Genomic DNA, 51,768 nt, shown 5'->3' with positions numbered 1-51,768 from the left:
CCTCTTTCAGAGTCAACCCTGATTTTCAGGATTTTTTCTCTTCAACCGACCGGGTTGTTTGTGAAGTGATTCACATCCGCCGTGTCGATGGAGGCGCATTATAGGGAGTTCCCGAGCGACCGCAACAGAAAAGTTGCAAAAAAATGACTGATTGCTGTATTCCCCAGCAAAACCCCGCCTTATACCTTTTTACGCACAGACTTATCCACAATCCATTGACGATCCCGGTGTGATCCAGCGATTTGAACACTATACTAGCGGCAAATATTTCTCTCGCGGGTCAACCTCATGACGACACAACGACTTCAACGTGACTGGCGTCTCCCAACCGCCGGGCTCGCCGTGCTGGTGTTACTTATGGCAGGTTTTGCACTGCATGAGCACTGGAATGCTTTTATTCAGTGGTGCCTCGCCACCCAGATCACCCTGCACCGTTATCTGGTGATGTATTTGCTGCAACTTAATAATCATCAGTACAGCGGTGGGCTGTGGTTGTTAACCGGTGCGTTTCTTTATGGTGTACTCCATGCCGTTGGACCGGGACACGGCAAATTCATCGTCACCACGTATCTCACCACCAATAAAGAGAGCCAGCTCGCGGCGCGCGTCGTACCGTTTATCGGTAGCCTGATGCAGGGCGTCAGCGCAATCGCCTTTGTCTTTATCCTGGCGGTTGGATTGAACTTCGCGTCCGGGGATATCAGCACCAGCCGTTGGTACGTCGAGAAAATCAGCGCCCTAGTGATTGCCGCCTTCGGTGCATTTATCATTTATCAGGCGCTCAGCAGCCTGCGTCCGCGCAAAATGGCGATTAGCGCCATCAAGCCGCTTCACCAGCATAATGAACATTGTGGCTGCGGCCATCACGGCGTAGGGGTGGATCTGGCTAAAAGCGACTGGAAAACCCGTCTGGGCGTGGTGCTGGCCATAGGCGCACGCCCGTGCAGCGGGGCAATTATGATCCTGATGTTCTCGAATGCGCTCGGCATTATTAGCTGGGGGATTGCTGCTGTGATGACAATGTCGCTGGGCACGGCGCTGTCGATTATGGGGCTGTCGCTGGCAGTACGTTACGCACGTGAACGCACAGTAGCCTGGTTTGGTGGCGGCACGTCCCTGAACCGGATAATGCCGATGGTCAAAATTGCCGGAGGGGTTGTTCTGATACTGTTCGCGACGGTCCTGTTCCTGACGGTGATCCCCGTCAGCGCTGGCGGCGACTACATCGCCGCAGGATGCTAATAAAAGAAAACCCGCCAGCGGCGGGTTTTTTTATCACTCGTTAATTCTCGGATGCTGGTCAACCAGGCGAGAACGTTTTTTCTGGAGCGCCTCGATCTCTGCGTCAATATCTTCAATCTTCTGCTCTACATTATCGTAGTGCTCACGCAGGATCTCTTTCGCTTCCTGAATATCAGACGCCGCAGGCGTTGCCCCTTTCAGGGGACGATTCGCCGTCTCCTTCATGGTAATACCGGTAATCAGGCCGACCACCGCAATGACCATCAGATAGTAAGCAGGCATCATCAGGTTCTGCGTGCTCTCCACCAGTGAAGCAGCAAGTGTCGGCGTCAGGCCCGCAATCAGAACGGAGATATTAAAGGCTGCCGCCAGCGCACTGTAGCGAATATGCGTCGGGAACATTGCCGGCAGCGTAGAAGCCATCACCCCGATGAAGCAGTTGAGGATCACCGCCAGCATCAGCAGACCGGCGAAAATCAGCCCCAGCACATTGCTGTTAATCAGAATAAAGGCCGGAATTGCCAGTGCGAACAAGGCGACGCTGCCGAGAATAATGAATGGCTTACGGCCAAAGCGGTCGCTCAACAGACCCATAATCGGCTGCACAAACAGCATACCTACCATGATGGCGATAATAATCAGCACACCGTGGTCTTCCGAGTAGTGCAGGTTATGCGACAGGTAGCTCGGCATGTAGGTCAGCAGCATGTAATAGGTGACGTTGGTGGAAATCACCAGACCAATACAGGTCAGCAGGCTGCGCCAGTGTTTGGTCGCAATCTCCTTGAACGACACTTTCGGGCCATCCTGTAACCCTTCACGGTCACCCTGCTCCAGCTTTTCAACGTGCTGCTGGAACGCAGGCGTCTCTTCCAGGGCGTGACGCAGGTAAAGCCCAATGATGCCCAGCGGCAGCGCCAGGAAGAACGGAATACGCCAGCCCCAGTCAAGGAAGTTCTCTTCACCCACTACGGTTGAGATCAGAACGACAACCCCCGCGCCCATGACGAATCCGGCAATCGAACCAAAGTCCAGCCAGCTGCCCATAAAGCCGCGTTTACGGTCCGGAGAATATTCGGCGACAAAAATCGATGCACCGGTATATTCGCCGCCAACGGAGAAGCCCTGCGCCATCTTACAGATCAACAGCAGAATCGGCGCCCATATACCAATAGTCGCATACGACGGAATAAGGCCGATACAGAATGTACTTATCGACATGATGACAATGGTAATAGCCAGGATTTTCTGGCGACCATATTTATCACCCAGCATGCCGAAGAAAAGACCACCAAGAGGGCGAATCAGGAAGGGAACGGAGAACGTACCCAGCGCGGCAATCATCTGCAAGCTGGGATCGGCACCGGGGAAGAACACTTTACCAAGTGCATAGGCCACAAAGCCGTAAACACCAAAATCGAACCACTCCATCGCATTACCGAGCGAGGCCGCTGTAATCGCTTTGCGCAGTTTCGCGTCATCAATAATGGTGACATCGCGCAGCGTGATGGGTTTTACTTTTTTCCTTCTAAGCATAGCTTTCCTCGTAGACTCAGCCCCGTCCGTTTCACAGCGCATTTTGCAAGCTGTGAACCAGAGATCCGCTCCATGCGAATCTCCTTATTCAAGCGTAGCAGGTTTACTTACATTGACGTTTTACCTCAATACAACCGAACCTGTTGACGCCTGTCTGGGCAGTTAAAGACCTTTTTACCCTACCAGCGTTTATATATGTGATCAACTTCACATATATTTTTCCTGTTCGTAAGATGCCTTCAGCTTTTGTCAATTCACGATAAGTAAGGTCATTCTCAACCCCCTTATCAAACAGATCTTAACGCCCGTTATTATTCATTCCCAAACAAAATACAATCACATTTCTTCACAGCGAATTTACACAAAATTTAATTATTAATCGTGGGCAATCCTGTTTCCATTCAATATGTGACGGAGATAACTAAAACAGTATTTCGTTTTGATTGAATCGCAATTCCAAAGATCGCATGATAAATCCGAACACGATATCTCAGCGGCTTTCAAATGAAGGAATACTGAACGCCTTAATTTCACTTTACAGCATAAGTAACGAATCGATTGGCCTCCAAAAAGGCAATCATTTGAATTTGTTGATCTATTTTTGAGATTTCCGCCAGCCACGCGGGCGAGATGTGAGGGTTAATGATGAAGATTAAAGCAACTATAGAACGCATCCCGGGCGGGATGATGCTGGTCCCGCTGGTACTTGGCGCGATATTAAATACGCTGGCCCCGAATACCGGTGCTTATTTTGGCGGTTTTACAAAAGGTATGATCACCGGAACGGTACCGATTCTGGCAGTCTGGTTCTTTTGCATCGGCGCATCTATTAACTTGCGTGCAACAGGTACGGTATTACGTAAATCAGGGACGTTGGTCATTACTAAAATTGCGGTCGCCTGGGTTGTTGCCATGATTTGTGCGATGTTCATTCCGGAGAATGGAATTCAGACTGGCTTCTTCGCCGGATTATCCGTTCTGGCCATTGTCTCAGCAATGGATATGACCAACGGCGGTCTCTATGCCAGCCTGATGAATCAATATGGCACCAAAGAAGAATCGGGCGCGTTCGTGCTGATGTCCCTGGAGTCGGGTCCACTGATGACGATGTTGATTCTGGGTTCTGCTGGCCTTGCCTCCTTTGAACTACACCATTTTGTCGGGGCGATCCTGCCGTTCCTGATTGGTTTTGCGCTGGGTAACCTCGATCACGATCTGCGCGATTTCTTCAGCAAAGCCACCCCGGTACTGATCCCGTTCTTCGGCTTCGCGTTGGGCAATACCATCAACCTGAACGTAATTCTGGAAACCGGCCTGCTGGGTATTGTGCTGGGTGTTGCCGTCATCGTCATCACGGGTATTCCGCTGATTATTGCAGACCGCGTCATCGGGGGCGGCAACGGAACCGCGGGTGTGGCCGCCTCTTCGGCCGCAGGCGCTGCGGTAGCCAACCCGGTGATTATCGCCCAGATTAACCCGGCCTTTGAACCCGTAGCCGCTTCCGCCACGGCTCTGGTTGCCGCCAGCGTGATTGTGACGGCAATTCTGGTCCCTATCATCACGGCACTGTACGCCAGACGCTTTGGGCATGTGCCTGAGTCCCGGACAGAACATGAAGCGGTAGAAATGCACCACTAACCCTTTCGCCCCCCTCTTTAAAAAGAGGGGGGGCAATCACGTACCAAATATCTCTTCCACCATGCCATCCACAAGCCGTTTTGCCGAACAGAGTCTTGGCATCCCCAGCGCGACCGTTTGCCAGCTCTGCGTCACTGACCAGCTCACCGGATGTTTTTCCGCCTGACACCAGTCCCCCAGCCAGCCCAGCATATCTTTATAATCAATCAGACCGGGAGAAGCGGGCGTCGTCAGCCACTGATGGTAAAAATGCCGGGTGGTGGGAGAAGCATTAATCTCCTGTGCCAGATAATTTGCGGCCATGCTGCGCAGGTTATCTTTCAGCATGGCCGCCACATCACTATTCGCCAGACGACAGGCATCGCCAAACGCCCCCCAGCGCAACTCTTCCAGCACGATAAAGCAGCGGCCAGCCAGCGACCAGCCGTCATACTGCCCGGCTCGCCAGCGGGTAAAAATTTGCTCGCTGTGCTCACCCGCCTGAACCGTAAGGCCTCGCTGCGCGAGCGCTTTCTCTTTATAGGCGGCACGCTGGTTGAAATGTGCGGAGAGCTCCTCGTACTGTTGTAACAATCCGGGAGGTTGAGGGAGACGTGGATTCACCTGCTGGCGCAGGGCTACCAGCCTGTCGGACATACGGGTCAGCGCAAGGTGTCCGGGGTCGAGCATACCGGCAAGTTTCTCCGCCAGACCCAGCCGCAGTGCTGCATTTTCGTTGAGCATTCCCGCCATTGCCCACGGCCGCAGCCGGGTCTGCGTAATGATCTCCTGCGTCAAACGCTCACGAAATTGTAGTTGCTGTGGCCCCAGGAGGGCGTGACGTGCAGCATCCGCCCCTTGGACCAAATCGACCATAAATTTTGGATGAATACACTCCAGCGTCCGCCCGGGACCGTCCAGTAGCTGTGTTGTCATGGTTGCTCTGCCGCGAATAAGGTTTGAATATCATCGCGTAACAGTCGGGTATCTTCCTGAATCCACGCCGCAGTGGTCATACTTTGCTTCAACAACTGGCTAAGCGCCCGGGTTGAATGCTCATTCTGCTGCCGAACGGCAAGGCTATCACGCAAGCTTTCCTGTAACCCGGTCAGGCACAACGAAAACTCTGCAAAGAACGTTGCCATACCTGCCGTAACAGAGACATCGACCTGCGCGGCCAAAGCTTTACGAATTTGATCGCAAAACTGATCGGTATGTTGCGTAAATTTGCCATGAAGCTGAGCGATGTCGATGACATAGCGTGTGCGCGTCACGACATACTCCTCCCAGCCCCAGCCGGGATTATTGAGCCAGCGCGAGACGGTATTACGTACGCTGCCTGCCCCTGCTGGCTGACTGGCGGGAGGGGTGTCCTGCACAATGGCATCATTAAATAACCCGCGCGTATTGAAATTAAGCTGGTTTGCCTGAAACGCCGGGAAGCTAATCCGCGCCCGAAATCCGGCATGACTGAGCTGTTCCTTAATTCGCGTCTCGATGGGTCGCATCGCCTCATTCAACGATCGGGCGAGCGTAGACTCCAGCTGATCGAAGCGTAACGCCAGCTCCCGGCCAATTCTGCTCTGCGCATTCAGCATAATCTGCTCGCATGACGATCGGATCTTGCTCAGGACAATCTGCGCCTGCCCTTCATCGTCAAGCACCAGCTGCTGGATCGCATCCGCGTCGTCTTCACGCAAACTGGATGGCTCGCGGCCTGCTAAGTCAAGAATAGACGGGCGGCTAAAAATGTCGCCCAGCGCCTGGTGAAGTTCATCTTTCTGGCGAAGCAGAAAAGCATCCGTTGCGTTGAGCGCCTCTTCAACTTCATGCTGGACCTCATCGCTCACCACGCTCTGCCGCTGACGCAGCATCGTCATATCCTCTTCCAGGCGCGCAATATTCAGCTCCAGCTCATCAAAAGCGACCGTCAGTCCCTGATGGCGAAAGTCCAGGTATTCTCTGGCATTTTGCGCATAGTTCAGCAGCTTATGCGATGCCGACCGTAAAGCGAACAGTGAGGCGTTGGCGTAAGCCGCGTAAATCAGTTTGCGGATGGGCTGTTCGAACAGCGAATCCTCCCACAGCAGATCCGCCGCATGGCGAATATGGCCAATATCGTCCAGGTCGGCCGTTCGCCAGCGGCGGCCCAGCGCGGCCTCGGCAAAATCCTGTACCCAACGCTGATCCTGATGATCGGGAAGGCGCCCATGGACGTTCATCTCATAGCGGGCGCGGTTTGCCAGATAGGCCCACATGGAAGAGACCGGATAAATTTGCCCCGGAGAAATATTCCCTTTCATCAGCGTGCCGGAAATCATCGCCCGCACCTGCTCTTCATCGTCGCTATTACGATCTTTCTGATCGAATTTGTTGACCAGGGCGTAAAGCGGCACGGATTTCCCGGCAGCCGAAATTGCCTGACGAACCTCAGCATCAGAAATGGATTTAAGCTGGGTGTAGTCCATCACCGCCAGAACGGCGGAGGCGCGCGCCAACTGCTCATTGAGCATTTTTTGCAGGTGCGGCTGACCGGCCTCGTTCGGCCCCGGCGTGTCGAGCAGCGTCAGTTGCCCCAGGTGCGCATCCAGACCGGCGAGATGCACAAACTCCACCTCAATCACCGGAATATGTTCAATCGCGGCATACTCAGAGAACGGAAACTCCACGCCCAGCGCCTGAGAAAGCCGCACCAGATCGTTCAGGCTTTTCAGACAATGAAAGATGGGCTCCGCGCCCAGGTGATGTTTTTCAAACGCCTCACCTCTTTCTATGCGCTCCAGCAGCGTATTCATGTCCTTGTCGATTTCCAGACGCCGCGCCAGCTTGCCGCGATCTTTATCGCACAGTTTTTTCTGCAACTGGGTAATCAGGGTATCGATGGGCGAAACGTGCAAAAAATGCAGCACCGGCTCCTTCTGGCCCGGCGTATGGCGGATCAGCGTGGGAAGCGCCGTCATCGGACGATTGCGGTTCGGCAGCACTTCCGTGCCCACAATCGCATTAATGGTGGTCGATTTTCCCGCTTTCATGGTACCCACAATCGCCAGTACCATTTCGAGGCGGGTTATTTTGCGTAATTCATTATTCAGCATCGCCTGCTGAGCGTCGACACCTCGTGCGCTAAAATGCAATGGCAAAACGTTGTTATTAACGCCGCTCATGGCAGCGGTTGTGCTATCCAGCTTTGCAATCGGCATAGATTTTAATGAATCAAGATTGTTCAGAGCGAGCTGTAACAAACGTTCAGCTTCCTGGCTTAATTCAAATATGGTCTGTGTGTGCATGATAAAAGCCTTCCCTTAACGCAAATTTATTACTTTTATTAAGCCACGATGTTTTAATTATACTTTTCAGGCTTATATGATCACGTATGGAAAACATGTTCATTTAATACAACTAACTGAAGATAATGAGAATTTAAAACCCACCCTCGTAATACGTGTAAAACATCCCCTGGCCAGAAAGCCAAAAGTGAATAGACAAAACGCATTTTCAGGAAACATCAGGATATATCATCGTTATTTACCCACCAAAAAAGAGAGGTATTCCCTGACGCCAAAAGATGTATGTCGTCAGAGGAGGGTAGATAAATAACGGCTTGTTCCTTCACCTTATCCGAAATGGCACAGCGTAGCAATTTGCTGTAATAAAATATTCGATACATTTAGCATGATTACGATCTCTGCCGTTCAGGGCATACGCTTCCCTTAATTCACTGACAGTTCGTGTCATCGCTTGCGCATTTATGCGCTATTTTTATAAAACAATATCACCGACAAAAGTGGGGATTTGCGTTATACTCGCTGCCTTTTTCGGCACACTGCCGTCATTTAGCTGGCGTTTTCCAGCGTGTTAACACTTTTGAGGATACCCACATGCAACTTCCACACTGCCCGAAATGCAATTCTGAATACACCTATGAAGACAATGGCACGTTCGTTTGCCCGGAATGCGCCCATGAATGGAACGATGCGGAGCCTGCGCAGGACAGCGATGCGCTGATCGTGAAAGACGCGAATGGCAACCTGCTGGCAGACGGCGACAGCGTTACCGTTGTGAAAGATCTTAAGGTAAAAGGCAGCTCCTCCATGCTGAAGATCGGCACTAAAGTTAAAAATATCCGTCTGGTTGAAGGCGATCATAATATCGACTGCAAAATTGACGGCTTCGGTCCGATGAAACTGAAATCTGAGTTCGTGAAAAAGAACTGATTGTCCCGCCCGGTGACGCTTCGCTTACCGGGCGTTCGGGAACTACACTTAACGGGCTTTTCTTACGTGAGGTAAAGATTATGCCGTTAAGTCCCTACATCTCTTTCGCCGGCAACTGTGCGGAGGCGGCCGCCTTCTATCAGCAGGCCGTCGGCGCAGAACTCCTCTACAAAATCACCTTCGGCGAAATGCCCAAAGACGAAAACAGCGAAGAAGGCTGTCCGTCAGGCATGAACTTCCCGGATACCGCCATCGCCCACTCTAATGTCCGCATTGCCGGAAGCGATATCATGATGAGCGATGGTCTGCCACCCGGTAGCAGCACGCAGTACGCCGGATTTACGCTGGTGCTCGACACGCAGGACGTGGATGAAGGCAAACGCTGGTTCGACAACCTCTCTGATGGCGGCAATGTCGAAATGGCCTGGCAGGAGACTTTCTGGGCGCACGGATTCGGGAAAGTCACCGATAAATACGGCGTGCCGTGGATGATTAACGTCGTTAAATCGTAGGCCGCATAAGCGCAGCGCATCCGGCAACAGCGCCCGGTGGCGCTGCGCTGGCCGGGCCTAGGGTGATTGTCATCAAACTCCCCTCAACTCTTCAAACTCCCGCAACCAACACTTAACCTGAATGTCATATTGATGCGCCAGCATGAGGCCACATTTATCGTGAGGCCGGGCACATGCAAACTGTCATTCGCGTCGAGAAACTGAGCAAAACCTTCCATCACAACAAGGCGCTGCATGCCGTTGATCTGACCGTCCAGCAGGGCGAAATGGTGGCGCTGTTGGGGCCGTCTGGTTCAGGTAAATCCACCCTTCTTCGTCACTTGAGCGGCCTGATTACCTGTGACAAAACGCCGGAAAGCCGCGTCGAACTGCTGGGGAACACCGTGCAACATGCGGGGCGTCTGGCGAGCGATATTCGCAAAAGCCGCGCTCAGACGGGCTATATCTTTCAGCAGTTCAACCTGGTGAACCGCCTGACCGTGCTCGAGAACGTGCTGATTGGCGCGCTCGGCAGCACCCCGTTCTGGCGCACCTGCCTGCGCTGGTTCTCCCTATCCCAGAAGCAAGAAGCCTTACAGGCGCTGACCCGCGTCGGCATGGCGCATTTCGCCCACCAGCGCGTCTCCACGCTCTCCGGCGGACAGCAGCAGCGCGTCGCCATTGCCCGCGCCCTGATGCAGAAAGCCAAAATTATCCTGGCCGATGAACCTATCGCCTCGCTGGATCCGGAGTCCGCCCGCATCGTGATGGAAACCCTGCGCGACATCAATCAGAACGACGGCATCACCGTGGTGGTGACGCTGCATCAGGTGGATTACGCCCTGCGCTACTGCGAGCGCATCGTCGCCCTGCGTCAGGGACATGTGTTCTTTGATGGCGCAAGCCACCAGTTTGATAACGAACGTTTTGACCATCTCTACCGCAGCGTAAACCGCGTCGAAGAGCGCGCGCAGGCTGCATAACGACCCATAACGAGGAATGGAAATGAGCTATAAAACGGTTGCCGCGCTGGCCTTCACCAGCATGTTCAGCATCAGCACCCTGTTAAGCCCGGCCCACGCAGAGGAGCAGGAAAAAGCACTGAACTTTGGCATCATTTCGACAGAATCACAGCAGAACCTGAAACCCCAGTGGGAACCGTTCCTGAAAGATATGGAAACCAAACTGGGGATCAAAGTGAACGCGTTCTTCGCCCCGGATTACGCGGGCATCATTCAGGGAATGCGCTTCAACAAAGTCGACATCGCCTGGTATGGCAACCTCTCTGCTATGGAAGCGGTAGATCGCGCGAACGGCCAGGTGTTCGCCCAGACCGTTGCGGCAGACGGCTCTCCGGGCTACTGGAGCGTGCTGATTGTTAACAAAGACAGCCCGATCAACAACCTCAACGACATGCTCGCCAAACGCAAAGAGCTGACCTTTGGTAACGGCGACCCGAACTCTACCTCCGGCTTCCTCGTCCCTGGCTACTACGTCTTCGCGAAAAACAACGTCTCCGCCAGCGACTTTAAGCGCACGGTTAACGCCAGCCACGAAACCAATGCCCTGGCCGTGGCGAATAAGCAGGTTGACGTTGCTACCAACAACACTGAAAACCTCGACAAGCTGAAGACCTCCGCGCCGGACAAGCTGAAGGAAATCAAGGTTATCTGGAAATCACCGCTGATTCCGGGCGACCCGATCGTGTGGCGCAAAAACCTCTCCGAGAACACCAAGGACAAGGTCTACGACTTCTTTATGAACTACGGCAAAACGCCGGAAGAGAAAGCGGTTCTGGCACGTCTGGGCTGGGCACCGTTCCGCGCGTCCAGCGATTTGCAACTGGTGCCGATTCGCCAGCTGGCGCTGTTCAAGCAGATGCAGGGCGTGAAGGACAACAAAGGCCTGAAGGACGAAGAGAAGACCAGCAAAGTGTCGGAAATTCAGGCGCAGCTGGACGATCTCGACCGCCTGACCGCCGCGCTCGGCGCCATGACCAGCGTGAATAAAGCGGTGCAGTAACGCCTTTCTCCCTCTCCCTCAAGGGAGAGGGGACTAAACCCAAAGGAGCCAACATGCAAACCATCACCCTCCCGCCGCCAAAACGCAGCTGGTTCTCGCTCATAAGCTGGGCTGTTCTGCTGGCGGTGCTCGTTATCTCCTGGAAGGGCGCGGAGATGGATCCGCTGCTGCTCTTCAGGGACTCAGGCAACATGGCGACCTTCGCCGCCGACTTCTTCCCACCGGACTTCAGCCAGTGGCAGGACTACCTCGGTGAAATGGCGATCACCCTGCAAATTGCCGTCTGGGGCACCGCCCTCGCCGTGATCCTCTCCATTCCGTTTGGCCTGATGAGCGCCGAAAACATCGTGCCATGGTGGGTTTACCAGCCGATGCGCCGCCTGATGGACGCCTGTCGCGCCATCAACGAAATGGTCTTTGCGATGCTATTCGTGGTCGCCGTCGGCCTGGGTCCGTTCGCGGGCGTGATGGCGCTGTTCATCCACACCACCGGCGTGCTCTCCAAGCTGCTCTCCGAAGCGGTTGAAGCCATCGAGCCCGGCCCGGTGGAAGGCATCCGGGCAACCGGAGCGAACAAAATCGAAGAGATCCTGTACGGCGTCCTGCCGCAGGTGATGCCGTTGCTCATCTCCTATTCCCTGTACCGCTTCGAGTCCAACGTTCGCTCCGCCACCGTGGTCGGCATGGTGGGCGCAGGCGGCATTGGCGTCACCCTGTGGGAAGCGATTCGTGGTTTCCAGTTCCAGCAAACCTGCGCCCTGATGGTGCTCATCATCGTCACCGTCAGCCTGCTGGATTTCCTCTCTCAACGTTTGCGTAAGCACTTCATCTGAGAAGCGAGGCTTTGATTGGTATGCACTTATCCAGACATCCGACCAGTTACCCCACCCGCTGGCAAGAGATTGCGGCAAAGCTCGAAGTGGAGCTGCGCACGCACTATCGCTGCGGAGACTACCTGCCTGCCGAGCAGCAGCTTGCCGACCGCTACGAAGTGAATCGTCACACCCTGCGTCGTGCCATCGATCAACTGGTGGAGCGCGGCTGGGTCCAGCGTCGTCAGGGCGTCGGCGTGCTGGTGCTGATGCGTCCGTTTGACTACCCGCTTAATGCCCAGGCGCGTTTTAGCCAGAACCTTCTCGATCAGGGCAGCCACCCCACCAGCGAAAAGCTGCTGTCTGTCCTGCGCCCGGCCTCCCGCCACGTGGCGGACGCGCTGGGGATTCAGGAGGGCGACAACGTCGTTCACCTGCGCACGTTGCGCCGGGTGAACGGCGTGGCGGTCTGTCAGATCGACCACTACTTCGCGGACCTCACCCTCTGGCCCGTTCTGCAACATTTCGCCAGCGGTTCCCTGCATGATTTTCTTCAGGACGCGACGGGTATCGTGCTCAAACGCACCCAGACGCGCATCAGCGCCCGCCGCGCGCAGGCGAAAGAGAGCAAGGTGCTGGAGATCCCCAACATGGCCCCGCTGCTCTGCGTGCGCACCCTCAACCACCGTGACGGCGACGTCAACGCAACGGAATACTCCGTCAGCCTGACCCGCGCCGACATGATTGAATTTACCATGGAGCACTGAATGCACTTCGACACCTCCACTCGTCAGCGCTGGATGCGCGTGCTGGCCCACAGCCAGCCTGCTGCGCTGGCTGCCCGCATGAACGCGCTCGGCCTGACGCCGGATTACGACACGATCCGCGCGCCGGAGATCGGCCTGGTGCAGATCCAGGCACGCATGGGCGGCACCGGCGAGCGCTTCTTCGCCGGCGATGCCACCCTCACCCGCGCGGTGATCCGCCTGAAAAGCGGCACGCTGGGCTACGGCTACGTACTTGGCCGCGACAAAACGCACGCCGAGCGCTGCGCAGCGATCGACGCGCTTTTACAGGAACAGCCGCATTTTCAGACGTTAATGGAAACCCTTATTGCCCCGCTGGAAGCTGACCGCGCCGCACGCCTTGCCGCGCGTCAGGCCGAAGTAAATACCAGCCGGGTCGACTTCTTTACGCTCGTTCGCGGAGACAACGCATGACGCTTCAACCTGCTTTTACCCTGGCCGTCCAGGATGCCCAACAGAGTTTCCGTCGACTGCTGAAAGCCATGAGCGAGCCGGGCGTCATTGTCTCGCTGCACCAGCTCTCCCAGGGCTGGCTGCCGCTGAACCTCGCCTCTACCAGCGTGCTGCTGACGCTGGCGGACAACGACACCCCGGTATGGCTATCAGGGGCATTGCTGAACGATATCGCCAGCCAGAACCTGCGCTTTCACACCAACGCGCCGCTGGTCGAGCAGCCCCAGCAGGCGGTCTTCGCCGTGGCCGACGAGCAAATCAGCCATGAACAACTTAATGCCCTGAGCGAAGGCAGCGCCGTCGCACCGGAAACCAGCGCTACGCTGATTTTGCAGGTCTCCAGCCTGAGCGGTGGCCGCATGCTACGCCTGACGGGGGCAGGGATCGCCGACGAGCGGATGGTCGCCCCCCAGCTGCCGGAGTGCATCATTCATGAGCTGACCGAGCGCCCGCATCCGTTCCCGCTCGGTATCGACCTGATCCTGACCTGCGGCGAGCGCCTGCTGGCGATCCCGAGAACCACTCACGTGGAGGTGTGCTGATGTACGTTGCCGTCAAAGGGGGCGAGAAGGCGATTGCCGCCGCCCATGCCTTGCAGGAGCACAGACGCCGGGGGGATGACGCCTTACCCGAGCTGAGCGTCGCCCAGATTGAACAGCAGTTAAACCTGGCCGTCGACCGCGTGATGACCGAAGGCGGCATCGCAGACCGCGAGCTGGCGGCGCTGGCGCTGAAACAGGCCAGCGGCGATAACGTGGAAGCCATTTTCCTGCTGCGCGCTTACCGCACTACGCTTGCGAAGCTGGTGGTAAGCGAGCCGGTGAAAACGGCGGAAATGCGTTTAGAGCGCCGTATTTCTGCGGTGTACAAAGATATTCCTGGCGGCCAGCTGCTTGGTCCGACCTACGACTACACCCATCGCCTGCTGGACTTCACTCTACTGGCGAACGGTGAAACACCGCAGCTCAGCGTCTCTGACGCTGAACAAGACGCCTCCCCGCACGTCTTTAGCCTGCTGGCAAACCAGGGGCTGGCGAAGGCGGAAGAAGACACCGGCAGCACACCGGATGACATCACTCGCACGCCGCCGGTCTATCCCTGTTCGCGCTCGTCCCGCCTGCAACAGCTGATGCGCGGCGATGAAGGGTATCTGCTGGCGCTGGCCTACTCCACGCAGCGCGGCTACGGGCGCAACCACCCGTTCGCGGCAGAGATCCGCAGCGGTTATCTCGATGTCGAAATTGTGCCGGAAGAGCTGGGTTTTGCGGTGAACATCGGCGAACTGCTGATGACCGAGTGCGAAATGGTCAACGGTTTTGTCGCGCCAGAGAATGAAGATCCGCATTTTACCCGCGGCTACGGGCTGGTGTATGGCCTGAGCGAGCGCAAGGCGATGGCGATGGCGCTGGTTGACCGTGCGCTCCAAGCGCCGGACTACGGCGAGCATATTGCAGGCCCGGCACAGGACGAAGAGTTCGTGCTGGCCCACGCGGATAACGTTGAGGCCGCCGGCTTTGTCTCGCACCTCAAGCTGCCGCACTACGTCGATTTCCAGGCCGAACTGGAACTGCTGAAACGCCTGCAACGGGAGCGCGCCAATGGCTAACTTAAGCGGCTACAACTTTGCCTATCTGGACGAGCAAACTAAACGCATGATCCGCCGCGCCATCCTTAAGGCTGTGGCGATCCCCGGCTACCAGGTGCCGTTCGGCGGCCGCGAAATGCCGATGCCCTACGGCTGGGGCACCGGCGGTATTCAGATCACCGCCAGCGTGATCGGCGAAGCGGACGTGCTGAAGGTCATCGACCAGGGGGCAGACGACACCACCAACGCCGTGTCGATCCGCAACTTCTTTAAGCGCGTAACGGGCGTCAACACCACTGAAAAAACCGAAGACGCGACGCTGATCCAGACCCGTCACCGCATTCCGGAGACCCCGCTGACTGAAGATCAGATTTTGATTTTCCAGGTGCCGATCCCGGAGCCACTGCGTTTTATCGAGCCGCGGGAAACCGAAACCCGCACCATGCACGCCCTGGAAGAGTACGGGATCATGCAGGTCAAACTGTATGAGGACATCGCCCGCTTCGGCCATATCGCCACCACCTACGCCTATCCGGTGAAGGTGAACGGCCGCTACGTGATGGACCCGTCGCCGATCCCGAAATTCGATAACCCGAAGATGGACATGATGCCCGCCCTGCAACTTTTTGGTGCCGGACGGGAAAAACGCATCTACGCCGTACCGCCGTACACCCGTGTGGAGAGCCTGGATTTTGACGATCACCCGTTTACGGTGCAGGAGTGGGACGAGCCGTGCGCCATCTGCGGCTCGAAGCATAGCTATCTGGATGAAGTGGTGCTGGACGACACGGGCAAACGGATGTTTGTCTGCTCCGACACCGATTACTGCCGCCAACAGAGCGAGGCGAACAGCCAATGAAACCGCTGCTTTCGGTTAATAACCTGACTCACCTTTATGCGCCGGGCAAAGGCTTTAGCGACGTGTCGTTTGAGCTGTGGCCGGGCGAAGTGCTGGGCATTGTCGGCGAGTCCGGCTCCGGTAAAACCACCCTGCTGAAGTCCATCTCCGCGCGCCTGACGCCGCAGAATGGCGACATTTTGTATGAGGGCGTGTCGCTGTATGGCATGAGCGAAGCCGAGCGCCGCCGCCTGCTGCGCACCGAGTGGGGCGTGGTGCACCAGCACCCGATGGATGGCCTGCGCCGCCAGGTCTCGGCGGGGGGCAACATCGGCGAACGGCTGATGGCCACCGGCGCGCGCCACTACGGCAACATCCGCGCCACGGCGCAGCACTGGCTGGAAGAGGTTGAAATTCCCGCCTCGCGCATCGACGACCTGCCGACCACCTTCTCCGGCGGCATGCAGCAGCGTTTACAGATTGCCCGCAATCTCGTCACCCATCCGAAGCTGGTGTTTATGGATGAACCGACCGGTGGGCTGGACGTCTCCGTGCAGGCGCGCCTGCTGGATCTGCTGCGCGGCCTGGTGGTGGAGCTGAACCTGGCGGTAGTGATTGTCACCCACGATTTAGGCGTTGCGCGCCTGCTGGCGGACCGCTTGCTGGTGATGAAGCAGGGTCAGGTGGTGGAAAGTGGGCTGACCGACCGCGTGCTCGACGATCCCCATCATCCGTACACCCAACTGCTGGTGTCCTCGGTATTACAGAATTAAGAGGCCAACATGATCCACGTTGAAAATGTCAGTAAAACCTTTGTGCTCCACCAGCAAAACGGTGTCCGCCTGCCGGTACTGCAAAATGCCTCATTAGAGGTCAGCAACGGCGAATGCGTGGTGCTGCATGGCCATTCCGGCAGCGGAAAATCCACCCTGCTGCGCTCCCTGTACGCCAATTATCTGCCGGACGAAGGCCATATCCATATCCGCCATAACAATGAATGGGTTGATCTGGTCCAGGCTCCCGCGCGCAAAGTGCTGGAAGTACGCCGCTCGACGATCGGCTGGGTCAGCCAGTTCCTGCGGGTGATCCCGCGGATCTCCGCCCTGGACGTGGTCATGCAGCCTCTGCTGGATCTCGGCGTGCCGCGCGAAACCTGCGCCGCTAAAGCCGCCAGCCTGCTGACGCGTCTCAACGTACCGGAGCGTCTGTGGCACCTCGCCCCGTCGACCTTTTCCGGCGGCGAGCAGCAGCGCGTCAACATCGCCCGTGGCTTTATCGTCGATTACCCGATTTTACTCCTGGATGAACCCACCGCCTCGCTCGACAGTAAAAACAGCGCAGCGGTGATAGAACTGATCGAACAGGCCAAAGCGCGCGGCGCGGCGATCGTCGGGATCTTCCACGACGACGCCGTACGCCATCGCGTGGCGGACAGACTGCACCCGATGGGGACAAACGTATGATTATCAATAATGTCAGGCTGGTGCTGGAAAATGAGGTCGTGAACGGCTCGGTTGAGGTGCGGGACGGTGTCATCCGCGCCTTTGCCGAAACCCAGAGCCGCTCACCGGACGCGATGGACGGCGAAGGCGGCTGGCTGCTACCGGGGCTGATTGAGCTGCATACCGATAATCTCGATAAATTCTTCACCCCGCGCCCGAAGGTGGACTGGCCTGCGCATTCAGCGATGAGCAGCCACGACGCGCTGATGGTCGCCAGCGGCATCACCACGGTGCTGGACGCGGTGGCGATCGGCGACGTGCGCGACGGCGGCGATCGCCTGGAGAACCTGGAGAAGATGATCAACGCCGTGGAGGAGACGCAAAAGCGCGGCCTCAACCGCGCCGAGCACCGCCTGCACCTGCGCTGCGAGCTGCCGCACCACACCACCCTGCCGCTGTTTGAGAAGCTGGTGGGCCGCGAGCCGGTCTCGCTGGTTTCCCTGATGGATCACTCGCCGGGACAGCGCCAGTTCGCCAACATTGAAAAGTATCGCGAATACTATCAGGGCAAATATTCGCTCAACGACGCGGAGATGGCGCGCTACGAAGAAGAGCAGCTGGCGCTGGCGGCCCAGTGGTCGCAGCCGAATCGCCTCTCCATTGCCGCTATGTGCCGGGACCGTAATATTGCCCTGGCCAGCCATGATGACGCCACGCACGATCACGTGCGCGAATCCCACCAGCTTGGGAGCGTGATCGCCGAATTTCCCACCACGTTCGAGGCGGCAGAAGCATCACGTAAGCATGGCATGAACGTCCTGATGGGCGCGCCGAACATCGTACGCGGCGGGTCGCACTCCGGCAACGTGGCGGCAAGCAAGCTCGCCTCGCTCGGCCTGCTGGATATCCTCTCCTCTGACTATTACCCCGCCAGCCTGCTGGACGCGGCGTTCCGGGTGGCGGACGACGAGGGCAACAGCTTCACGCTGCCACAGGCGATTCGCCTGGTGACAAAAAACCCGGCCAGCGCGCTCAACCTTCACGATCGCGGTGAGATTGCCGAAGGCAAACGGGCAGACCTGGTGCTGGCGCACCGCAAGGGCGAGCACGTTCATATCGACCACGTCTGGCGTCAGGGAAAAAGGGTGTTCTGATGGGAAGACTCATCTGGTTAATGGGCCCGTCCGGCTCCGGGAAGGACAGCCTGCTGTCGGCGTTACGGCAGCGGGAACATTCACAGCTGCTGGTAGCGCACCGCTACATTACCCGCGCGGCAAACGCCGGGAGTGAAAACCATATCGCCCTGAGCGAGCAGGAGTTTTTTACCCGCGCCGGGCAAAACCTGCTGGCGCTGAGCTGGCATGCCAACGGTTACTACTATGGCGTCGGCATCGAGATCGACCTCTGGCTGCACGCGGGCTTTGACGTGCTGGTCAACGGCTCGCGGGCGCATCTCCCGCAGGCTCACGCCCGGTACGAAGCGGCGCTGCTCCCGGTCTGTTTGCAGGTTTCCCCGGACGTTCTGCGTAGCCGGCTGCAAAAGCGGGGGCGCGAAAACGCGCGCGAGATCGACCAGCGGCTGGAACGGGCGGCGCGTTACACCCCGTCGGGTTGCCATCTCCTCAATAACGACGGAAGTTTGCTACAGTCAGTCGAGACCTTTCTATCGCTTATTCGCCAGAAGGAGAAACAGCATGCCTGACTGCCAGCTTCGCCCCGCCACCGCCGACGATGCGCCGATCGTTTACGCGCTGATCTGCGAACTTAAGCAGGCCGAGTTCGATCATCAGGCGTTTCACGCCGGGTATCTGGCCAACTTGCGGGATCACAATATGCGCTACCAGCTGGCCGAGCTGGACGGGCAGATCATCGGGATGATCGGCCTGCACATGCAGTTTCACCTGCACCACGCCCGCTGGATCGGCGAGATCCAGGAACTGGTGGTGATGCCGCAGGCGCGCGGATTAAAAGTGGGCAGCCAGCTGCTGGCCTGGGCAGAGGACGTCGCACGGCAGGCAGGCGCCGAGCTGACCGAGCTTTCCACCAGCGTGAAGCGCGTGGACGCGCACCGTTTTTATGTTCGTGAAGGGTATACGCAAAGCCATTTCCGCTTCACCAAACCGCTGTAGAGGTGCGTTATGAGTCTGACGATCACGCTGACAGGAACCGGAGGGGCGCAGCTGGTGCCGGTGTTTGGCTGCGACTGCGCGGCGTGCCGACGGGCGCGTTTACAGGAAAATTATCGCCGTCGCCCCTGTAGCGCGGCGGTGAAATTCAACGATGCGGTCACCTTGCTGGACGCGGGTATTCCACACCTGATGGACGACTGGCCTGCGGGCAGCTTCCAGCAGTTTTTGCTTACCCATTATCATATGGATCACGTTCAGGGGCTTTTCCCTCTGCGCTGGGGCGTAGGCGCCACCATTCCCGTCTACGGTCCGCCAGACGAGGCAGGCTGTGACGATCTGTTCAAACATCCGGGCATCCTGGATTTCAGCCACACGGTGGAGCCATTTGTGACGTTTGAACTTCAGGGCTTGCGGGTCACGCCGCTGCCGCTCAACCATTCAAAACTCACGTTTGGCTATCTGCTGGAGTCCGCCCACAGCCGCGTGGCGTGGCTTTCTGATACCGCCGGACTGCCGGATAAAACGGTGACGTTTCTGCTAAACAATCAGCCGCAGGCGATGATTATCGACTGTAGCTATGAACCGCGCCCGGAGACGCCGCGCAACCATTGTGATTTGAATACGGTGATTGCGCTGAACGAGGTGATTGGCTGTCCGCAGGTGATCCTGACGCATATCAGCCATCAGTTTGACGTGTGGATGATGGATAACCCGCTGCCGTCCGGCATTGAAGCGGGGTATGACGGGATGGTGATGGTGCTGGATTAGGTTTTCTCCCTCTCCCGTGGGAGAGGGTTGGGGTGAGGGCAACAGGCCGCACTTAGCCGCGATCGTAATCGTCTTCCAACCTGCGCTCGTCCTCTTCTAACCGACGCCTGTCGTCGTCCAACTGACGCTGACGCTCGTCTAAACGGCGGCGTCTGTCTTCGAGCTGCCGACGACGATCGTCGTACTGTCGGCTGTCGATTTGACGGCTGCGGTCGTAACGATCGTCGTCATCGTCATTACGGCTGCTGCCGGGGTTATAGGCGTCGTTGATCGCCTGCTGAATATTGCCAATGGCATCATCAATCACATCGGCATGCGCCAGTTGGCTGGTTAAAGTCAGCAGACCCCATAGCAGGGCGGTAGAGTAACGTTTCATAAGGCCAGACTCGCAGGTGAACTGGCCTTAAGGTAATGACTGGCTACTGGCCGGTGTAGCGGAGGAATCTCAAATTCTGTTGTTAACAGTACTTATCAGGCCTCAGGCATCTCCATTGAGCGGATCACAAAAAAGTCCTGCGAAATACCTGCGCCTTTGTCTACCGTTTGCAGGTCGTGTACAAACCATGCGTACATTTCTGACGGTGCCGTATCTATGGGAAACGGCTGGGGTTTACCGAGGTTCGCCGCATGGAAATAGTCCAGAAATCGCTTCGCACGCCACAGCGCGGATCCATACACGTTCGGAACGATATCCCGGCGTCTGTCCATAGGGTTCTGTTCCATACTGTTTCGCATTCTTATAGCCGCATTCTTTACGTAATCAAGCCATCCCCAGTTTTGCTGTAGTACAGCAAGTTCATTCGCGTACTGCCCGGCGGTCTCCTTCGCTTCCTGCGTAATGCCTGCAAACCCTGCCGATGCGCCAGCTGAGGCCAGCGTATCACCGCGCTGCTTTTCGTATTTCAGGCATTCCGTGCGGTACTGATAGTACTGACGACCCAGCCAGTCGATATAGCTGTCCAGATGCCGGTTCTGGCAAGCGGTATTTAATGAGGTAAAGGGCAGCGCGCTCTGGTACGCCTTCGCCCATTGCAGGACGGACTGGTTTTTAACGTTGTCCTGGACGATGAAATAGCTGGCTACGGTTTCGGAGTAAGATTTCAAACTTTGAAAATCAGGGAAAGGCACACCCGCCATGGTCGCCTCGCGGTACATCCTGTGCAGCGCCACGCGGCAGAGTTCCGCACTGGGTTTCTGTTCGTCCGGTTTCAGACCTCCGCCAACATCCTCCGCGCAGCCGGGACTGAGTTCTTCCTTGTGCGCCGGGTTATTGCCGGTACGGTACAGGCAGCGCCAGACGCGGGTTTCATGGGCGGCAACGAGATGCAGGCTTTTCTTTACCGCCTTAGGCAGTGGGGTGTCCTGGTCGATGGACTTATCCCCCAGCAATACGCTGATGCCTTTTATCGGCCCGCCAAACGCAGAGATAAAGTAATCCACACCGTTGTTGTTGCTGGCCGATGTGCGTCGCGAGCAGTCAAACAGGCCTGTGAAGACGATATCAACGGGTATGCCCTGATAGTTGTATTTATCCCCCTCTTTCTTACAGATGTCTTTTAGCAGACTGTCGAGAAATTTACGTGCCAAGGTAGCACCGAGATCGAAGCCGAACAGTGAAACAGAGATAAGCTTGATGGGAACCGGGCTTTTTTTAACGGCTTCTTTGTATCCTTCTTCAAACGATATTTTTGTCGATGCAATACGGGTATCAGCACCCGTTACCAGCATATCGGCTATCACAGGGTTATCACGGAGCCAGGAAGTTGCTTCGATGACACTTTTTTTGGCAGCCTTTTTTGCCGTATCGGAGGCCAGTTTTTTCCATTCCGTAGGGTTAAGAAGTTTCTTTCCCTGGTTTTTTAAAACCTCGTACCAGTTGTTGCCCTTTATGGAATCCATGCCCGCGTCTTTGGCCATTTCACCGGGCTGTCCTTTTAACTCATCCTTTATGCTGCCCAGGCCACTGTCCATGATGGTGTGAAGCTTTTCAACGACAGTTTCATTAAAAGGAGTGCCCAGTCCTGAAATGTAGAATTTAGAGTAGTACTCTTTATTTGATTTTTGTGCATCATCTGGAAATGCTCGAAACAAACGAGCAATGTTGCTGAGACGATGCTCCGGCGCATCCTGTTCGATATTTCGATGAATTCCATCAAAAAAGAACCCCACATGCCATACCCGTGAACAGTTCCCTAAACCAGCATCTTCCGCCTGCTGAGCCCGGTTTGCTGCCGCAATAAGGCTTTCAATATCCATATCTTATTTTCCTTTTTTTAATTCTGCGGTTTGGTCTTTGATATCGTGAGAATCAGGATGATTAAATCCGGTACTCCACCATAACCGAACATTATCTTCAGGCAGAAAATAGACATGAAGATAGTTTTCACCCCACTGGCGACCAGGCATAGGCATTACCGTGCGGCGTGTTTCTAATCTCATACCTTTAAGGTATTGCTCGTGAGTTATATCTAGTGTCCAGATCACCTCGGCCTTATCCCCGCTGATGCTGCCGCAGCAGGTGGCACCGCCCCCGCCATGAGCAAATGCATTCGAACCTGCCACCCCGTTTACGCTAAACCCCAGAACAGGTCTGTCGAGCTCACTGTGAATAATCAGCGTCACCGGCCCCGATGGAGGTCCCCAGACAGCCGCCCATACCGACCAGCCAAGATAAATCACCACCGGCAGTAACAATGCCCCCCAGATCCCTTTTCCCCAGCGGGCATAACCCCGGTTAACCGCACCGTCTATTTTCTTATACGTCCTGAAGAATCCCATTCTGTATTTTCATCCCTGAGATTGCGCATGTTTGAATAACACATATTCCAGCGATACTTTTCCCTGAACCACTTTTTCGAGTGCAGCCTGAATATCATCTGACTCCAGGTTCTTTTTTCCGCCATTAAGATGATAAAGAGCATAAAGTTTTTGCTCTGTACCCGCTTTCATTTTCGCCTCTCTGGCCTTATTCAGTGCTTTTATAACCATGTCACGTTGAGCACAGGCGGGAAAATGCTGGCTGGATGGCATTTTCTGCCACGCGGCTAACACTACGGTGACAACAGGTTTATCCGTGATGTGTTGCCATTCTTCATGATTTAGCCGTATGGCACTGTCTCTGGCATTGATTACTGTTGAAGCGGGAATGTGCATCTGCTGCCATTCGTTTTCACCAGGTGCCCACCACTGAGAAATCTCCCTGAATAATAGGCTATGCCACTCACGTTCTTTCAGGCCCGCCAGCAGACGAATGACATCATGCATATAAAAACGCACTAAAGTCGCTGCTCCTTCCGGAGAAATCATTGTGCAGGCCGCAGAAAGCTGAACGGCTAACGCCCCTGCGGATTGTGAAGAGGCGATAACAGCAGTTAACCCCGGCGTTGAGGTAATACGGGCCGTTAACTCCTCTTTATCCCTTATTGCAAACAACCAGGGACCATAATCTCTGGCTTCGGTAAGTTGTGGATGAAGATACAACGAATACATAACTGCTGCGTTTTCGTTATAAAAAGCCTGAAAAGATTCTGTTGTTTGCGCCCCACCTTCCAGTAACAGAAATAAATGTGCGTTTTTCGATTCCGGTAACGCCTGGATCATATTTGTGGCATTCATTTTCTACGCTCCCTGGACAATAGCGTCATTGGCTTTGATGGCATTGAGGAGGCACTCGATGCAAATTGTTCCGTTAAGCGGTAGATACTGACCGGGAAGCAATGGAATAGGTAATGGCATGGTGGCCGGGGCCGCCGCCATTGTTCTCTTTGTTCTCCGCAGGTACGTCGCTGTCGTACCGTACTCAATCTTCCCGGCCTCAAGCCGCAGGTAGCTCCCGCCGCCAATCAGCGTGATGCGCTTTTTCCCGGCAAACGAGATGTCACTTGCTGAGCTCAGCGTCAGCTTTCTCTCCGCAAACAACCGCATGTTCGCATTTTGCGCCTGGACATCGATTGGCCCTTCGCCGGATTTCAGGCTCAGTTGACCGGTGCGGGCAAAGAGCCCCAGTTTCTCCCCGGTAAGCAGGGTCGCATTGCCCATTGCTCCGGCGCTGATATCGCCCCCGGCGTTAATGGCAACGTTTTTTGTGGCTGCCATTTGCAGGTGCTCACCGCTGGTCAGCGCCATCCCTGCCGGGGCCGAGAACAGCACGGCTTCATTGAGCGGTTTCAGCCGCTGCTCAAACATCTGTATCTGGCTGTCGATATCCGCCTTCAGCGCCTGCGCCTGCTCTGCCGCCATCTCCAGCTGCTGAAGCTGTTTCAGGCAGACGTCGATCTCCCTGAGTGCCGTGCTCATCTCCAGCACCCCGCCTGCGGCCTTCTGCTGCCCGTCCGCGGTGACAAACAGCCCCTTTGCGACGCGAATAACGCCGTGCTCATCGGTCCGGAGTTCAAAGCCTTTGCCCCGGGGCTGCTCCTGCGCGTCCACCAGATGCCCGCTGTTCAGCTGCGTTTTGCCGTACTCCGTGGCGAGCTTGATGTGCTCCTCCCCGCGCTTATCCTCCATCCGCAGCTTGTTGTTGGCGGGCGTGCGCAGCACGTTGCGGGTGTGGTTGTCGCGGGAGACAGGGTCCGGATGTTCAGAATCGTGCAGGGCATATGCGATATACGGCAGGTCAATATCACCGTTGCTGTATGCTATCGCCACTTCGGTCCCGTCGGTGAGCGGCGTGTGCCAGCCCAGCGTGTCACCGGCATACGGTTTCGCCATCCGCAGCCACAGGTAGCTGTAACCGGCTTCCGTCCCCTCCCGGTCGAAGTCGAGCTTCACCCGATAGCGGCCCTGCTCGTCAAGGTGAGCGTAAATATCATTTTTCTCCCGGCTCTCGACCCGGGCCGGAAGCGTGCCGTGGATTTCCGGACGCGGGATGTCCGCAGGGCGGAAACAGTACCGTTCGGTGTAAGGCATGCCCCACACCGACACGTGCAGGCGGGAATCACGGGCCCCCCGGAAGGTCACAAGCGTGAGGACAACACCCTCTTTCAGGGCATCAATGACATCGCCCTGCGGCTCCAGCACCTGCCCGGGCGTGAGGTGGGCAGCATTGCTGAACAGGTGAATGCGGGCTGATTTGATGAGTTCCCGCTCGTGGTGGATGCGGGCATAAAAGGCCCCGGATTCGGTTTCCGGCTCCGGGCTGGTGTCATCACCCGCCTCACGGTAAGGCGCGGCGTAGCGGTAATGCTCCCCGGTGGTGACCCCATCATGACGCACGCTGACCGTCGCATCCATCGGCGTGGTGGCTGTCCGGTAGTTGTAATCCCGCGTGGCGACGGTGCCGGTGACACCCCTGTGCCAGGTCCGCACATCCCAGACCGATTCCGCCGCGCCGTCAAACAGACCCGAGGGCTTGCGGTACGGCAGCCGCACGTCAAACCGGTAGTTAAGCTGGCTGTCGGCAAATATGTACGTATCCAGACCGCGCACGTCGTCCATCTCCGTACGCCAGTAAATGCCCACCTCGGACAGAATACGCCGGATAAACTCAAGGTCCGTTTCCCGCCACTGGGTGATAATTTCACGCGGCGGGTAGGTGCGCGCCAGCCTGAATTCAAAATCAGGTCCCTCCAGTCCGTGCTTGCGCAGCACCTGCTCCACCACTTCCGGAACGGACTGGTTCTGAAACACGGCGCACTGCCGGGTGTATCCCAGGAGCGCCAGACGGGAACTGAGCGTGAGCCGGTAGTGAGACTGGTCTTTTGATGTGGACAGCCATTCCAGGCGGGTGACGATGCCGTGGACATTTTTGCCGCTTCGCATCCGGAAGGTGGCATATTTCATCAGCACCTGTTCCGGAGGAATGCTCGCCTGTGGGGTGGTGAACTCGATGTCCCACCGGAACGGCTCGCTCAGGGCTTCCCTGCCACGAAAACGCAAAACATCCGGCTTCACTGGACTGTCAAAAATATCCAGAAAGTAACGGGTCTGTCCGTCAAAAAGCGCCAGCCAGTTATCCATAACAAAAACCTGATAATAAATAGGGTTAAATCAGGATGGTTACATGCCGAGACGGGACTGTAAATGACTGAAACAGGAGTTAAATTCTGAAAATGAAGGACAAATCAAATTACCATCACCTTCCGCAGCGCCTGCGCCAGCTGTGCGCGGGTGAACGGTTTTCGCAGTAACTGAACGTCCGGCAGCTGTGGGTTATGCGCCGGGCGCAAATCCTGCCCGCTGATCAGCAGCACCGGCAACTGCGGATAGTGGCTGCGTACATGGCCGATCACCTCCGCACCGCTCAGGCCGCCCGGCAGCATCAGGTCGCTGATAAACATGTCGATATCCGGTGATGCGTCCAGCATGTTCAGCGCCTGCTCGCCGTTTTCGGCTTCGAGCGTCAGGTAGCCAAGCTGGTGCAGTTGCTCACACAGGGTCTGCCGCACGCCCGCCTCATCTTCCAGGACCAGCACAAGCAGCTCACTTTCTGCCGGGGCCGTGGTCGCCAGCGCGGCATCATTGGAGAACGCGGGCAGCGTCGAGCGCGGCAGCTGGAGCCGCACGGTGGTTCCCTGCCCCGGCGCGCTTTCGATCTCAACGCGCCCCCCGGACTGACGCACAAAGCCGTACACCATCGACAGCCCTAATCCGCTGCCGCTGCCGGTCTGTTTGGTGGTGAAGAACGGTTCAAAGACCTGCGATTTCACCTCCTGCGACATCCCACAGCCGTGGTCAATCACCTCCAGCGCGACCATATCCTGCCTGCGCCCGTCGCTGCGGGTCACACGCTGGTTCCAGGTGCGGATTTTAATCACACCGTTTTGCCCCTCCATTGCATCACGGGCGTTCATCACCAGGTTGATAATGGCATTTTCCAGCTGGCTGACGTCAATCCATGCGGGCCAGGCCGGGGTTTGCGCTTCAATATCCAGCGTCAGCGTGGCGGGAAGGGAGTGCCGCATCAGCTCGCTCAGGTTCTCCAGCAGCGGCTTCATCTCTACCGCATGGGGTTGCAGGGATTGCTTGCGCGAGAAGGCCAGCAGACGCTGGGTGAGCATGGCCCCGCGTTCCGCGGCTTTGAGCGCACGAGTGATGCGCGGCGCGTCCGGTGACGCTGAATCGGTCAGCTCCAGACTGCCGATAATCACCGCCAGCAGGTTATTAAAATCATGCGCCAGACCGCCCGTCAGTTGCCCGACCGCCTTCATTTTCTGGCTGTGCAGCAGCGCCTCCTCCAGCCCCTGACGTTCGATGCGGTCGACCTCCATCTGCGAGGTCTTCTCCTTAAGCAGCCGCGTGGTGTGCTCCAGCGAAGCGGTATTGCGTGCAAAAACGTTAAACGCGCGCGCCAGTTCCCCCAGCTCATCACGCCGCTGTAGTGCGGGCACCGACACATTCTGCTCTCCGTGAGCGAGACGCGACATTGCCCTTGAGATAGCCGTCAGGTTGGAGCCCAGATTGCGATAAATATACCAGCAGGCGCAGCCGGTGATGATCAGCGCCAGCACCGCGAAAACGCTGATAAACACGCTGATGGAGCGCAGCTCCTGGTGACTTTGGGCGGTACGCAGCCGGGAGGCCTGCGCCACCTGTTCAACGTACTGATTGATGTCGCGGTTTAATATCGCTACCAGCGCCTTGATGTGGAACATGTACCAGCTGATGGACAGATCGCTCTCTTCCAGCTGCTTCGACAGTGGCGCGAGCTTGCGCAGCTCATCATTAAAATCCGGGAGCACCAGGTTGACCACCGGTTGCAGGGCGCTCGCGGGTAACATCGCGGTTACTGCATCCAGCTGCTGCACCGTGGCGCGCGGTGAAGGGGTATCAATGGCGGCAACGATCAGCCTGTCCATCTCTGCAAGCTGCCGGGCGTCTGGCACATTGCTCGCGTAACGACGGTTGATATCCTGCAAATGACGCAGGTAGCTTTGGCTTTGATACAGCGCGCTGAGCAGCGCGTTACGCTCCAGATGCCGTTTTTGCCCGCGCTCCAGCATTCCCGTCACGCTCTGCTGTAACTCATTGCTCCTGCGAATAATACGCGTCACCAGCGCCGGCTCCTGCTGCGCCAGCGGCGCATCGGCAAGCTGCTCCAGCGAGTGGCGCAGCGCCATTTGCGTCTGTTTAAGCCGCTCAGCTTCGCCTTTGTACTCCAGCGCACCGACCACCTGCGACAGCCGCACCGCCGCCGTTGCCACATTGGCCGTGTCGCGCGCGAGGTTCATGCTGCCGGTCATGTCATCCAGCGTTTGCTGCTGCACCTGCTCCTGGATCTGGCTGGCATGACGAAAGCCGAGCACCGCCACGCCGCTGACCATCAGCGTTACCGCCACCACCAGCAGGTTAAATATCAGCAGGCGACCGCGGGCGCTGGTGAAGAACGGGGGGCGTGATGGCATGGGTTTGGGCTCCTCTGCGGTTTGGTGCCCTCACCCTGGCCCTCTTCCCACAGGGAGAGGGAAAAGGAAAATGTGATGGCGATTAGCTATTCATAACTATGACAAATATGAACAGCTTCTGACATTTTGCATTTACGCGCCTGTGATGAAGTGCAGATATCGACATTCACAGGAGATCCGCCATGAGCAGAACCCCGGTTTTAGAGATGCGCCACATTGCCAAAACCTTTGGCAATTTCCACGCGCTCAAGGGCGTGGATTTGACGGTTTTCCCCGGTGAGATCCACGCGCTGATGGGGGAAAACGGCGCCGGAAAGAGCACGCTGATGAAGATCCTCGCAGGCGCCTATACCGCCAGCAGCGGCGACATCCTCATCGACGGTCAGCCGTTTCACATCAAAGGGCCGAAGGATGCGCTGGCCGCAGGCATTACCCTGATTTATCAGGAGATGCAGCTTGCTCCTAACCTGACCGTGGCGGAAAACATTTTTCTCGGTAGCGAGCTGTCGCGCGGCGGGCTGGTCCAGCGCAAAGAGATGGCTGCCCAGGCCCAGGCGGTCATTGACCGTCTGGGCGCGCAGTTCAGCGCCACCGACCTGGTCATGAAACTGACCATCGCCGAGCAACAGCAGGTGGAGATCGCCCGCGCGCTGCACCGCAACAGCCGCATTCTGGTGATGGACGAACCTACCGCCGCCCTCTCCTCACGCGAAACCCACCGTCTGTTCGAACTGATTTTGCGCCTGCGCGATGAAGGGATGGCGATTATCTACATCAGCCACCGCATGGCGGAAGTGTATGAACTCTCTGACCGCGTCAGCGTGCTACGCGACGGGCAATACGTCGGCAGCCTGACGCGCGACAAGCTCAACGCCTCCGAGCTGGTGCGCATGATGGTGGGTCGTCCGTTAAGCGACCTGTTCAACAAAGAGCGCGATATTCCGCTCGGCAGCCCGCGTCTGAACGTGCATCATCTCACGGATGGCAAAAAAGTGCAGCCGTGCAGTTTGCAGGTTCGCTCCGGTGAAATCGTCGGGCTGGCAGGGCTGGTCGGCGCCGGGCGTTCTGAGCTGGCGCAGCTGATCTTCGGCGTGCGCAAAGCCACCGGCGGCATGATTGAGGTGGACGGCGAACCGGTGGTGATCCACTCCCCGCGCGCGGCCATTGAGAACGGCATCGGTTTTCTCACCGAGAACCGCAAGGAGCAGGGGCTATTTCTGGAGCTGGCGGCGCAGGAGAACATCACCATGGCGACGCTGGAGCGCGACGCCACCTTCGGCTGGCTGAACCGCAAAAAAGCGCAGTCGATTTCCGATGACGCCATCGCCCTGCTCAATATCCGCGTGCCGCATTCTCAGGTGCGCGCAGGCGGGCTCTCCGGCGGCAACCAGCAAAAACTGCTGATCTCCCGCTGGGTGGCGATAGGCCCGCGCATTCTGATTCTGGACGAACCCACGCGCGGCGTGGACGTCGGGGCAAAAAGCGAGATCTACCGCATCATGAACCAGATGGCGCGCAAAGGGGTGGCGATCCTGATGATCTCCAGCGAGCTGCCGGAAGTAGTAGGAATGAGCGACCGGGTGTACGTGATGCGGGAAGGCAGCATTGCGGGTGAACTGCACGGGCGCGACATCTCTCAGGAAAACATCATGACGCTGGCAACCGGCGTGAACGACACACATCATCAGGCGGTGTAATTATGACAACTCCAACCCATCCGCAGCAGGTGGCGAAATCCGCCTCTGCCAAAAAAATGCTGATGAGCGATCTGATGCAAACGATCGGCATTTTGCCGATTTTAATCCTGATTGTGGCTGTATTTGGCTTTATCGCTCCGAACTTTTTCACAGAAAGTAACCTGCTCAATATTACCCGGCAGGCGTCGATCAACATTGTTCTGGCGGCCGGGATGACCTTCATCATCCTGACCGGCGGGATTGACCTCTCCGTGGGCTCGATTCTGGGCACCACGGCGGTGGCGGCGATGGTGGTCTCGCTTATCCCTGAATTTGCGATGCTCTCCATTCCGGCGGCGCTAATGCTCGGTATGGTACTGGGGCTGTTCAACGGCGCGCTGGTGGCCTTCGCCGGACTTCCGCCATTTATCGTCACGCTCGGCACCTACACGGCGCTGCGCGGCGCGGCCTACCTGCTGGCGGACGGCACGACGGTCATTAACTCCAACATCAACTTCGAGTGGATCGGCAATAACTACCTCGGCCCGATCCCCTGGCTGGTTGTGATCGCCCTGGCGGTGATTGTGGTGTGCTGGTTTATTCTGCGTCGCACAACCCTCGGCGTTCACATCTATGCGGTCGGCGGCAATATGCAGGCGGCGCGCTTAACGGGCATTAAGGTCTGGCTGGTGCTGCTGTTTGTCTACGGCATGAGCGGCCTGCTCTCCGGTCTCGGCGGCGTCATGAGCGCTTCACGTCTCTACAGCGCCAATGGCAACCTCGGCACGGGGTATGAGCTGGATGCAATTGCGGCGGTGATCCTCGGCGGCACCAGCTTCGTCGGCGGGATCGGCACGATCACCGGCACGCTGGTCGGTGCCTTGATCATCGCCACCCTCAACAACGGCATGACGCTGATGGGCGTCTCCTACTTCTGGCAGCTGGTGATCAAAGGGGCGGTGATCATCATTGCGGTGCTGATCGACAAATACCGTACCCGACACCATCAAAGTGCATAACAACAATACCCTACGTGAGGAATACAGCATGAGATTGAAGCCCTTAGTGACCGCGCTCTGTGCTGGCGCGCTGCTGGCCGCAACCCCGTTTGCGCAGGCAAAAGATCTGAAATCCATCGGCGTGACGGTGGGCGACCTGGCTAACCCGTTCTTCGTGCAGATCACCAAAGGTGCCGAGCTGGAAGCGCGCAAGCTGGCGGGGGACAACGTCAAGGTGACGCTGGTCTCCAGCGGGTACGATCTGGGCCAGCAGGTGTCGCAGATTGATAACTTCATTGCGGCGAAAGTGGACATGATCATCCTCAACGCCGCGGATTCCAAAGGGATCGGCCCGGCGGTAAAACGCGCCAAAGAGGCGGGGATCGTGGTCGTGGCGGTTGACGTGGCGGCGGAAGGAGCCGATGCGACCATCACCTCCGATAACACCCAGGCGGGTGAGATGGCCTGTAAGTACATTACCGACCGCCTGAAAGGTAAAGGCAACGTGGTGATCATCAACGGGCCGCCGGTTTCTGCGGTACAAAACCGCGTGGAGGGCTGCCAGACCGAGTTCAGGCGCCACCCGGATATCAAAGTGCTCTCGGATAACCAGAACGCCAAAGGCAGCCGTGAAGGCGGGCTGGAGGTCATGACCTCCCTGCTGGCGGCTAATCCGAAGATAGACGGCGTATTCGCGATTAACGATCCTACCGCGATCGGCGCCGATCTGGCCGCGAAGCAGGCGCAGCGCAACGAGTTCTTTATCGTTGGTGTGGATGGCAGCCCGGACGGTGAAGAAGCCCTGAAGCGCGAAAACTCCCTGTTTGTGGCGACGCCAGCGCAGGATCCGCAGGTGATGGCGGCGAAGGCGGTGGAGATCGGCTATGACATTCTTCAGGGCAAACCTGCGCCGAAAGAGCCTGTGCTGATCCCGGTGACGATGATCGATAAAAAGAACGTCGGCACGTATAAGGGGTGGACGGTTAAATGATCCTTTTCCCTCTCCCACCGGGAGAGGGAACTGTTTTCAAGGAGTCCCCATGAAACGCTCCGACATCAATGAAATCCTCGGCCATACGCGGCAGTTCTTCTCCATGCACGACGTGCATCTCCCGCCTTTTGCCAGCTTTCCGCCGACAAAATGGCAGCAGCTTGACCAGGCCGCATGGCAGGAGGTGTTTGACCTCAGGCTCGGCTGGGACGTGACGGCATTTGGTGGCAACAACTTCGCTGCACAGGGGTTAACGCTGTTCACCCTGCGCAACGGCTCCCCCAACGGCGTGCCCTATGAAAAGTGCTATGCCGAAAAAATCATGCACGTCCGCGACGGCCAGGTGACGCCGATGCATTTTCACTGGCGCAAGCGGGAGGACATCATTAACCGCGGCGGCGGGAATCTGATTATTGAGTTATGGAATGCGGGCGCGCATGAAGAGACCGAAAACACCGACGTGACCGTTACCGTCGACGGCTGTCGGCAGACGCACACGCCCGGCAGCCAGCTGCGCCTCACACCAGGGGAGAGCATCTGCCTGACGCCCGGCCTGTACCACAGTTTCTGGGGTGAACGCGGCTTTGGCGACGTGCTGGTGGGCGAAGTGTCGTCGGTCAATGACGATGAACACGACAACCACTTTTTACAGCCCATTGACCGCTACAACACCATTGAAGAAGACGAACCGGCGGTGCTGGTGCTGTGCAACGAGTACAACCTGTTTCGGATATAAGGAGTGAATGATGCCATTGATTTCTCTTGCCGATGGTCTGGCCCACGCCAGGGAACACCGCTACGCCCTGGGCGCGTTCAACGTGCTCGACTCCCACTTCCTGCGCGCGCTGTTTGCCGCCGCGAAACAGGAACGCTCGCCGTTCATCATCAACATCGCCGAAGTGCATTTTAAGTACGTGTCTCTGGAGTCGCTTGTCGAAGCAGTGAAGTTCGAAGCCGCCCGTCACGATATTCCCGTGGTGCTTAACCTCGACCACGGGCTGCATTTTGAGGCCGTCGTGCGCGCCCTGCGCTTAGGGTTCAGCTCGGTGATGTTCGACGGCTCGACGCTGAGCTATGAGGAAAATATCCGCCAGACGCGGGAAGTGGTGAAGATGTGCCATGCGGTGGGCGTCTCGGTAGAGGCGGAGCTGGGCGCGGTCGGGGGTGATGAAGGGGGTGCGCTTTACGGGCATGCGGATGAAGCCTTCTTCACCGATCCGCAGCTGGCGCGCGAGTTTGTCGATTTAACCGGTATCGACGCGCTGGCGGTCGCCATTGGCAACGCGCACGGCAAATACAAGGGCGAGCCGAAGCTTGATTTCCCGCGTCTGGACGCCATTCGACAGCAGACGGGCCTGCCGCTGGTTTTACACGGCGGCTCTGGCATAAGCGATACTGATTTCCGCCGCGCCATCGAGCTGGGCATTCATAAAATCAACTTTTATACCGGCATGTCGCAGGCCGCGCTCGCCGCCGTTGAGCAGCGCATGGCAAACCGCCAGCCGCTGTACGATGAATTTGCAGAGCTGCTGCTGGGCATTGAAGAGGCCATTACCGATACGGTTGCGGAACAGATGCGCATCTTCGGCAGCGCGGGGCAGGCATAATGGAACGCAAAGGGATTATCGCCGCAGGCAACATGCTGGTGGATCACGTCCACCAGATCGTACAGTGGCCGGAGCGCGGCTGGCTGGCGGAAATCACCCACAGTGAGCGCTCAACCGGCGGTGCGCCGCTCAACGTTCTGCTGACGCTGGCGAAAATGCACGTCGGCCTGCCGTTACAGGCGGTGGGGCTGATTGGGGAAGACAGCGACGGAGACTATATTCTGGCGATGCTCGACCAGTATCACGTCAATCGCCAGCGCGTGCAGCGTACAACGTTCGCCCCAACGTCGATGTCGCAGGTGATGACCGACCCCAGCGGACAGCGCACTTTTTTCCACTCGCCGGGCGCCAACCGCCTGTTGGATCTTCCCGCCTTCGATCGTTTAGACGGATCGCTGAAGATCTTCCATCTCGGCTACCTGCTGCTGCTCGACAGCCTGGACATGCCGGACGAGGAATTTGGCACCCGCAGCGCGCGGTTACTGGCACAGATGCGCGATCAGGGGTATGAAACCTCGCTCGATCTGGTGTCCCGCAAGGGCGATCCGCGCTATCAGCCGCTGGTGCTCCCTGCCCTGCGCCATCTTGATTATCTGGTGATTAACGAGCTGGAAGCCGGTGAGTTTAGCGGGCTTGAGATCCGTGACGGCCATGATGCGCTGAACATGGCCCATATCGCCGACGCTGCCACACAACTGCTGGCGGCAGGCGTGCGACAGCGGGTGGTGATCCACTGTCCGGAAGGGGCATGGGGTGAAGCGCCGGGTGAAAAAGGGCAATGGGTTCCGTCGTGGAAGCTGACGCAGGACGAGATTATCGGCAGCGTCGGCGCGGGCGACGCGTTTTGCGCGGGCTTTTTATACGGCTGCCATGAATCCCTGCCGCTGACGGAGAGTATTTATCTGGCGCACGCCTGCGCGCGGGCCAGCCTGCTGGCGGCTAATGCAATTGACGGCGCGAAAACGCTGGCCGAGCTTCAGGCGTTTATTCAGGAGAACGGTCAGGCGGCTTTCTCATGATGGGAAACGTCCGTGGCAAAAACATAGCCCAGACCGCGAATGGTTTTGATCAGCAGAGGCTGGTGCGGATTGACCTCAATTTTTCGCCGTAGCCGCATGATCAACACGTCGATAGTGCGGTCAAAGACCTCGGCGCTTTCGCTGTGGGTCAGCTTCAGCAGCTGTTCACGACTCAGTACCCGGCGGGCGTTTTGCGTTAATGCCAGCAGCAGGCCATATTCGCCTTGTGTTAACGGCACGGTATTACGCTGCGGATCGCTCAGCTCGCAGCGGGTGGTGTCCAGCGTCCAGCCGTTAAAGGCAATACCTTCAACGCGCGGCGCGGCAGGCTCCGCGTCCAGCGCGCCGGTACGCCGCAGCACCGCCTTAACGCGGGCGACCACCACGCGCGGATTGAACGGTTTTCCGATGTAATCATCAGCGCCCATTTCCAGCCCGACGACCACATCTGATTCACTTCCCAGCCCCGTCAGCATTACCACCGGTAGCGATGGTCGCTGCTTTTGCAGTTGCAGTAAAACCTGTAATCCGTTGATATCCGGCAGCATCATGTCCAGCAGAACCAGCGCAATGCCGGAGTCCTGCTGGACACGGTTCACCGCGTCCTGCCCAGAGTGACACGTCAGTACGGTAAAGACGTGCTCGCTGAGCACATCCTGTAGCAGTTCGCAGACTGCGACATCATCGTCAACCACCAGAATCGCCGGTTTCATCGCATGCTTCCGTCAGGGAATTATGTTAAGTCTGAACCATTCTGCCGCCGGCTCCAGCCGAATTGTTTTTTACGTGACGGAAATTCAATCCATGTCACATCCCCTGCCCTTTCGACACGTCAATTTTGACGATTGGCTGTTTTTCGTCAGGGTTTTGCCACGCAAAGGGTCGTAAAGTCAGGAAATACCCATAATAAAAACATGGCATAGAAGCTGCATATTGGGCAGGTAAGAACTGTTTAACTGGAGCAAAGTGATGAAAAAAGTCGTCACGGTTTGCCCTTATTGTGCCTCAGGTTGCAAGATCCACCTGGTGGTCAATAACGGCAAAATCGTCCGGGCGGAAGCGGCGCAGGGTAAAACCAATCAGGGCACGCTGTGCCTGAAAGGATATTACGGCTGGGATTTTATTAACGATACCCAAATCCTCACCCCGCGCCTGAAAACCCCTATGATCCGCCGCGAGCGCGGCGGCAAGCTGGAAGCCGTCTCCTGGAATGAAGCGCTGGATTACGTCGCCACGCGCCTCACCGCCATCAAGGCCAAGTATGGCCCGGATGCGATTCAGACCACCGGCTCCTCACGCGGAACCGGGAATGAAACCAACTATGTGATGCAAAAATTCGCGCGCGCCGTTATTGGTACCAATAACGTCGACTGCTGCGCTCGCGTCTGACACGGCCCATCGGTTGCAGGTCTGCACCAGTCGGTCGGTAACGGCGCAATGAGTAATGCCATCAACGAGATAGATAATACCGATCTCGTCTTCATCTTTGGTTATAACCCGGCGGATTCTCACCCTATCGTCGCGAACCACGTTATTCGCGCTAAACAGAATGGGGCGAAAATCATCGTCTGCGATCCGCGCAAAATTGAAACCGCGCGCATTGCGGATATGCACATTGCATTGAAAAACGGTTCAAACATCGCGCTGTTGAACGCAATGGGGCACGTCATTATTGAGGAGAACCTGTACGACCAGGCGTTTGTCGCGACCCGTACAGAAGGCTTTGAAGAGTATAAGAAAATAGTCGAGGGCTATACGCCTGAATCCGTCGAAGCGATAACCGGCGTCAGCGCGCAGGAGATTCGTCAGGCGGCCAGAATGTATGCCGGGGCAAAAACCGCCGCCATTCTCTGGGGCATGGGCGTGACCCAGTTCTACCAGGGCGTGGAAACCGTGCGCTCGCTCACCAGCCTCGCCATGCTGACCGGCAATCTGGGTAAAGCGCATGTGGGCGTGAACCCGGTGCGTGGTCAGAATAACGTGCAGGGTGCGTGTGATATGGGCGCGCTGCCGGACACCTATCCGGGCTACCAGTACGTCAAATTCCCGGAAAACCGCGAGAAGTTTGCGAAGGCCTGGGGCGTGGAGAGCCTGCCGGCACACACCGGGTATCGCATCAGCGAGCTGCCGCACCGCGCGGCGCACGGTGAAGTGCGTGCGGCCTACATCATGGGTGAAGATCCGCTCCAGACCGACGCCGAACTGTCCGCAGTGCGCAAAGGCTTTGAGGATCTGGAGCTGGTGATTGTTCAGGATATCTTTATGACCAAAACCGCGGCAGCGGCGGATGTGATTTTGCCGTCGACCTCCTGGGGCGAGCATGAAGGTGTCTATACGGCGGCAGACCGCGGCTTCCAGCGCTTCTTCAAGGCCGTCGAGCCGAAATGGGATCTGAAAACGGACTGGCAGATCATCAGCGAAATCGCCACCCGCATGGGCTACCCGATGCACTACAACAACACCCAGGAGATCTGGGACGAGTTGCGGCATCTGTGCCCGGACTTTTATGGGGCAACCTATGAAAAAATGGGTGAGCTGGGCTACATCCAGTGGCCGTGCCGGGATGAGTCAGAATCCGATCAGGGGACGTCATACCTCTTTAAAGAGAAGTTCGACACCCCGAACGGGCTGGCGCAGTTCTTCACCTGCGACTGGGTCGCGCCGATCGATAAGCTCACCGACGAGTATCCGATGGTGCTCTCCACCGTGCGTGAAGTGGGCCACTACTCCTGCCGTTCCATGACCGGCAACTGCGCCGCGCTGGCGGCGCTGGCGGATGAACCGGGTTACGCGCAGATCAACACCGCCGATGCCGAACGGCTCGGTATTGAAGATGAAGCGCTGGTGTGGGTGAATTCGCGTAAAGGCCGCATCATTACCCGCGCGCAGGTCAGCGACCGTCCGAACAAAGGGGCAGTCTATATGACCTACCAGTGGTGGATTGGCGCCTGCAACGAGCTGGTGACCGAGAACTTAAGCCCGATAACCAAAACGCCGGAGTATAAATACTGCGCCGTAAACGTGGAGCCCATTGCGGATCAACACGCTGCGGAACAGTATGTGATCGACGAATATAACAAGCTGAAAGCCCGACTGCGCGAAAGCGCAATGGGTTGAAGCCGTTAATTTATCGTTGAATAAAGGGAGTGATATATTCACTCCCTTTTTATTTCCGATTAATTCATAAGAAATAGAAATTATTATTCTGGAAAGCGGCTCGCAGAAATAATGTAATTTACGCAGAATAGAATTACATCTTTGCATTTTAATTCAGAGGGATAAGATGTGCGGCGGGTGCTTAAGACTTTCTGTCTTGAGCATTGTTGAGGGACAGAAAGTAGAAAGCCCCGGGAAATTTTCATTTACCCGAGGCTACTCCCTCAACTCCAACAAGTTGAGAGTAGCCTCTTATTCTTTTTTTGACAAGGAGTAAAAGGCATGACGCCATTAAAAACTGCGTTAGGCATCGTCTTTATTGTTTGCCTGACGATAGTGATCTTTACCTTTATTACTCGCGGCAGGCTCTGCGAGTTTTCAATAAAGAGTGAACATCAGGAGGTGGCGGCGAAATTAGCCTGTAACGCAGGCTAACCTCTTCGGGCGGAACGCGTGTTCCGCCCGGCTTGTGGGATGCTGAGGTCTTAACGCACCCGTTTTTTTCTTCTGTCGCCGCGATTATACTGCGCGGCGTGTACCCAGATGATAAGAATCCATGAAAATCCTTTTTCTGATGTTGTTATTTTTAACCGCGTTTGCCCATGCCGATGAGATAGGCAGCCAGTATAAAAAGCAGGCTGAAGCGGGCGATGCGCGCGCGCAGTATTATCTCGCCGATACCTGGTTCAGTTCCGGCGACAGCGCGCAGGCGGCGCTGTGGGCGGAAAAAGCGGCAAAAGGCGGTGATGTCGACGCCATGGCGCTGCTGTCGCAAATCCACTTTTCGCAGGGTGACTATGCGCAGGCTAAAGCCCTGGCCCAACAGGCAAACATTGCGGGCAGCAAACGCGGCGCGATCATGCTGGCGCGTGTGCTGGTGAACACGCAGGCGGGCAAAACCGACTACCCGCAGGCCATCGCACTGCTGCAATCGGCGACCGAAGACATCGATAGCGACTCGGCGGTAGACGCGCAACAGCTGCTGGGGCTGATCTATGCCAACGGCGTTGAAGTTCCTCAGGATGACGTGCAGGCCGCATCGTGGTTCAAGCGGAGTTCGGCTCTGTCCCGGACGGGCTATGCGGAGTACTGGGCAGGAATGCTGTTCAGGCAGGGTGAGAAAGGCTTTATCACACCGAATAAGCAGAAAGCGCTTTACTGGTTAAACCTGAGCTGTACCGAAGGGTTTGATACCGGGTGTGAAGAGTTTGATGCATTGAGCGGGGAGTAAATTGTTGCCCGGTGGCGCTGCGCTTACCGGGCCTACGGCTTATGTAGGCCCGGTAAGACGAAGCCGCCACCCGGCTTTTTACATCACTGGTCAGCCGTTTTATCAAAACGACCCAGTACCTCGCGTTCATACGCCAGCGCTTTTTTACGGTCGAACTTGTGTTCCCACTTAGCGATTACCAGTACCGCCAGGGCATTACCCACCACGTTCAGCGCGGTACGCGCCATGTCGAGGATACGGTCCACACCGGCAATAAACGCCAGGCCTTCCAGCGGAATACCGACGCTGCCCAGCGTCGCCAGCAGCACCACGAAGGAGACGCCCGGCACGCCTGCGATCCCTTTTGAAGTCACCATCAGCGTCAGAACCAGTACGATTTCCTGCCACAGCGACAAGTCAATGCCGTACAGCTGCGCGATAAAGATCGCTGCAATACTCTGATACAGCGTTGAACCATCCAGATTGAAGGAGTAACCGGTCGGTACAACGAAGCTGGTAATGGACGCCGGCGCACCGTAGGCCTCCATCTTCTCAATGATACGCGGCAGTACGCTCTCGGAGCTTGCCGTGGAGTACGCCAGAATCAGCTCATCCTTCAGGATGCGGATCAGGATCCAGATGCTGAGCCCGCACAGGCGCGCCACAATGCCCAGCACCACCAGCGCGAAGAACAGAATCGCGAAGTGCACCAGAATCACCAGCTTCGCCAGCGGCCACAGGGAGGCAAAGCCGAAGTTCGCTACGGTCACCGCAATCAGCGCGAATACCCCGACTGGCGCATAACGCATCACCATGTGGGTGACTTTGAACATGGTTTCGGAGATAGAGCGGAACACGGTCACCAGCGGTTCACGGTGCGTCGCGGGCAGGGAAGAAAGCCCCAGGCCAAAGAGTACCGAGAAGAAGATGATCGGCAGCATCTCGCCCTTCGCCATGGACGCGATAATGTTGGTCGGTACCAGCGAGAGAATAGTCCCCATCAACCCATGCGAATGGCTCTGCACATCGGCGGTTGTGCTTTGGTATTTCGAAATATCCACCGTCGCCAGCTGCGACATATCGATCCCGGCACCAGGCTGGAACACGTTCGCCAGGGTGATGCCAAGTACGATGGCAACCGTAGTGATCACTTCGAAATAGAGAATGGTTTTAACGCCGATGCGGCCTAACTGTTTCGCATCACCAACACCCGCGATACCGACCACCAGCGTCGAGATCACAATCGGCACAACAATCATCTTGATCAGATGAATAAAGATATCGCCCGCAGGGGAGAGAAGGTTCGCAATCAGCCACTCGCGACTGTCGCTATGATAATGGAGGTAACTGCCCAGCAAGATGCCCAGCACAAGGGCCAGCAGGATCTGCCAGGCCAGGCTGACTTTCAAATTTTTCATAGAAACTGACTTCCTCAATGAAATCTCCGCACCATCAAAACTGCATGAATATGGAGACATACTGAAAGGGTATGAATTGTGTTGCGTTGGTTTATGGGATTTTTTAACGCGCCGTATGAGTATCATTTGCACGGCATGCTGCGCAAGCCTTAAAGAACAAGGCATTTCACTGCAAAAAGTGTCATTGTCGGTAATTTATAGCAATTCGCATAAATAACCGTTTGTTATACAAAATATTTTCACTTCAAAAAAGTGAATAATTCTTCAGATGAATTATTTCCCTTCAAAGTTTCATTCGCTCAATTTTCATACTCTTCAGACATTGCGTGATCTGTCGCCCAAATACTAAACAAAGCTTGTAAAGCCCCTACTATTAACGTTTTTGCGACATATTATTAACATCTTACAAGGAGAAAAAAAGCCATGAGCCAAATACACAAACACGACATTCCCGCAAACATTGCGGACCGTTGCCTGATAAGTCCGGAGCAGTACCAGGAGAAATACCAGCAGTCCGTTTCCAGCCCTGACGCGTTCTGGGGTGAGCAGGGTCACATCCTCGACTGGATCAAACCTTATCAGAAGGTAAAGAACACCTCTTTCGCGCCGGGCAACGTCTCCATTAAATGGTATGAAGACGGCACGCTGAACCTGGCGGCGAACTGCCTGGACCGCCATCTTGCCGAACGCGGCAACGAAACGGCTATCATCTGGGAAGGCGACGATGCCTCTCAGAGTAAACACATCTCGTATAAAGAACTGCATCGCGACGTGTGCCGCTTTGCCAACGTGCTGCTGGCCCAGGGCATTAAAAAAGGCGATGTAGTGGCGATCTATATGCCAATGGTGCCGGAAGCGGCGGTGGCGATGCTGGCCTGCGCGCGCATCGGCGCGATCCACTCCGTTATCTTCGGCGGCTTCTCGCCGGAGGCGGTTGCCGGGCGTATTGTCGACTCGAATTCGAAGCTGGTGATCACCGCTGACGAGGGCGTGCGCGCCGGGCGCGGTATTCCGCTGAAGAAAAACGTTGATGAAGCGCTGAAAAACCCGAACGTGAAATCCATCAGTAACGTCATTGTCTTCAAACGCACGGGCGGCAAAATCGACTGGCACGAGGGGCGTGACCTGTGGTGGAGCGATCTGATTGAAAAAGCGAGCGACCAGCATCAGCCGGAAGAGATGAACGCGGAAGATCCGCTGTTTATTCTTTATACCTCCGGCTCCACCGGCAAGCCGAAAGGCGTGCTGCATACTACCGGCGGCTATCTGGTTTACGCGGCCACCACCTTTAAATACGTTTTCGACTACCATCCGGGCGACATCTACTGGTGTACCGCCGACGTGGGCTGGGTCACCGGCCACAGCTACCTGCTGTACGGCCCGCTGGCCTGCGGCGCAACGACGCTGATGTTTGAAGGCGTACCGAACTGGCCAACGCCGGCGCGTATGTGCCAGGTGGTTGATAAGCATCAGGTCAACATTCTCTACACCGCGCCAACGGCGATCCGCGCATTAATGGCGGAAGGCGATAAAGCCATCGAAGGCACGGACCGCTCTTCCCTGCGCATCCTCGGCTCCGTGGGCGAGCCGATCAACCCGGAAGCCTGGGAGTGGTACTGGAAGAAGATCGGCAACGAGAAGTGCCCGGTGATGGACACCTGGTGGCAGACCGAAACCGGCGGCTTTATGATCACCCCGATGCCGGGCGCCACGCAGCTGAAAGCCGGTTCGGCCACCCGTCCGTTCTTCGGGGTACAGCCTGCACTAGTGGATAACGAAGGCAATCCGCAGGAAGGCGCCACCGAGGGCAATCTGGTGATCGTCGATTCCTGGCCTGGCCAGGCGCGTACCCTGTTCGGCGACCACGAGCGGTTCGAGCAGACCTACTTCTCGACCTTCAAAAACATGTACTTCAGCGGCGACGGCGCGCGCCGGGATGAAGACGGTTATTACTGGATCACCGGACGCGTGGACGACGTGCTGAACGTCTCTGGCCACCGTCTGGGCACGGCGGAGATTGAGTCTGCGCTGGTGTCGCATCCGAAGATTGCCGAAGCGGCGGTTGTCGGCATTCCGCACAACATCAAGGGCCAGGCGATCTACGCCTACGTCACCCTGAACCACGGCGAAGAGCCGTCGCCAGAGCTGTATACCGAGGTGCGCAACTGGGTGCGTAAAGAGATCGGCCCGCTTGCCACGCCGGACGTGCTGCACTGGACCGACTCGCTGCCGAAAACCCGTTCCGGCAAGATTATGCGCCGTATCCTGCGCAAAATCGCGGCAGGCGACACCAGTAACCTCGGTGATACCTCAACGCTCGCGGATCCTGGCGTGGTGGACAAACTGCTCGAAGAGAAGCAGGCCATCGCAATGCCTTCATAATTTTTTTCTCCCTCTCCCCTCACCCTAACCCTCTCCCCATAGGGGAGAGGGGATAAAACAAACCAACCTTACTTCTGGAGATTTCTGTGATGAATAACGATATTTGTCAGCAGATAGAGAATAGTGCGCACTACAGGGAGCTGGTCGAAAAACGGCAACGGTTTGCCTTCTTGCTTTCCATCATCATGCTAATTATCTACGTCGGCTTTATTCTGCTGATCGCCTTTGCGCCGCACTGGCTGGGCACCCCGCTGCATGAGGGTACCAGCGTCACGCGCGGTATTCCGATTGGGATTGGCGTTATCATCATTTCGTTTGTGCTCACGGGTGTGTACGTCTGGCGTGCGAACGGTGAATTCGATCGTCTTAACAGAGAAGTTCTGCGCGAGGTAAAAGCATCATGAAGAGAATTCTGACGGCGCTCGCCGCCACACTTCCCTTTGCTGCCCATGCAGCAGATGCCATTACCGGCGAGGTCCAGCGCCAGCCAACCAACTGGCAGGCGATTATCATGTTCCTGATTTTCGTGGTGCTGACGCTGTATATCACCTACTGGGCGTCGAAACGCGTGCGCTCCCGTAACGATTACTACACCGCGGGCGGCAACATCACCGGCTTCCAGAACGGTCTGGCGATTGCGGGAGACTTTATGTCTGCCGCCTCGTTCCTTGGGATCTCCGCGCTGGTGTATACCTCAGGGTATGACGGCCTGATCTACTCCCTCGGCTTCCTTGTCGGCTGGCCGATCATTCTGTTCCTGATTGCCGAGCGCCTGCGTAACCTGGGGCGCTATACCTTTGCTGATGTCGCCTCCTATCGCCTGAAGCAGGGGCCGATTCGTACCCTCTCCGCCTGCGGTTCGCTGGTGGTGGTGGCGCTGTACCTGATTGCGCAGATGGTGGGTGCGGGTAAGCTGATCGAGCTGCTGTTCGGCCTGAACTACCACATCGCGGTGGTGCTGGTGGGCGTGCTGATGGTGATGTATGTCCTGTTCGGCGGCATGCTGGCCACCACCTGGGTACAGATCATCAAGGCGGTACTGCTGCTGTTCGGCGCCAGCTTTATGGCCTTTATGGTGATGAAGCACGTTGGGTTCAGCTTCAATAATCTGTTTACCGAAGCCATGTCAGTGCATCCGAAAGGGGAAGCGATCATGAGCCCGGGTGGGCTGGTGAAAGATCCGATATCCGCGCTCTCGCTCGGTCTCGGCCTGATGTTCGGTACCGCAGGTCTGCCGCATATCCTGATGCGCTTCTTCACGGTGTCAGATGCGCGTGAAGCGCGTAAAAGCGTGTTCTACGCCACCGGGTTTATGGGCTACTTCTACATTCTGACCTTTATCATCGGCTTTGGCGCGATCATGCTTGTGGGGGCGAACCCGGCGTTTAAAGACGCGGCGGGCGCGCTTATCGGCGGTAACAACATGGCGGCGGTGCATCTGGCCGACGCGGTGGGCGGCAACCTGTTCCTCGGCTTTATCTCTGCCGTGGCCTTCGCCACCATCCTCGCGGTGGTTGCAGGGCTGACGCTGGCCGGCGCGTCTGCGGTCTCGCATGACCTCTACGCCAACGTTTTCCGTAAAGGCGCGAGCGAGCGCGATGAGCTAAAAGTCTCCAAAATCACCGTGCTGGTGCTGGGCGTCGTCGCCATCCTGCTGGGGATTTTGTTCGAGAAGCAGAACATCGCCTTTATGGTCGGGCTGGCCTTCTCGATTGCGGCAAGCTGTAACTTCCCGATCATTCTGCTCTCCATGTACTGGTCAAAACTGACCACCCGTGGGGCGATGATTGGCGGCTGGCTGGGGCTGCTGACGGCGGTGATCCTGATGATTCTGGGCCCAACGATTTGGGTGCAGATCCTCGGTCACGAAAGCGCTATCTTCCCGTATGAATACCCGGCGCTGTTCTCCATTGCCGTGGCGTTTGTCGGTATCTGGGTCTTCTCGGCTACCGACAATTCGCCGGAAGGTAACCTGGAGCGCGAGAAATTCCGCGCCCAGTTTATTCGTTCACAAACCGGTCTTGGCGTTGAGCAGGGCCGCGCGCACTAAGCCTTTTCTCCCCGGCCATTCTGGCCGGGGAGCTTAAAACATCACCCACGCCACCAGCGGTGCGATCAGCACCATCGTGACGCCCGAAAGCATCATCACCAGGCTCGCGACAACGCCCTCCTGCTGTCCCAGCTCATAGGAACGTGCCGTGCCCGCGCCGTGCGACGCCGCGCCAAATCCCGCGCCTTTGGCCATTCCTTCCCGAATAGAAAGCCGCAGAAACAGCATATCGCCCACCGCCATCCCAAAGACGCCCGTCACCACCACAAACAGCGCCACCAGATCCGGCTGGCCACCGAGCGGTTTGGCGGCTGCCAACGCAAACGGCGTGGTCACCGAACGCACCGCCAGGCTGCGCTGGATTTCATCCGACAGGGTAAACAGCCGCGCCAGCCAGACCGAGCTGCACACCGCCACCACCGTCGCGGTGACGACGCCCGCGCTGAGCGACATCCAGTGGCGTCTGATAATAGCGAGGTTGTCATAAACGGGTACGGCGAAGGCGATGGTCGCCGGGCCGAGCAGCCACAGCAGCCAGTGGGATTCGCCAATGTAGTTCTGCCAGGATATATGGCCGAAGACCAGCATCAGCACCAGCAGGATCGGCGTAAAGACCAACGGCATCAGCGGCAGCGCGCGAAAGCGGCGATACAGGCGCTTGTTGGCAAAGTAGATGACGACTGTCGCAATCAGGCACAGCAGGCTTATCTGAAAGTTAGTCATGCTTCTGCCTGCTGATTTCAAAGCGATACACCTTATCCACCACCCAGGCGGTGGCGCCCAGCACCATCAGCGTGCTCAGGGCGATAACCGCAAAGATGCGCCAGCCGTCGACCATCAGCAGTTGTGCATAATTCACCACCGCCACCACGGCCGGCACAAAGAACAATAGCATCTCCGCCAGCAGCCAGCGCGCCCCGGCGCGCACCCAGTTAAGGGGCAACGCGCGAGAGAGGATCAGCGTCAGCATCAGCACCATCCCCACCAGGTTGGCGGGTAAAGGCAGATGCAGCCAGTCGACAAGATATTCCGCGAAAACAAACAGTCCCGCGTAGAGCAGTACCTGAACCGGTACCTGAAGTCGTTGCACAACGGCAGGCGTAACACGGCTTAACGCCACGGCCATGGGGGTTTTCCTCAGAAATGAGACGAGGCGCCAGTATAGTGAGCGTACGGTATCGACTGAAATGAATTAAAATCATCGAAGGTATAGTTTCGAGGAATAATCATGGACATAAGAACGCTGCGCTATTTTGTCGAGGTGGTTCGCCAGCAAAGTTTTACTCGCGCAGCGGAGAAGTTATTCGTAACCCAGCCGACCATCAGCAAGATGCTGAAAAACCTCGAAGATGAGCTGAACTGTACGCTGCTGATCCGCGACGGGCGCAAGCTACTGCTGACCGATACCGGTCGCGTAGTGTTCGAGCGCGGGCTGGCCATTCTGGCAGAGTTCCGCCAGCTGGAGGCCGAGCTTGGGGACATCAACCACCTGACAAAAGGGCTGCTGCGGCTCGGTATTCCGCCGATGGTCGGCATGATGATGGCCGGGCCGATAAGCTTGTTTCGCCAGCGCTACCCCGGCGTTGAGCTAAAAATTTCTGAATTTGGCGGCCTGACCGTGCAGCAGGCGGTGATGAACGGTGAACTGGACGTGGCCATGACGGCCCTTCCCGTAGAGGAGGAAAGCGGCCTGGCGACGCTGCCGCTGTTCAGCCACCCGCTGTGCGTGCTGGTGCCGCGCTCCGGCGACTGGCTGAAGATAGACGCAGTAAAACCCGAGCTGCTCGGCGAACACCCGCTGCTGATTTACAACGAAGATTTTGCCTTAAGCCGCCAGCTGATGGCACTGTTTAACCAGCACAACGTAAAGCCGCGCATTGCGGTGCGCAGCGGCCAGTGGGATTTTCTGGCGGCGATGGTACAGGCGGGCGTGGGGATTGCCATTCTGCCGCAGCCGATCTGCGAGCGGCTGGATAAAAACACGCTGCGCTGGATCCCGCTGGAGAGCGACCTGCACTGGCAGCTGGGGATGATCTGGCGTGAAGGGGTCTATCTGTCGCACAGCGCGCAGGCGTGGTTGCAATGCTGTGAGGGGTTTTGGGTGCCCTGACCCCTCACCCCAACCCCTCTCCCCATAGGGCGAGGGCTAGGGTGAGGGGGCAAAGCGCGCTACTGATTCTCTATCAACAACGCTTCCAGCAGGTCCAGATCGTGCAGCAGCTTTTGCAGCGTCTCGTTACTGATCTGCCGCGTCGCGCGCAGGTGATACAGCTCGGCACGCTCGGAGCGCAGCGCCGCCAGGCGGAAACGGCGTTCGAGGTTCTCTTCCTGCAACGAACTTTCCACGTCGTTACGTCCGTCAGCACGGCGACGCAAATTACCAATCACGCGTGAACTGACTTCCTTCAGCAGCTGGTTATCAATGTTCTCTTCGGCATCGGCGGCCAGACGCTCCTCCATCTTCTCGATGGCGACAATCGCCACTTCCGCCGTCGCCGCACGGGCAATCCGCTCTTCTTTGTGCTGTTGCGAGGAGTCACCCGCGTCAATATGTTGCAGCAGAATCGGCAGCATAATCACGCCGACAAACAGCGAGAAGAGGATCACGCCTGCCGCCAGGAACACCAGCTCGTAGCGCGCCGGGAAGACGTCGCCCGTCGGCAGAAGCAGAGGAATGGAGAGCACACCAGCAAGGGTGATCGCCCCGCGAACGCCCGCGAAAGAGGCAATCAGCAGCTCGCGCGTGGTCCACGAGCCAAACTCCATCGGCTTTTTGGTCAGGAAGCGAACGCTGAATTTCTTCATCGTCCACAGCCAGCCGAAACGCACCAGCATCAGTGCAAGGTAGATGAGCACGATATCGGTAAACAGCATCCAGACTTCAACGTTTGGATCCGCTTCGGCCGCAATCAGCGAGGATTCCATAATGCCCGGCAGTTGCAGACCCAACAGCAGGAACACCATGCCGTTAAACACAAACTCGAGCATAGCCCAGGTACTGTTCGCGCGCAGGCGCATCGCCAGCGGCGCGCGCCGCATAACGCCGGAGCGGGTGATGGTCATCCCCGCGGCTACCGCCGCCAGAATGCCCGACACGCCAATGTGTTCGGCAATCAGGTAAGAGGCAAACGGCAGCAGGAACAGCAGGACGATCTGCGTCGCCGGTTCATCACCACCCCAGCGGCTAAGGAAGCGCAGCGAGCGTCCGTACAGCCAGCTCACTACGAAGCCCGCGAGGATACCGCCAATCGCCACCTTGAAGAATTCCAGGGTCGCGCCGCCTACGGTAAAGACCATGGTGCCCATGGCAACCGCCACGGCAAACTTCAGGGCGACCAGGCCAGAGGCGTCGTTCATCAGCGCCTCGCCCTGCAAAATGCCCATGATTTTCTTTGGAATGCGCCCTTCGCCCACAATGCCGGACAGCGCCACGGCGTCGGTAGGCGACAGCACGGCGGCCAGCGCAAAGGCGGGTATGAGCGGGATCCCCGGTACGGCCCAGTAGATCAGAAAACCAATCCCGACCACGGTGACCACCACCAGCGCCAGCGCCAGGCCGAAGATCTCTCGCCCGTGCTCCAGAAATTCGCGCGTCGGCGTTTTCCAGCCATCGGCAAACAGCAGCGGCGGGATAAACAGCACGAGGAACAGTTCCGGATCGAACTCCACGTGCAGACCGAACGTCGGCCACGCCAGCAGCGCGCCGATAGCTATTTGCATTAAGGGCAGGGGGACCTGGAAGGGCAGTACGCGTGTAACCACCCCGGATAATGAGACCACAAGGGTCATGATGAGTATTGTGAAGAAAATTTCCATGCGTTCCCTGTTTGCTGTGTTTCTTATATGCCAAACCTGAGGCGTCGTGCCTCTTATTCTATCCTCTCCAGAGTAACGTAAAAGGCAACAGGATGAGTCCTGAAAATAAAAACGGGCGGCCTGAGCCACCCGTTTTCGCATAAAAAGTCAATTCAGATGGCCCAGCCGCCCGCGTAGAACGCCACCAGCGCAACGGCGATGACCACGGTACCGATGTTCAGCTTACGCCACTCACCGGAGACCAGACGCCCAATCACCAGCGAGGCGAAGCCGATCATAATGCCGGTCACGATGTTACAGGTCAGCACGATGAATACCGCAGTGATCAGGCCGGACATGGCATCAACAAAATCCGCGAAGTCGATTTTCGCCACGTTGCTCAGCATCAGCAGGCCAACGTACATCAGCGCAGGTGCGGTCGCGTAAGCTGGCACCAGATAAGAGAGCGGAGAGAGGAACAGGATCAGCAGAAACAGTACGCCAACGGTGATGGCCGTCAGGCCGGTTTTACCGCCCGCCGCCGTACCCGCTGCGGACTCGATGTACACCGCCGCAGGCGCCGCACCCACCAGACCAGAGAAAACGCTGCTCAGGGAGTCGGTGGTCAGCGCTTTGCCGCCGTCAATAATCTGTCCGTCTTTATCCAGCAGGTTCGCCTGACCGGCCACCGCGCGGATGGTGCCGGTGGCGTCAAACACCGCGGTCATTACCAGCGCCAGCACGCTTGGCAGGATCACCGGGTTCAGCGCGCCCACAATATCCAGGCTGCCAATCAGGGAGTTGCCTTTATCATCGCTCAGCGACGGCATGGCGAAAATCCCGGAGAAATGAACGGTCGGGTCGAAGATCAGGCCGACGATGGACACGCCGATAATGGTCAGCAGAATGCCGCCCGGCACTTTCAGTTTTTCCAGGCCAATGATCACCGCCAGACCCACCAGCGACATGATCACCGGGAAGCTCGCGAAGTTACCCAGCGCAACCGGCAGGCCGTCCAGCGGGTTCTTGATGACCAGGCCGACGCCGTTGGCAGCGATCAGCAGCAGGAACAGACCAATACCGATGCCGGTGCCGTGCGCCACGCCCTGCGGCAGGTTGCGCAAAATCCAGCTACGAATGCCGGTTGCTGAAATTACGGTGAACAGCACGCCCATCAGGAACACGGCGCCGAGCGCTACCGGGACGCTGATCTGCTGGCCCAGCACCAGGCTGAAGGCGGTAAATGCGGTCAGGGAGATGGCGCACCCGATCGCCAGAGGCAGGTTCGCCCACAGGCCCATCACAATCGAACCCACACCCGCAACCAGGCAGGTGGCAACGAAGACCGCCGCTGGCGGGAAGCCCGCTTTGCCGAGCATGCCCGGCACCACGATGACGGAGTACACCATCGCCAGAAACGTGGTCAGACCGGCAACAACTTCCTGGCGCACGGTGCTGCCGCGAGCAGAAATTTTAAACATGGCGTCAAGTGAACCGCCGGTACGCGCAGATGGCGTAGACATAGAAAACATCCCCTGAGAGTTTTTTAGGAAGTCCGTAAGCGAGGTGGAGACGCCACTGCCAGCTAAACGTCAAATCCTTGTGTTGCGTTTGCGACGAAAGGGCGTCACAGAAAAAGCAAACGTTTAGCTCCGCGCTTACAAACGGGTGGTCAAATTAAGGCAAACGATTATCTAGCCTAATACCCGCCCTTTTCAACTGAACTTTCTCGTTTTTCGCTAAAATTGCCTCATGACGATGAAGAATTAAGCAGAGGATGCGCAAACGTTATCGTCCATGCGCAATTTCGTTAAATTTCATCCCTCGCCGGGGATCGTCAGCGGGCCGCCTTTCGCAAGCGTTGTCTGCCAGCCCGGACGTGCCTCCACTCTCTGTTTCCACGCCGCTATGTGGTCGAGATTGTCGATGCCGCCTCTCGCCAGCAGGGCGAAGAGGGGAAAACTCATCTGGATATCAGCCATGGTCAGCGTGTCGCCGGCAAACCAACTGTTTTCGGCAAGATGATCGTTAATAAAGCGCGCATGCGTTTCCAGCTGGCGGTTGAGATACGCTTTTTGCACCCCCTGCCCCAGCGCCTTACCCAGCGTGCGCAGGCCAAACGGGACGGGTGGTTTGCCGAGGCTGTTAAACACCAGCTTCATTAACAGTAGCGGCATCAAAGACCCTTCGGCGTAATGCAGCCAGAAGCGATACTGCACTTTATGGGCGGGATCTAACGGTTTGAATCGTGACGCCGAATCGTACGTTTCCTGAAGATATTCCAGAATCGCACCTGATTCGGCCAGAACCAGTCCGTTATCTTCGAGTACCGGGGATTTTCCCAGCGGATGCACTTTTTTGAGCGAGTCTGGCGCGAGCATGGTTTTTTCGCGCTGGTAGCGCACGATGTCGTACGTCAGATCCAGCTCTTCCAGCGCCCAGAGGACACGATGTGAACGAGACTGATTAAGGTGGTGGACCGTTAGCATGATGTTCTCCGATGATTCATACTTTTTAACTATAGAAAACTGAACAACTTCACGAAAAAAATTCGGCTAAAATCTCACCGTCTCCGGTGGCAAAAACGGCGGCCGGGCATAAAATTAAAGTGTCAGTACAAACCGGAACCTCCTTCACAAGCTCGACACGAGGGGTACTGATGTCGGGGGAAACCCTCCCGTGAGCCAGCGGGATAGAGAGAAAGACAAAGACCGGAAAAAACTAAAGCGCCCTTAGTGGCGCTTTAGTTCTTTATGTTTGTTGCCGGGTGGCGGCTGCGCCTTACCCGGCCTACAAAACCGAGAGCGTAGGCCGGGTAAGCGAAGCACCCGGCAAACACCTCTCAATCCTCCTCCAGCAACCGTGCCCCTGTTCCCTGCTCGCCCAGCCTGTCACCCGGGTTACGCAGCGGGCAATCGCTACGTGATAAACACCCGCAACCAATGCAGCCATCCAGTTCATCGCGCAGGGCCACCAGCGTGTGAATACGACGATCCAGTTCTTCTCGCCACTGGGACGACAGCTGCTTCCACTCTTTCGCGCTCAGTGAGTGCCCTTCCGGCAATACGCCTAACGCGTCACCAATGGTGGCCAGAGGAATGCCGATACGTTGCGCAATTTTGATAATCGCCACGTAGCGGAGCACATCGCGCGTGTAGCGCCGCTGGTT

The 51,768-nt window shown here is 57.1% G+C and carries 48 protein-coding genes (1 of these 48 cut by a window edge); 31 read left to right on the top strand and 17 right to left on the bottom strand.

Annotation, left to right across the window (positions count from 1 at the left end):
• Nucleotides 1-288: 288 nt before the first annotated feature.
• Nucleotides 289-1,242, top strand: a complete 954-nt coding sequence (locus ACOTXD_RS20450; RefSeq protein ID WP_061856751.1) for a nickel/cobalt transporter — start codon at nucleotides 289-291, stop codon at nucleotides 1,240-1,242.
• Nucleotides 1,243-1,275: 33 nt separating this feature from the next.
• Here ACOTXD_RS20450 and proP read toward each other — a convergent pair whose 3' ends face one another.
• On the bottom strand, nucleotides 1,276-2,778 hold the full coding sequence (gene proP / locus ACOTXD_RS20445; protein ID WP_003860199.1) for a glycine betaine/L-proline transporter ProP: 1,503 nt from the start codon (nucleotides 2,776-2,778) through the stop codon (nucleotides 1,276-1,278).
• A gap of 645 nt (nucleotides 2,779-3,423) precedes the next feature.
• Between proP and kdgT the strand changes: the two genes are divergently transcribed.
• Nucleotides 3,424-4,416, top strand: a complete 993-nt coding sequence (kdgT, locus tag ACOTXD_RS20440) for a 2-keto-3-deoxygluconate transporter (protein ID WP_003860201.1) — start codon at nucleotides 3,424-3,426, stop codon at nucleotides 4,414-4,416.
• A 36-nt stretch (nucleotides 4,417-4,452) separates the two neighbouring features.
• On the opposite strand, the gene ACOTXD_RS20435 is transcribed toward kdgT, so the two are convergent.
• Both ACOTXD_RS20435 and crfC read right to left on the bottom strand, forming a co-directional pair.
• Complete coding sequence (locus ACOTXD_RS20435) at nucleotides 4,453-5,331, bottom strand: diguanylate cyclase regulator RdcB family protein (RefSeq protein ID WP_003860203.1); 879 nt, start codon at nucleotides 5,329-5,331, stop codon at nucleotides 4,453-4,455.
• Nucleotides 5,328-7,682 carry a clamp-binding protein CrfC gene (gene crfC / locus ACOTXD_RS20430; RefSeq protein WP_023324027.1) on the bottom strand — a complete coding sequence of 785 codons (2,355 nt, stop codon included), beginning with the start codon at nucleotides 7,680-7,682 and terminating at the stop codon, nucleotides 5,328-5,330. Before crfC ends, ACOTXD_RS20435 begins: the two co-directional genes overlap by 4 nt.
• Before the next feature lie 591 nt (nucleotides 7,683-8,273).
• Between crfC and ACOTXD_RS20425 the strand changes: the two genes are divergently transcribed.
• The 16 genes from ACOTXD_RS20425 (at nucleotide 8,274) to phnP (ending at nucleotide 19,955) form a co-directional block, all read left to right on the top strand.
• Nucleotides 8,274-8,609 carry a zinc ribbon domain-containing protein YjdM gene (locus ACOTXD_RS20425; protein ID WP_421766481.1) on the top strand — a complete coding sequence of 112 codons (336 nt, stop codon included), beginning with the start codon at nucleotides 8,274-8,276 and terminating at the stop codon, nucleotides 8,607-8,609.
• 80 nt (nucleotides 8,610-8,689) lie between these two features.
• Nucleotides 8,690-9,121, top strand: coding sequence for a VOC family metalloprotein YjdN (gene yjdN, locus ACOTXD_RS20420; RefSeq protein WP_023315239.1), 432 nt, complete (start codon nucleotides 8,690-8,692; stop codon nucleotides 9,119-9,121).
• Between the two features lie 173 nt (nucleotides 9,122-9,294).
• Nucleotides 9,295-10,083: a phosphonate ABC transporter ATP-binding protein gene (phnC, locus tag ACOTXD_RS20415; protein WP_032608263.1), complete on the top strand. Its 789-nt coding sequence runs from the start codon at nucleotides 9,295-9,297 to the stop codon at nucleotides 10,081-10,083.
• A gap of 22 nt (nucleotides 10,084-10,105) precedes the next feature.
• Nucleotides 10,106-11,122: a phosphonate ABC transporter substrate-binding protein gene (phnD, locus tag ACOTXD_RS20410; protein WP_003860211.1), complete on the top strand. Its 1,017-nt coding sequence runs from the start codon at nucleotides 10,106-10,108 to the stop codon at nucleotides 11,120-11,122.
• Between the two features lie 53 nt (nucleotides 11,123-11,175).
• On the top strand, nucleotides 11,176-11,955 hold the full coding sequence (gene phnE, locus ACOTXD_RS20405; RefSeq protein WP_023302942.1) for a phosphonate ABC transporter, permease protein PhnE: 780 nt from the start codon (nucleotides 11,176-11,178) through the stop codon (nucleotides 11,953-11,955).
• A gap of 20 nt (nucleotides 11,956-11,975) precedes the next feature.
• Nucleotides 11,976-12,701, top strand: a complete 726-nt coding sequence (gene phnF / locus ACOTXD_RS20400; protein ID WP_003860215.1) for a phosphonate metabolism transcriptional regulator PhnF — start codon at nucleotides 11,976-11,978, stop codon at nucleotides 12,699-12,701.
• Nucleotides 12,702-13,154, top strand: coding sequence for a phosphonate C-P lyase system protein PhnG (gene phnG, locus ACOTXD_RS20395; protein ID WP_003860217.1), 453 nt, complete (start codon nucleotides 12,702-12,704; stop codon nucleotides 13,152-13,154).
• Nucleotides 13,151-13,735, top strand: a complete 585-nt coding sequence (gene phnH, locus ACOTXD_RS20390; RefSeq protein ID WP_003860219.1) for a phosphonate C-P lyase system protein PhnH — start codon at nucleotides 13,151-13,153, stop codon at nucleotides 13,733-13,735. The genes phnG and phnH overlap by 4 nt, the downstream gene beginning before the upstream one ends.
• Nucleotides 13,735-14,799, top strand: a complete 1,065-nt coding sequence (locus tag ACOTXD_RS20385) for a carbon-phosphorus lyase complex subunit PhnI (RefSeq protein WP_045894777.1) — start codon at nucleotides 13,735-13,737, stop codon at nucleotides 14,797-14,799. The genes phnH and ACOTXD_RS20385 overlap by 1 nt, the downstream gene beginning before the upstream one ends.
• Entirely contained in the window at nucleotides 14,792-15,637 is an 846-nt protein-coding gene (gene phnJ / locus ACOTXD_RS20380) for an alpha-D-ribose 1-methylphosphonate 5-phosphate C-P-lyase PhnJ (protein ID WP_006810438.1), read from the top strand. The genes ACOTXD_RS20385 and phnJ overlap by 8 nt, the downstream gene beginning before the upstream one ends.
• Nucleotides 15,634-16,389, top strand: a complete 756-nt coding sequence (gene phnK, locus ACOTXD_RS20375; RefSeq protein WP_003860225.1) for a phosphonate C-P lyase system protein PhnK — start codon at nucleotides 15,634-15,636, stop codon at nucleotides 16,387-16,389. Before phnJ ends, phnK begins: the two co-directional genes overlap by 4 nt.
• 9 nt (nucleotides 16,390-16,398) lie before the next feature.
• The gene (phnL, locus tag ACOTXD_RS20370; RefSeq protein ID WP_003860227.1) at nucleotides 16,399-17,079 is read left to right on the top strand and encodes a phosphonate C-P lyase system protein PhnL; all 681 of its coding nucleotides are present in this window, start codon (nucleotides 16,399-16,401) and stop codon (nucleotides 17,077-17,079) included.
• Nucleotides 17,076-18,212 (top strand): alpha-D-ribose 1-methylphosphonate 5-triphosphate diphosphatase, encoded by a 1,137-nt coding sequence (phnM, locus tag ACOTXD_RS20365; protein ID WP_058652444.1) that lies wholly within the window; start codon nucleotides 17,076-17,078, stop codon nucleotides 18,210-18,212. Before phnL ends, phnM begins: the two co-directional genes overlap by 4 nt.
• Nucleotides 18,209-18,760 (top strand): ribose 1,5-bisphosphokinase, encoded by a 552-nt coding sequence (gene phnN, locus ACOTXD_RS20360; RefSeq protein ID WP_086623593.1) that lies wholly within the window; start codon nucleotides 18,209-18,211, stop codon nucleotides 18,758-18,760. The genes phnM and phnN overlap by 4 nt, the downstream gene beginning before the upstream one ends.
• Entirely contained in the window at nucleotides 18,753-19,187 is a 435-nt protein-coding gene (phnO, locus tag ACOTXD_RS20355; RefSeq protein ID WP_045331392.1) for an aminoalkylphosphonate N-acetyltransferase, read from the top strand. The genes phnN and phnO overlap by 8 nt, the downstream gene beginning before the upstream one ends.
• Before the next feature lie 9 nt (nucleotides 19,188-19,196).
• Entirely contained in the window at nucleotides 19,197-19,955 is a 759-nt protein-coding gene (phnP, locus tag ACOTXD_RS20350) for a phosphonate metabolism protein PhnP (protein WP_061856753.1), read from the top strand.
• Between the two features lie 52 nt (nucleotides 19,956-20,007).
• Here the strand turns inward: phnP and yjdP are convergent, their stop codons facing one another.
• From yjdP to ACOTXD_RS20320, 6 genes are all read right to left on the bottom strand, one after another.
• Complete coding sequence (gene yjdP / locus ACOTXD_RS20345; RefSeq protein ID WP_061856754.1) at nucleotides 20,008-20,331, bottom strand: DDRRRQL repeat protein YjdP; 324 nt, start codon at nucleotides 20,329-20,331, stop codon at nucleotides 20,008-20,010.
• Nucleotides 20,332-20,426: 95 nt separating this feature from the next.
• Entirely contained in the window at nucleotides 20,427-22,211 is a 1,785-nt protein-coding gene (locus tag ACOTXD_RS20340) for a DUF2235 domain-containing protein (protein WP_061856755.1), read from the bottom strand.
• A 3-nt stretch (nucleotides 22,212-22,214) separates the two neighbouring features.
• Nucleotides 22,215-22,733, bottom strand: coding sequence for a DUF3304 domain-containing protein (locus tag ACOTXD_RS20335; protein ID WP_061856756.1), 519 nt, complete (start codon nucleotides 22,731-22,733; stop codon nucleotides 22,215-22,217).
• A gap of 9 nt (nucleotides 22,734-22,742) precedes the next feature.
• A complete protein-coding gene (locus ACOTXD_RS20330) occupies nucleotides 22,743-23,570 on the bottom strand; it encodes a DUF4123 domain-containing protein (protein WP_061856757.1) in 828 nt (275 codons plus the stop codon).
• 3 nt (nucleotides 23,571-23,573) lie between these two features.
• Nucleotides 23,574-25,913 (bottom strand): type VI secretion system Vgr family protein, encoded by a 2,340-nt coding sequence (locus tag ACOTXD_RS20325; protein ID WP_080453545.1) that lies wholly within the window; start codon nucleotides 25,911-25,913, stop codon nucleotides 23,574-23,576.
• Nucleotides 25,914-26,017: 104 nt separating this feature from the next.
• Complete coding sequence (locus ACOTXD_RS20320) at nucleotides 26,018-28,297, bottom strand: hybrid sensor histidine kinase/response regulator (protein WP_061856758.1); 2,280 nt, start codon at nucleotides 28,295-28,297, stop codon at nucleotides 26,018-26,020.
• A gap of 182 nt (nucleotides 28,298-28,479) precedes the next feature.
• Here ACOTXD_RS20320 and ACOTXD_RS20315 point away from each other — a divergent pair, with 182 nt between their 5' ends.
• From ACOTXD_RS20315 to ACOTXD_RS20290, 6 genes are read left to right on the top strand one after another with little or no spacing between them, the layout of a single operon-like run.
• Nucleotides 28,480-29,994, top strand: a complete 1,515-nt coding sequence (locus ACOTXD_RS20315; protein WP_003860238.1) for a sugar ABC transporter ATP-binding protein — start codon at nucleotides 28,480-28,482, stop codon at nucleotides 29,992-29,994.
• Between the two features lie 2 nt (nucleotides 29,995-29,996).
• Entirely contained in the window at nucleotides 29,997-30,992 is a 996-nt protein-coding gene (locus ACOTXD_RS20310) for an ABC transporter permease subunit (RefSeq protein WP_003860239.1), read from the top strand.
• A gap of 28 nt (nucleotides 30,993-31,020) precedes the next feature.
• Entirely contained in the window at nucleotides 31,021-31,962 is a 942-nt protein-coding gene (locus ACOTXD_RS20305) for an ABC transporter substrate-binding protein (protein WP_003860240.1), read from the top strand.
• 49 nt (nucleotides 31,963-32,011) lie between these two features.
• Nucleotides 32,012-32,698 (top strand): D-lyxose/D-mannose family sugar isomerase, encoded by a 687-nt coding sequence (locus ACOTXD_RS20300; protein ID WP_023315234.1) that lies wholly within the window; start codon nucleotides 32,012-32,014, stop codon nucleotides 32,696-32,698.
• A 10-nt stretch (nucleotides 32,699-32,708) separates the two neighbouring features.
• On the top strand, nucleotides 32,709-33,569 hold the full coding sequence (locus ACOTXD_RS20295; protein WP_003860242.1) for a ketose 1,6-bisphosphate aldolase: 861 nt from the start codon (nucleotides 32,709-32,711) through the stop codon (nucleotides 33,567-33,569).
• Entirely contained in the window at nucleotides 33,569-34,588 is a 1,020-nt protein-coding gene (locus ACOTXD_RS20290) for a carbohydrate kinase family protein (protein ID WP_003860244.1), read from the top strand. Before ACOTXD_RS20295 ends, ACOTXD_RS20290 begins: the two co-directional genes overlap by 1 nt.
• Here ACOTXD_RS20290 and ACOTXD_RS20285 read toward each other — a convergent pair.
• A complete protein-coding gene (locus ACOTXD_RS20285) occupies nucleotides 34,570-35,301 on the bottom strand; it encodes a response regulator (RefSeq protein WP_003860246.1) in 732 nt (243 codons plus the stop codon). The genes ACOTXD_RS20290 and ACOTXD_RS20285 overlap by 19 nt on opposite strands.
• A gap of 256 nt (nucleotides 35,302-35,557) precedes the next feature.
• On the opposite strand from ACOTXD_RS20285, the gene fdhF reads away from it, so the two are divergent.
• From fdhF to ACOTXD_RS20270, 3 genes are all read left to right on the top strand, one after another.
• Nucleotides 35,558-37,705, top strand: coding sequence for a formate dehydrogenase subunit alpha (gene fdhF / locus ACOTXD_RS20280; protein ID WP_080453546.1), 2,148 nt, complete (start codon nucleotides 35,558-35,560; stop codon nucleotides 37,703-37,705).
• A 321-nt stretch (nucleotides 37,706-38,026) separates the two neighbouring features.
• The gene (locus ACOTXD_RS20275; RefSeq protein WP_003860252.1) at nucleotides 38,027-38,179 is read left to right on the top strand and encodes a Hok/Gef family protein; all 153 of its coding nucleotides are present in this window, start codon (nucleotides 38,027-38,029) and stop codon (nucleotides 38,177-38,179) included.
• A gap of 121 nt (nucleotides 38,180-38,300) precedes the next feature.
• Entirely contained in the window at nucleotides 38,301-38,975 is a 675-nt protein-coding gene (locus ACOTXD_RS20270; protein WP_003860254.1) for a tetratricopeptide repeat protein, read from the top strand.
• Between the two features lie 83 nt (nucleotides 38,976-39,058).
• Here ACOTXD_RS20270 and gltP read toward each other — a convergent pair whose 3' ends face one another.
• Nucleotides 39,059-40,372, bottom strand: coding sequence for a glutamate/aspartate:proton symporter GltP (gltP, locus tag ACOTXD_RS20265; RefSeq protein WP_003860256.1), 1,314 nt, complete (start codon nucleotides 40,370-40,372; stop codon nucleotides 39,059-39,061).
• A gap of 423 nt (nucleotides 40,373-40,795) precedes the next feature.
• On the opposite strand from gltP, the gene acs reads away from it, so the two are divergent.
• The 3 genes from acs to actP all read left to right on the top strand — a co-directional run bounded on the left by acs (nucleotide 40,796) and on the right by actP (nucleotide 44,804).
• A complete protein-coding gene (gene acs, locus ACOTXD_RS20260; protein WP_022650235.1) occupies nucleotides 40,796-42,754 on the top strand; it encodes an acetate--CoA ligase in 1,959 nt (652 codons plus the stop codon).
• 89 nt (nucleotides 42,755-42,843) lie between these two features.
• Nucleotides 42,844-43,158: a DUF485 domain-containing protein gene (locus tag ACOTXD_RS20255; RefSeq protein ID WP_032608251.1), complete on the top strand. Its 315-nt coding sequence runs from the start codon at nucleotides 42,844-42,846 to the stop codon at nucleotides 43,156-43,158.
• The gene (gene actP / locus ACOTXD_RS20250) at nucleotides 43,155-44,804 is read left to right on the top strand and encodes a cation/acetate symporter ActP (protein ID WP_023324016.1); all 1,650 of its coding nucleotides are present in this window, start codon (nucleotides 43,155-43,157) and stop codon (nucleotides 44,802-44,804) included. Before ACOTXD_RS20255 ends, actP begins: the two co-directional genes overlap by 4 nt.
• A gap of 33 nt (nucleotides 44,805-44,837) precedes the next feature.
• Here actP and ACOTXD_RS20245 read toward each other — a convergent pair whose 3' ends face one another.
• Together ACOTXD_RS20245 and ACOTXD_RS20240 are read right to left on the bottom strand one after the other, a co-directional pair.
• Entirely contained in the window at nucleotides 44,838-45,527 is a 690-nt protein-coding gene (locus tag ACOTXD_RS20245) for an LrgB family protein (RefSeq protein WP_022650232.1), read from the bottom strand.
• Entirely contained in the window at nucleotides 45,520-45,930 is a 411-nt protein-coding gene (locus ACOTXD_RS20240; RefSeq protein WP_003860266.1) for a CidA/LrgA family protein, read from the bottom strand. Before ACOTXD_RS20240 ends, ACOTXD_RS20245 begins: the two co-directional genes overlap by 8 nt.
• Nucleotides 45,931-46,032: 102 nt before the next feature.
• Between ACOTXD_RS20240 and ACOTXD_RS20235 the strand changes: the two genes are divergently transcribed.
• Complete coding sequence (locus tag ACOTXD_RS20235) at nucleotides 46,033-46,914, top strand: LysR family transcriptional regulator (protein WP_023324015.1); 882 nt, start codon at nucleotides 46,033-46,035, stop codon at nucleotides 46,912-46,914.
• A 59-nt stretch (nucleotides 46,915-46,973) separates the two neighbouring features.
• Here the strand turns inward: ACOTXD_RS20235 and ACOTXD_RS20230 are convergent, their stop codons facing one another.
• The 4 genes from ACOTXD_RS20230 to soxR form a co-directional block, all read right to left on the bottom strand.
• Nucleotides 46,974-48,620, bottom strand: a complete 1,647-nt coding sequence (locus ACOTXD_RS20230) for a Na+/H+ antiporter (RefSeq protein WP_003860270.1) — start codon at nucleotides 48,618-48,620, stop codon at nucleotides 46,974-46,976.
• Nucleotides 48,621-48,772: 152 nt separating this feature from the next.
• Nucleotides 48,773-50,122: a guanine/hypoxanthine transporter GhxP gene (ghxP, locus tag ACOTXD_RS20225; RefSeq protein WP_023315228.1), complete on the bottom strand. Its 1,350-nt coding sequence runs from the start codon at nucleotides 50,120-50,122 to the stop codon at nucleotides 48,773-48,775.
• 294 nt (nucleotides 50,123-50,416) lie between these two features.
• On the bottom strand, nucleotides 50,417-51,088 hold the full coding sequence (locus ACOTXD_RS20220) for a glutathione S-transferase family protein (RefSeq protein WP_023324014.1): 672 nt from the start codon (nucleotides 51,086-51,088) through the stop codon (nucleotides 50,417-50,419).
• 353 nt (nucleotides 51,089-51,441) lie between these two features.
• Nucleotides 51,442-51,768, bottom strand: partial view of a redox-sensitive transcriptional activator SoxR gene (soxR, locus tag ACOTXD_RS20215; RefSeq protein WP_061856764.1) — the 3' portion only. The gene runs 132 nt beyond the window's last position; only the last 327 of its 459 coding nucleotides appear in the window; the start codon falls outside the window, past its right edge — the gene reads right to left on this strand; it ends in the stop codon at nucleotides 51,442-51,444.

It is taken from the genome of Enterobacter cloacae complex sp. CDL013, from assembly GCF_049238805.1.
Classification (GTDB): domain Bacteria; phylum Pseudomonadota; class Gammaproteobacteria; order Enterobacterales; family Enterobacteriaceae; genus Enterobacter; species Enterobacter hormaechei_C.
This window is presented reverse-complemented; position numbering and strand designations above follow the sequence as displayed.

What these genes read in the sequence shown, in the direction of transcription:
- ACOTXD_RS20450 (WP_061856751.1), top strand. Translation starts at nt 289, where the DNA reads ATGACGACACAACGACTTCAACGTGACTGGCGTCTCCCAACCGCCGGG.
- proP (WP_003860199.1), bottom strand. Translation starts at nt 2,778, where the DNA reads ATGCTTAGAAGGAAAAAAGTAAAACCCATCACGCTGCGCGATGTCACC.
- kdgT (WP_003860201.1), top strand. Translation starts at nt 3,424, where the DNA reads ATGAAGATTAAAGCAACTATAGAACGCATCCCGGGCGGGATGATGCTG.
- ACOTXD_RS20435 (WP_003860203.1), bottom strand. Translation starts at nt 5,331, where the DNA reads ATGACAACACAGCTACTGGACGGTCCCGGGCGGACGCTGGAGTGTATT.
- crfC (WP_023324027.1), bottom strand. Translation starts at nt 7,682, where the DNA reads ATGCACACACAGACCATATTTGAATTAAGCCAGGAAGCTGAACGTTTG.
- ACOTXD_RS20425 (WP_421766481.1), top strand. Translation starts at nt 8,274, where the DNA reads ATGCAACTTCCACACTGCCCGAAATGCAATTCTGAATACACCTATGAA.
- yjdN (WP_023315239.1), top strand. Translation starts at nt 8,690, where the DNA reads ATGCCGTTAAGTCCCTACATCTCTTTCGCCGGCAACTGTGCGGAGGCG.
- phnC (WP_032608263.1), top strand. Translation starts at nt 9,295, where the DNA reads ATGCAAACTGTCATTCGCGTCGAGAAACTGAGCAAAACCTTCCATCAC.
- phnD (WP_003860211.1), top strand. Translation starts at nt 10,106, where the DNA reads ATGAGCTATAAAACGGTTGCCGCGCTGGCCTTCACCAGCATGTTCAGC.
- phnE (WP_023302942.1), top strand. Translation starts at nt 11,176, where the DNA reads ATGCAAACCATCACCCTCCCGCCGCCAAAACGCAGCTGGTTCTCGCTC.
- phnF (WP_003860215.1), top strand. Translation starts at nt 11,976, where the DNA reads ATGCACTTATCCAGACATCCGACCAGTTACCCCACCCGCTGGCAAGAG.
- phnG (WP_003860217.1), top strand. Translation starts at nt 12,702, where the DNA reads ATGCACTTCGACACCTCCACTCGTCAGCGCTGGATGCGCGTGCTGGCC.
- phnH (WP_003860219.1), top strand. Translation starts at nt 13,151, where the DNA reads ATGACGCTTCAACCTGCTTTTACCCTGGCCGTCCAGGATGCCCAACAG.
- ACOTXD_RS20385 (WP_045894777.1), top strand. Translation starts at nt 13,735, where the DNA reads ATGTACGTTGCCGTCAAAGGGGGCGAGAAGGCGATTGCCGCCGCCCAT.
- phnJ (WP_006810438.1), top strand. Translation starts at nt 14,792, where the DNA reads ATGGCTAACTTAAGCGGCTACAACTTTGCCTATCTGGACGAGCAAACT.
- phnK (WP_003860225.1), top strand. Translation starts at nt 15,634, where the DNA reads ATGAAACCGCTGCTTTCGGTTAATAACCTGACTCACCTTTATGCGCCG.
- phnL (WP_003860227.1), top strand. Translation starts at nt 16,399, where the DNA reads ATGATCCACGTTGAAAATGTCAGTAAAACCTTTGTGCTCCACCAGCAA.
- phnM (WP_058652444.1), top strand. Translation starts at nt 17,076, where the DNA reads ATGATTATCAATAATGTCAGGCTGGTGCTGGAAAATGAGGTCGTGAAC.
- phnO (WP_045331392.1), top strand. Translation starts at nt 18,753, where the DNA reads ATGCCTGACTGCCAGCTTCGCCCCGCCACCGCCGACGATGCGCCGATC.
- phnP (WP_061856753.1), top strand. Translation starts at nt 19,197, where the DNA reads ATGAGTCTGACGATCACGCTGACAGGAACCGGAGGGGCGCAGCTGGTG.
- yjdP (WP_061856754.1), bottom strand. Translation starts at nt 20,331, where the DNA reads ATGAAACGTTACTCTACCGCCCTGCTATGGGGTCTGCTGACTTTAACC.
- ACOTXD_RS20340 (WP_061856755.1), bottom strand. Translation starts at nt 22,211, where the DNA reads ATGGATATTGAAAGCCTTATTGCGGCAGCAAACCGGGCTCAGCAGGCG.
- ACOTXD_RS20335 (WP_061856756.1), bottom strand. Translation starts at nt 22,733, where the DNA reads ATGGGATTCTTCAGGACGTATAAGAAAATAGACGGTGCGGTTAACCGG.
- ACOTXD_RS20330 (WP_061856757.1), bottom strand. Translation starts at nt 23,570, where the DNA reads ATGAATGCCACAAATATGATCCAGGCGTTACCGGAATCGAAAAACGCA.
- ACOTXD_RS20325 (WP_080453545.1), bottom strand. Translation starts at nt 25,913, where the DNA reads ATGGATAACTGGCTGGCGCTTTTTGACGGACAGACCCGTTACTTTCTG.
- ACOTXD_RS20320 (WP_061856758.1), bottom strand. Translation starts at nt 28,297, where the DNA reads ATGCCATCACGCCCCCCGTTCTTCACCAGCGCCCGCGGTCGCCTGCTG.
- ACOTXD_RS20315 (WP_003860238.1), top strand. Translation starts at nt 28,480, where the DNA reads ATGAGCAGAACCCCGGTTTTAGAGATGCGCCACATTGCCAAAACCTTT.
- ACOTXD_RS20310 (WP_003860239.1), top strand. Translation starts at nt 29,997, where the DNA reads ATGACAACTCCAACCCATCCGCAGCAGGTGGCGAAATCCGCCTCTGCC.
- ACOTXD_RS20305 (WP_003860240.1), top strand. Translation starts at nt 31,021, where the DNA reads ATGAGATTGAAGCCCTTAGTGACCGCGCTCTGTGCTGGCGCGCTGCTG.
- ACOTXD_RS20300 (WP_023315234.1), top strand. Translation starts at nt 32,012, where the DNA reads ATGAAACGCTCCGACATCAATGAAATCCTCGGCCATACGCGGCAGTTC.
- ACOTXD_RS20295 (WP_003860242.1), top strand. Translation starts at nt 32,709, where the DNA reads ATGCCATTGATTTCTCTTGCCGATGGTCTGGCCCACGCCAGGGAACAC.
- ACOTXD_RS20290 (WP_003860244.1), top strand. Translation starts at nt 33,569, where the DNA reads ATGGAACGCAAAGGGATTATCGCCGCAGGCAACATGCTGGTGGATCAC.
- ACOTXD_RS20285 (WP_003860246.1), bottom strand. Translation starts at nt 35,301, where the DNA reads ATGAAACCGGCGATTCTGGTGGTTGACGATGATGTCGCAGTCTGCGAA.
- ACOTXD_RS20275 (WP_003860252.1), top strand. Translation starts at nt 38,027, where the DNA reads ATGACGCCATTAAAAACTGCGTTAGGCATCGTCTTTATTGTTTGCCTG.
- ACOTXD_RS20270 (WP_003860254.1), top strand. Translation starts at nt 38,301, where the DNA reads ATGAAAATCCTTTTTCTGATGTTGTTATTTTTAACCGCGTTTGCCCAT.
- gltP (WP_003860256.1), bottom strand. Translation starts at nt 40,372, where the DNA reads ATGAAAAATTTGAAAGTCAGCCTGGCCTGGCAGATCCTGCTGGCCCTT.
- acs (WP_022650235.1), top strand. Translation starts at nt 40,796, where the DNA reads ATGAGCCAAATACACAAACACGACATTCCCGCAAACATTGCGGACCGT.
- ACOTXD_RS20255 (WP_032608251.1), top strand. Translation starts at nt 42,844, where the DNA reads ATGAATAACGATATTTGTCAGCAGATAGAGAATAGTGCGCACTACAGG.
- actP (WP_023324016.1), top strand. Translation starts at nt 43,155, where the DNA reads ATGAAGAGAATTCTGACGGCGCTCGCCGCCACACTTCCCTTTGCTGCC.
- ACOTXD_RS20245 (WP_022650232.1), bottom strand. Translation starts at nt 45,527, where the DNA reads ATGACTAACTTTCAGATAAGCCTGCTGTGCCTGATTGCGACAGTCGTC.
- ACOTXD_RS20240 (WP_003860266.1), bottom strand. Translation starts at nt 45,930, where the DNA reads ATGGCCGTGGCGTTAAGCCGTGTTACGCCTGCCGTTGTGCAACGACTT.
- ACOTXD_RS20235 (WP_023324015.1), top strand. Translation starts at nt 46,033, where the DNA reads ATGGACATAAGAACGCTGCGCTATTTTGTCGAGGTGGTTCGCCAGCAA.
- ACOTXD_RS20230 (WP_003860270.1), bottom strand. Translation starts at nt 48,620, where the DNA reads ATGGAAATTTTCTTCACAATACTCATCATGACCCTTGTGGTCTCATTA.
- ghxP (WP_023315228.1), bottom strand. Translation starts at nt 50,122, where the DNA reads ATGTCTACGCCATCTGCGCGTACCGGCGGTTCACTTGACGCCATGTTT.
- ACOTXD_RS20220 (WP_023324014.1), bottom strand. Translation starts at nt 51,088, where the DNA reads ATGCTAACGGTCCACCACCTTAATCAGTCTCGTTCACATCGTGTCCTC.